Source organism: Pseudomonas sp. IT-P74 (assembly GCF_949768175.1).
Taxonomy (GTDB): domain Bacteria; phylum Pseudomonadota; class Gammaproteobacteria; order Pseudomonadales; family Pseudomonadaceae; genus Aquipseudomonas.
The window spans coordinates 226,486-281,046 of record NZ_CATKQD010000088.1; the positions used below are offsets into that span (position 1 = coordinate 226,486).

General features: G+C 60.2%; 55 protein-coding genes and 1 pseudogene (2 of these 56 cut by a window edge). 23 read left to right on the forward strand and 33 right to left on the reverse strand.

Annotated elements, in window-relative coordinates; genetic code table 11:
- Together phoR and phoB are read right to left on the reverse strand one after the other, a co-directional pair.
- A protein-coding gene (gene phoR, locus ACM6J5_RS27025) for a phosphate regulon sensor histidine kinase PhoR (protein WP_256589043.1) crosses the window boundary here: on the reverse strand, window positions 1–583 show its 5' portion. It extends 704 nt beyond the left edge of the window; 583 of the gene's 1,287 nt are visible here — the first part of the coding sequence; it begins with the start codon at window positions 581–583; the stop codon falls past the left edge of the window.
- 80 nt (window positions 584–663) lie between these two features.
- On the reverse strand, window positions 664–1,353 hold the full coding sequence (gene phoB, locus ACM6J5_RS27030) for a phosphate regulon transcriptional regulator PhoB (RefSeq protein WP_095943416.1): 690 nt from the start codon (window positions 1,351–1,353) through the stop codon (window positions 664–666).
- A 153-nt stretch (window positions 1,354–1,506) separates the two neighbouring features.
- Here phoB and ACM6J5_RS27035 point away from each other — a divergent pair, with 153 nt between their 5' ends.
- Window positions 1,507–1,890, forward strand: a complete 384-nt coding sequence (locus tag ACM6J5_RS27035) for a hypothetical protein (RefSeq protein ID WP_095943415.1) — start codon at window positions 1,507–1,509, stop codon at window positions 1,888–1,890.
- Between the two features lie 60 nt (window positions 1,891–1,950).
- Here the strand turns inward: ACM6J5_RS27035 and ubiA are convergent, their stop codons facing one another.
- Together ubiA and ACM6J5_RS27045 are read right to left on the reverse strand one after the other, a co-directional pair.
- Window positions 1,951–2,841, reverse strand: a complete 891-nt coding sequence (gene ubiA / locus ACM6J5_RS27040; protein WP_095943414.1) for a 4-hydroxybenzoate octaprenyltransferase — start codon at window positions 2,839–2,841, stop codon at window positions 1,951–1,953.
- Window positions 2,841–3,404, reverse strand: coding sequence for a chorismate--pyruvate lyase family protein (locus ACM6J5_RS27045; RefSeq protein WP_095943413.1), 564 nt, complete (start codon window positions 3,402–3,404; stop codon window positions 2,841–2,843). Before ACM6J5_RS27045 ends, ubiA begins: the two co-directional genes overlap by 1 nt.
- Window positions 3,405–3,603: 199 nt before the next feature.
- Here ACM6J5_RS27045 and ACM6J5_RS27050 point away from each other — a divergent pair, with 199 nt between their 5' ends.
- The 3 genes from ACM6J5_RS27050 (at window position 3,604) to ACM6J5_RS27060 (ending at window position 5,411) form a co-directional block, all read left to right on the forward strand.
- Window positions 3,604–3,774 carry a rubredoxin gene (locus ACM6J5_RS27050; protein ID WP_007995385.1) on the forward strand — a complete coding sequence of 57 codons (171 nt, stop codon included), beginning with the start codon at window positions 3,604–3,606 and terminating at the stop codon, window positions 3,772–3,774.
- Window positions 3,775–3,792: 18 nt separating this feature from the next.
- Entirely contained in the window at window positions 3,793–4,941 is a 1,149-nt protein-coding gene (locus tag ACM6J5_RS27055; RefSeq protein ID WP_095943412.1) for an NAD(P)/FAD-dependent oxidoreductase, read from the forward strand.
- 194 nt (window positions 4,942–5,135) lie between these two features.
- Window positions 5,136–5,411 carry an HU family DNA-binding protein gene (locus ACM6J5_RS27060; protein WP_003195589.1) on the forward strand — a complete coding sequence of 92 codons (276 nt, stop codon included), beginning with the start codon at window positions 5,136–5,138 and terminating at the stop codon, window positions 5,409–5,411.
- Window positions 5,412–5,537: 126 nt separating this feature from the next.
- Here the strand turns inward: ACM6J5_RS27060 and ACM6J5_RS27065 are convergent, their stop codons facing one another.
- The 3 genes from ACM6J5_RS27065 to ACM6J5_RS27075 form a co-directional block, all read right to left on the reverse strand.
- The gene (locus tag ACM6J5_RS27065; RefSeq protein WP_414929671.1) at window positions 5,538–6,155 is read right to left on the reverse strand and encodes a GAD-like domain-containing protein; all 618 of its coding nucleotides are present in this window, start codon (window positions 6,153–6,155) and stop codon (window positions 5,538–5,540) included.
- Window positions 6,156–6,229: 74 nt separating this feature from the next.
- Entirely contained in the window at window positions 6,230–6,847 is a 618-nt protein-coding gene (locus ACM6J5_RS27070; RefSeq protein WP_414929672.1) for a GAD-like domain-containing protein, read from the reverse strand.
- An 11-nt stretch (window positions 6,848–6,858) separates the two neighbouring features.
- A complete protein-coding gene (locus ACM6J5_RS27075) occupies window positions 6,859–8,208 on the reverse strand; it encodes a DUF6861 domain-containing protein (RefSeq protein WP_414929673.1) in 1,350 nt (449 codons plus the stop codon).
- 372 nt (window positions 8,209–8,580) lie between these two features.
- Between ACM6J5_RS27075 and ACM6J5_RS27080 the strand changes: the two genes are divergently transcribed.
- A complete protein-coding gene (locus tag ACM6J5_RS27080) occupies window positions 8,581–8,964 on the forward strand; it encodes a helicase (protein ID WP_414929674.1) in 384 nt (127 codons plus the stop codon).
- Between the two features lie 98 nt (window positions 8,965–9,062).
- Here the strand turns inward: ACM6J5_RS27080 and ACM6J5_RS27085 are convergent, their stop codons facing one another.
- The 6 genes from ACM6J5_RS27085 to exbB all read right to left on the reverse strand — a co-directional run bounded on the left by ACM6J5_RS27085 (window position 9,063) and on the right by exbB (window position 15,877).
- Complete coding sequence (locus ACM6J5_RS27085) at window positions 9,063–10,466, reverse strand: aminoacyl-tRNA deacylase and HDOD domain-containing protein (protein WP_414929675.1); 1,404 nt, start codon at window positions 10,464–10,466, stop codon at window positions 9,063–9,065.
- Between the two features lie 78 nt (window positions 10,467–10,544).
- The gene (gene recG, locus ACM6J5_RS27090; RefSeq protein WP_095943408.1) at window positions 10,545–12,620 is read right to left on the reverse strand and encodes an ATP-dependent DNA helicase RecG; all 2,076 of its coding nucleotides are present in this window, start codon (window positions 12,618–12,620) and stop codon (window positions 10,545–10,547) included.
- 9 nt (window positions 12,621–12,629) lie between these two features.
- Entirely contained in the window at window positions 12,630–13,559 is a 930-nt protein-coding gene (locus ACM6J5_RS27095) for a hydrogen peroxide-inducible genes activator (protein WP_008047093.1), read from the reverse strand.
- A 180-nt stretch (window positions 13,560–13,739) separates the two neighbouring features.
- Window positions 13,740–14,489: an energy transducer TonB gene (locus ACM6J5_RS27100; protein WP_095943407.1), complete on the reverse strand. Its 750-nt coding sequence runs from the start codon at window positions 14,487–14,489 to the stop codon at window positions 13,740–13,742.
- Complete coding sequence (gene exbD / locus ACM6J5_RS27105) at window positions 14,486–14,914, reverse strand: TonB system transport protein ExbD (RefSeq protein ID WP_007975187.1); 429 nt, start codon at window positions 14,912–14,914, stop codon at window positions 14,486–14,488. Before exbD ends, ACM6J5_RS27100 begins: the two co-directional genes overlap by 4 nt.
- Before the next feature lie 6 nt (window positions 14,915–14,920).
- A complete protein-coding gene (exbB, locus tag ACM6J5_RS27110; RefSeq protein WP_095943406.1) occupies window positions 14,921–15,877 on the reverse strand; it encodes a tonB-system energizer ExbB in 957 nt (318 codons plus the stop codon).
- Between the two features lie 188 nt (window positions 15,878–16,065).
- On the opposite strand from exbB, the gene ACM6J5_RS27115 reads away from it, so the two are divergent.
- A complete protein-coding gene (locus ACM6J5_RS27115; RefSeq protein ID WP_095943405.1) occupies window positions 16,066–16,923 on the forward strand; it encodes an SDR family oxidoreductase in 858 nt (285 codons plus the stop codon).
- Between the two features lie 127 nt (window positions 16,924–17,050).
- Here ACM6J5_RS27115 and ACM6J5_RS27120 read toward each other — a convergent pair whose 3' ends face one another.
- The 6 genes from ACM6J5_RS27120 to ACM6J5_RS27145 all read right to left on the reverse strand — a co-directional run bounded on the left by ACM6J5_RS27120 (window position 17,051) and on the right by ACM6J5_RS27145 (window position 22,356).
- Window positions 17,051–17,791 carry a hypothetical protein gene (locus tag ACM6J5_RS27120; protein ID WP_095943404.1) on the reverse strand — a complete coding sequence of 247 codons (741 nt, stop codon included), beginning with the start codon at window positions 17,789–17,791 and terminating at the stop codon, window positions 17,051–17,053.
- A gap of 68 nt (window positions 17,792–17,859) precedes the next feature.
- A complete protein-coding gene (locus tag ACM6J5_RS27125) occupies window positions 17,860–18,240 on the reverse strand; it encodes a RidA family protein (protein ID WP_003229509.1) in 381 nt (126 codons plus the stop codon).
- 24 nt (window positions 18,241–18,264) lie between these two features.
- A complete protein-coding gene (spoT, locus tag ACM6J5_RS27130) occupies window positions 18,265–20,370 on the reverse strand; it encodes a bifunctional GTP diphosphokinase/guanosine-3',5'-bis pyrophosphate 3'-pyrophosphohydrolase (RefSeq protein ID WP_095943403.1) in 2,106 nt (701 codons plus the stop codon).
- A 57-nt stretch (window positions 20,371–20,427) separates the two neighbouring features.
- The gene (gene rpoZ, locus ACM6J5_RS27135; RefSeq protein WP_007921129.1) at window positions 20,428–20,691 is read right to left on the reverse strand and encodes a DNA-directed RNA polymerase subunit omega; all 264 of its coding nucleotides are present in this window, start codon (window positions 20,689–20,691) and stop codon (window positions 20,428–20,430) included.
- 167 nt (window positions 20,692–20,858) lie between these two features.
- Window positions 20,859–21,479 (reverse strand): guanylate kinase, encoded by a 621-nt coding sequence (gene gmk / locus ACM6J5_RS27140; protein WP_414929676.1) that lies wholly within the window; start codon window positions 21,477–21,479, stop codon window positions 20,859–20,861.
- Between the two features lie 13 nt (window positions 21,480–21,492).
- Window positions 21,493–22,356: a YicC/YloC family endoribonuclease gene (locus ACM6J5_RS27145; RefSeq protein ID WP_150671936.1), complete on the reverse strand. Its 864-nt coding sequence runs from the start codon at window positions 22,354–22,356 to the stop codon at window positions 21,493–21,495.
- A 268-nt stretch (window positions 22,357–22,624) separates the two neighbouring features.
- Here ACM6J5_RS27145 and rph point away from each other — a divergent pair, with 268 nt between their 5' ends.
- Both rph and ACM6J5_RS27155 read left to right on the forward strand, forming a co-directional pair.
- Entirely contained in the window at window positions 22,625–23,347 is a 723-nt protein-coding gene (gene rph / locus ACM6J5_RS27150; RefSeq protein WP_095943400.1) for a ribonuclease PH, read from the forward strand.
- A 28-nt stretch (window positions 23,348–23,375) separates the two neighbouring features.
- Entirely contained in the window at window positions 23,376–23,744 is a 369-nt protein-coding gene (locus tag ACM6J5_RS27155) for a DUF4870 domain-containing protein (protein WP_095943399.1), read from the forward strand.
- A gap of 176 nt (window positions 23,745–23,920) precedes the next feature.
- Here the strand turns inward: ACM6J5_RS27155 and ACM6J5_RS27160 are convergent, their stop codons facing one another.
- A complete protein-coding gene (locus tag ACM6J5_RS27160) occupies window positions 23,921–24,700 on the reverse strand; it encodes an exodeoxyribonuclease III (protein WP_003176915.1) in 780 nt (259 codons plus the stop codon).
- Window positions 24,701–24,781: 81 nt separating this feature from the next.
- Between ACM6J5_RS27160 and pyrE the strand changes: the two genes are divergently transcribed.
- Window positions 24,782–25,426 (forward strand): orotate phosphoribosyltransferase, encoded by a 645-nt coding sequence (pyrE, locus tag ACM6J5_RS27165; RefSeq protein ID WP_008047079.1) that lies wholly within the window; start codon window positions 24,782–24,784, stop codon window positions 25,424–25,426.
- Between the two features lie 171 nt (window positions 25,427–25,597).
- On the opposite strand, the gene argB is transcribed toward pyrE, so the two are convergent.
- The 4 genes and pseudogenes from argB to coaBC all read right to left on the reverse strand — a co-directional run bounded on the left by argB (window position 25,598) and on the right by coaBC (window position 29,833).
- A complete protein-coding gene (gene argB, locus ACM6J5_RS27170) occupies window positions 25,598–26,503 on the reverse strand; it encodes an acetylglutamate kinase (protein ID WP_008047078.1) in 906 nt (301 codons plus the stop codon).
- A 17-nt stretch (window positions 26,504–26,520) separates the two neighbouring features.
- A pseudogene (locus tag ACM6J5_RS27175) lies at window positions 26,521–27,897 on the reverse strand (phosphomannomutase/phosphoglucomutase); the annotation flags it as partial.
- Window positions 27,898–28,163: 266 nt separating this feature from the next.
- Window positions 28,164–28,619 (reverse strand): dUTP diphosphatase, encoded by a 456-nt coding sequence (gene dut, locus ACM6J5_RS27180; RefSeq protein ID WP_007975171.1) that lies wholly within the window; start codon window positions 28,617–28,619, stop codon window positions 28,164–28,166.
- A gap of 5 nt (window positions 28,620–28,624) precedes the next feature.
- On the reverse strand, window positions 28,625–29,833 hold the full coding sequence (gene coaBC / locus ACM6J5_RS27185) for a bifunctional phosphopantothenoylcysteine decarboxylase/phosphopantothenate--cysteine ligase CoaBC (protein WP_095943397.1): 1,209 nt from the start codon (window positions 29,831–29,833) through the stop codon (window positions 28,625–28,627).
- 135 nt (window positions 29,834–29,968) lie between these two features.
- Between coaBC and radC the strand changes: the two genes are divergently transcribed.
- On the forward strand, window positions 29,969–30,643 hold the full coding sequence (gene radC / locus ACM6J5_RS27190; protein ID WP_150671939.1) for a RadC family protein: 675 nt from the start codon (window positions 29,969–29,971) through the stop codon (window positions 30,641–30,643).
- Window positions 30,644–30,775: 132 nt separating this feature from the next.
- Here radC and ACM6J5_RS27195 read toward each other — a convergent pair whose 3' ends face one another.
- Entirely contained in the window at window positions 30,776–32,362 is a 1,587-nt protein-coding gene (locus tag ACM6J5_RS27195) for an ABC transporter substrate-binding protein (RefSeq protein WP_414929677.1), read from the reverse strand.
- A gap of 445 nt (window positions 32,363–32,807) precedes the next feature.
- On the opposite strand from ACM6J5_RS27195, the gene rpmB reads away from it, so the two are divergent.
- Both rpmB and rpmG read left to right on the forward strand, forming a co-directional pair.
- Window positions 32,808–33,041 carry a 50S ribosomal protein L28 gene (rpmB, locus tag ACM6J5_RS27200; RefSeq protein WP_007975166.1) on the forward strand — a complete coding sequence of 78 codons (234 nt, stop codon included), beginning with the start codon at window positions 32,808–32,810 and terminating at the stop codon, window positions 33,039–33,041.
- 11 nt (window positions 33,042–33,052) lie between these two features.
- Entirely contained in the window at window positions 33,053–33,208 is a 156-nt protein-coding gene (gene rpmG / locus ACM6J5_RS27205) for a 50S ribosomal protein L33 (RefSeq protein ID WP_003177274.1), read from the forward strand.
- Window positions 33,209–33,319: 111 nt separating this feature from the next.
- On the opposite strand, the gene ACM6J5_RS27210 is transcribed toward rpmG, so the two are convergent.
- Window positions 33,320–33,682, reverse strand: a complete 363-nt coding sequence (locus ACM6J5_RS27210; RefSeq protein ID WP_095943394.1) for a cupin domain-containing protein — start codon at window positions 33,680–33,682, stop codon at window positions 33,320–33,322.
- 237 nt (window positions 33,683–33,919) lie between these two features.
- Here ACM6J5_RS27210 and ACM6J5_RS27215 point away from each other — a divergent pair, with 237 nt between their 5' ends.
- On the forward strand, window positions 33,920–35,413 hold the full coding sequence (locus ACM6J5_RS27215; protein ID WP_095943393.1) for an aldehyde dehydrogenase: 1,494 nt from the start codon (window positions 33,920–33,922) through the stop codon (window positions 35,411–35,413).
- A gap of 186 nt (window positions 35,414–35,599) precedes the next feature.
- Window positions 35,600–36,742: an MFS transporter gene (locus ACM6J5_RS27220; RefSeq protein ID WP_150671942.1), complete on the forward strand. Its 1,143-nt coding sequence runs from the start codon at window positions 35,600–35,602 to the stop codon at window positions 36,740–36,742.
- Between the two features lie 31 nt (window positions 36,743–36,773).
- Here the strand turns inward: ACM6J5_RS27220 and ACM6J5_RS27225 are convergent, their stop codons facing one another.
- Window positions 36,774–38,348, reverse strand: coding sequence for a phospholipase D family protein (locus ACM6J5_RS27225; RefSeq protein ID WP_414929678.1), 1,575 nt, complete (start codon window positions 38,346–38,348; stop codon window positions 36,774–36,776).
- Window positions 38,349–38,408: 60 nt separating this feature from the next.
- Window positions 38,409–39,842, reverse strand: coding sequence for a PLP-dependent aminotransferase family protein (locus ACM6J5_RS27230; protein WP_095943390.1), 1,434 nt, complete (start codon window positions 39,840–39,842; stop codon window positions 38,409–38,411).
- A 179-nt stretch (window positions 39,843–40,021) separates the two neighbouring features.
- Here ACM6J5_RS27230 and ACM6J5_RS27235 point away from each other — a divergent pair, with 179 nt between their 5' ends.
- On the forward strand, window positions 40,022–40,267 hold the full coding sequence (locus ACM6J5_RS27235; protein ID WP_150671944.1) for a DUF1127 domain-containing protein: 246 nt from the start codon (window positions 40,022–40,024) through the stop codon (window positions 40,265–40,267).
- Window positions 40,268–40,394: 127 nt separating this feature from the next.
- Here ACM6J5_RS27235 and ACM6J5_RS27240 read toward each other — a convergent pair whose 3' ends face one another.
- The gene (locus tag ACM6J5_RS27240; RefSeq protein WP_414929679.1) at window positions 40,395–41,702 is read right to left on the reverse strand and encodes an NAD(P)/FAD-dependent oxidoreductase; all 1,308 of its coding nucleotides are present in this window, start codon (window positions 41,700–41,702) and stop codon (window positions 40,395–40,397) included.
- A gap of 147 nt (window positions 41,703–41,849) precedes the next feature.
- On the opposite strand from ACM6J5_RS27240, the gene ACM6J5_RS27245 reads away from it, so the two are divergent.
- Window positions 41,850–42,203, forward strand: coding sequence for a YkgJ family cysteine cluster protein (locus ACM6J5_RS27245; RefSeq protein ID WP_095943387.1), 354 nt, complete (start codon window positions 41,850–41,852; stop codon window positions 42,201–42,203).
- 127 nt (window positions 42,204–42,330) lie between these two features.
- On the opposite strand, the gene ACM6J5_RS27250 is transcribed toward ACM6J5_RS27245, so the two are convergent.
- Window positions 42,331–42,819 (reverse strand): Lrp/AsnC ligand binding domain-containing protein, encoded by a 489-nt coding sequence (locus ACM6J5_RS27250; RefSeq protein WP_007975155.1) that lies wholly within the window; start codon window positions 42,817–42,819, stop codon window positions 42,331–42,333.
- A 157-nt stretch (window positions 42,820–42,976) separates the two neighbouring features.
- Here ACM6J5_RS27250 and dadA point away from each other — a divergent pair, with 157 nt between their 5' ends.
- The 6 genes from dadA (at window position 42,977) to ACM6J5_RS27280 (ending at window position 49,239) form a co-directional block, all read left to right on the forward strand.
- The gene (gene dadA, locus ACM6J5_RS27255; RefSeq protein ID WP_095943447.1) at window positions 42,977–44,281 is read left to right on the forward strand and encodes a D-amino acid dehydrogenase; all 1,305 of its coding nucleotides are present in this window, start codon (window positions 42,977–42,979) and stop codon (window positions 44,279–44,281) included.
- Complete coding sequence (locus ACM6J5_RS27260) at window positions 44,253–44,606, forward strand: RidA family protein (protein ID WP_095943386.1); 354 nt, start codon at window positions 44,253–44,255, stop codon at window positions 44,604–44,606. The genes dadA and ACM6J5_RS27260 overlap by 29 nt, the downstream gene beginning before the upstream one ends.
- A 97-nt stretch (window positions 44,607–44,703) precedes the next feature.
- Window positions 44,704–45,777 (forward strand): alanine racemase, encoded by a 1,074-nt coding sequence (alr, locus tag ACM6J5_RS27265; protein ID WP_414929680.1) that lies wholly within the window; start codon window positions 44,704–44,706, stop codon window positions 45,775–45,777.
- 127 nt (window positions 45,778–45,904) lie between these two features.
- Window positions 45,905–46,453 (forward strand): cupin domain-containing protein, encoded by a 549-nt coding sequence (locus tag ACM6J5_RS27270; protein WP_008023455.1) that lies wholly within the window; start codon window positions 45,905–45,907, stop codon window positions 46,451–46,453.
- A gap of 182 nt (window positions 46,454–46,635) precedes the next feature.
- Entirely contained in the window at window positions 46,636–47,058 is a 423-nt protein-coding gene (locus ACM6J5_RS27275) for a c-type cytochrome (RefSeq protein ID WP_095943384.1), read from the forward strand.
- Window positions 47,059–47,316: 258 nt separating this feature from the next.
- A complete protein-coding gene (locus ACM6J5_RS27280) occupies window positions 47,317–49,239 on the forward strand; it encodes an acetyl-CoA hydrolase/transferase C-terminal domain-containing protein (RefSeq protein WP_414929681.1) in 1,923 nt (640 codons plus the stop codon).
- Window positions 49,240–49,370: 131 nt separating this feature from the next.
- Here ACM6J5_RS27280 and ACM6J5_RS27285 read toward each other — a convergent pair whose 3' ends face one another.
- Both ACM6J5_RS27285 and rep read right to left on the reverse strand, forming a co-directional pair.
- Window positions 49,371–49,943 carry a xanthine phosphoribosyltransferase gene (locus tag ACM6J5_RS27285; protein ID WP_046038985.1) on the reverse strand — a complete coding sequence of 191 codons (573 nt, stop codon included), beginning with the start codon at window positions 49,941–49,943 and terminating at the stop codon, window positions 49,371–49,373.
- Between the two features lie 57 nt (window positions 49,944–50,000).
- Window positions 50,001–52,010, reverse strand: coding sequence for a DNA helicase Rep (gene rep, locus ACM6J5_RS27290; protein WP_095943382.1), 2,010 nt, complete (start codon window positions 52,008–52,010; stop codon window positions 50,001–50,003).
- A gap of 264 nt (window positions 52,011–52,274) precedes the next feature.
- Here rep and ACM6J5_RS27295 point away from each other — a divergent pair, with 264 nt between their 5' ends.
- Window positions 52,275–53,948 (forward strand): putative bifunctional diguanylate cyclase/phosphodiesterase, encoded by a 1,674-nt coding sequence (locus ACM6J5_RS27295; RefSeq protein WP_414929682.1) that lies wholly within the window; start codon window positions 52,275–52,277, stop codon window positions 53,946–53,948.
- Window positions 53,949–54,063: 115 nt separating this feature from the next.
- Here ACM6J5_RS27295 and ACM6J5_RS27300 read toward each other — a convergent pair whose 3' ends face one another.
- Window positions 54,064–54,561, reverse strand: partial view of a NorM family multidrug efflux MATE transporter gene (locus ACM6J5_RS27300; RefSeq protein WP_414929683.1) — the 3' end only. The gene runs 900 nt beyond the window's last position; 498 of the gene's 1,398 nt are visible here — the last part of the coding sequence; its start codon lies beyond the right edge, outside the window; it ends in the stop codon at window positions 54,064–54,066.

Consider the following 54,561-nt stretch of genomic DNA (forward strand, 5'->3'; position numbering starts at 1 on the left):
TGCGCATTTGCTCAAGCTGATGGATGCGCGTCACATCGCGCACCAGCATCAAGTGTTCGTTGTTGCCATAACGGGTGATGTATAGCTGGATGCGCACGCGGTCGTTGGTCGGCGAAGGAATTTCCAGCGGCTCGGCGTAGCTGTCCTGCTCGAAGTATTCCTTGAAGCGCGGATGGCGCACCAGGTTGGTCACCGGTTGACCGCTGTCCTGCGGGGTCTTGAGGCCCAGCAGGGTTTCGGCGGCGCGGTTCCACCATTCCAGGTTGCCATCGGTGTCGAGCATGATCACTGCGTCTTTCAGCGCCGCGGTGGATTCCTGAACCCGGTCGATCACCGCTTGCAGGCGCCCACGTACTCGTTGGTCACGGCGTTGCAAGTGGTAGATGCTGTCGAACACCTCGCCCCACAGGCCATAGCCGTCGGGTGGTGCTTCATCGGGTTTGTGCAGGCGCAACCACTCGTGCAGACGCAGCAATTGCTTGAGGGTCCAGGCCAGGTAAAGACCCAGGCCCGCGGCGAGGCTCCAGCCGTAATAGCCGGTGATCAGGCCGATCACCAGGCAGGCGGTGACCAGTAGCAGCATGTGGCGAATCAGGGTGCCATGCCAGTTTTGGTTCACTTGACGCGCGTCCTTGTCAGCTTGTCGGGCGGTGAAGGTCCGGGTCAGGCTTTGGTAGAAAAGCGGTAACCGGTGCCGCGCACGGTTTGTACCAGATTTTCGTAAGCATCGCCGAGGGCTTTGCGCAGGCGCCGAATGTGCACGTCAACAGTACGCTCTTCGACGTAGACGTTGCCGCCCCAGACCTGATCCAGCAACTGGCCACGCGTGTAGGCGCGCTCCTGGTGGGTCATGAAGAATTGCAGCAGGCGGTATTCGGTCGGGCCCATCTCGGCGGGACGGCCGTCGATGGTCACGCGGTGGCTGATCGGGTCCAGCAGCAGGCCGCCGACTTCGATTGGCGCTTCGCCATCGCTCGGACCGGCACGGCGCAGAACGGCCTTCAGGCGTGCGACCAGCTCGCGGGGGGAAAACGGCTTGGTGATGTAGTCGTCGGCGCCGACTTCCAGACCCTGGATCTTGTTGTCCTCTTCACCCTTGGCGGTGAGCATGATGATCGGGATGTCCCCGGTCAGTTCATCACGCTTGAGGCGACGGGCCAGCTCGATGCCGGAAGTGCCGGGCAACATCCAGTCGAGCAGGATCAGGTCTGGTTTGCGGTCGACGATAATGGCGTGGGCCTGCTGGGAGTTTTCAGCCTCCAGGCAGTCATAGCCGGCCATTTCCAACGCAACGGCGATCATTTCGCGAATAGGCGCTTCGTCGTCGACGATCAGAATGCTCCTGCCAACCATGCCGTTATTCCTCTTGTCATTTAACTGTCTTGCGCCGCATTAGATAACGGAATTATTGCAGTCGTGTGACAGTATTTTAGTCGACCGGCGATTGGCTGGATCCTGGGCTAAGCTTTAAGTCCGAATCCTGACAACCACAAAGGAAGGCTTCAAATGAATCTACACTCGCAATCCCTCAAGGCCTTGCTGTTGGCTGCTGCCCTGGCATTGCCTTCGATGGCCTTCGCCGCTGAACCGGCGATGATGAAGGACGGCATGATGACCGACCACAAAGGGATGACTCTGTACACCTTCGACAAGGACACGGGCGGCAAGTCGATGTGCAACGGCGACTGCGCCAAATACTGGCCGCCAATGATGGCGCCGGCGGGTGCCAAGGCCGAAGGTAAATGGACAGTCATCAAGCGTGACGATGGCAAGATGCAATGGGCCTATGACGGCAAGCCGCTGTACTACTACGAGGACGACAAAAAACCTGGAGACATGACGGGTGACAAGAAGAAAGACGTCTGGCACGTTGTTCGCGAGCATATGTAATACCGCAAAAAGATCGCAGCCTTAGGGTACAGCTACCCAGGGCTGCGATCTTTTTATCGGTCAACGCAGCGCGTAATCCAGCACAATCCCGATGAAAATCGCCAATCCCGCCCAGTGATTGTGCAAAAACGCCTTGAAGCAACGCATCCGGTCTTTGCCGCGGGTGTACCAGAATTCCCAGGCAAAGCAGCCCGCCGCCACCAGTAATCCGAGGTGGAACCAGCCACCAAGGTCGAACTTCGACCCCGCCAGCAGCAGGCAGCCCAGTGCCAGCCCTTGCAGGGTCAGGATGATCACCCGGTCTGCGTCGCCGAACAGGATTGCCGTGGATTTCACGCCGATCTTCAGGTCGTCATCGCGGTCGGTCATCGCGTAATACGTGTCGTAACCCACGGTCCACATCAGGTTGGCGATCCACAGCAACCACGCGACAGCCGGCAATTCACCGGTTTCCGCAGTGAACGCCATCGGCATCCCCCACGAAAATGCGGCGCCCAGCACCACTTGCGGGTAATAGGTGTAGCGCTTCATGAACGGGTAACTGAATGCCAGCGCCAGACCGCCAAACGACAGCCATATGGTCGCGGCATTGGTGCACAGCACCAGCAGGAAACTCACGCCCATCAGCAATGCGAAGAACACCAGCGCCTCTTTGGAGCTGATCTTGCCGCTCACCAGCGGTCGCTGCTCGGTACGCTTCACATGACCATCGACCTTGCGGTCCGCCCAGTCGTTGATCACGCAGCCGCCGGCGCGGGTCAGCACCACGCCGAGGACGAAAATCACAATGTTGGCCAGGGACGGCGAACCCTTGCCGGCAATCCACAGCGCCCACAGCGTTGGCCAGAGCAGCAGGTAAATGCCGATCGGCTTGTCCATGCGGGTCAGCTGAATGAAATCCCAGGCCCGAGGGTTCAAGCGGTTCAAGGACTTGAGCAGGCTCTGGTACATCAACGGTTCTCCGATTGGGCGCAGGCGGCGTCCCACAGGGAAGGCAGGAAAATTTCGGCCACCAGCACGCTCAGCGCACCGCGATCAAAGCGCGAACGGCGGCCCCACAGCCCAGGCGATTGCACTTCGGCGGGCAGCCACGCTTGAGGATAATGGCAAACCTCGATGGCCCGGCGCTGGAAGGCCTGATCGCAAAACAGCAATTCGCCCAGCGAGCGGCTGCCCAGTTCGTCCATGTGCAAGCCGTCGCCTTGCAAGGCACTGCGTGACGCCACGCTGCGCGCAAATACCCACGCCTGGCCATGACCGCGCAAATACACCTCGCGCACCCAGCCCTCACTGCCATCGGCCAGGTCCAGTGCGGCGCATTCGTCGGCACGCAGGGGCTGCCAGCCTTCGAACATCGGCGAGACGCTGAAGGCGTCATTCGACAGATGAATCAGACGTCTGGTCAGCGAGCCTTCATCGAATAGCCAGTCGAGGGTGGTGGCATCGGGGAGGGGCGTCAGTTCGCTGCGCGAGAGCCAGAGAGGAGCTGGAGAGGGGGATTCTGTGTGATGCACAATGAGTCATTATTGGCAGCAAATGAGGCGGCGAGCTTAACATGTCAGCCGCCGATATCGATTGAAATGGCCTGCCGTTGCGCCGAACAGGCTTGCATCCGACGGCCCCGATCAGTACAAAACGCGCTGAGTTGGACGGCAGTGCTGCAACCATCGACCGTCCGGCCGGCAAAACGCCTGAACCCTGAGGAAGTACCTGATGAAAAAGTGGCAATGTATTGTCTGCGGCCTGATCTACAACGAAGCCGACGGTTGGCCGGATGACGGCATTGCGCCGGGCACCCGTTGGGAAGACGTCCCGGCAGACTGGCTGTGCCCGGACTGCGGTGTGGGCAAAATGGATTTTGAAATGATCGAAATCGCTGCCTGAATAATTGAGGAGTAAGGAATGAACGCACCTGTCGTCATCATTGGCACCGGCCTGGCGGGCTATAACGTGGCCCGCGAGTTTCGCAAACTCGATAGCGAAACCCCGCTGCTGTTGATTACCGCCGATGACGGGCGCTCCTACTCCAAGCCGATGCTCTCCACTGGCTTTGGCAAAAACAAGGATGCCGACGGCCTGAGCATGGCCGAACCCGGCGCCATGGCCGAACAGCTCAAGGCCGAAATACGCACCCACACGCGCATCAGCGGCATCGACCCGGGCCACAAGCGCCTGTGGATCGGTGAAGAAGCGGTGATCTACCGCGACCTGATCCTGGCCTGGGGCGCCGAAACCGTGCGGGTGCCCATTGAAGGCGATGCGGCGGACTGCGTATTCCCGATCAACGACCTGGAAGACTACGCACGCTTCCGTGCGGCGGCGACCGGCAAGCGCCGCGTGCTGCTGCTCGGCGCCGGCCTGATCGGCTGCGAGTTTGCCAACGACCTGACCCTGGGCGGCTACGAAGTGCAGCTGGTTGCGCCGTGCGAACAAGTCATGCCGACCCTGCTGCACCCGGCGGCCGCCGCTGCGGTGCAGGCAGGCCTCGAAAGCCTCGGCGCGCGCTTCCATCTCGGCCCGGTACTCAACCGCCTGCAACGCGTGGCTGACGGCCTGGAAGCGCACCTGTCCGATGGCCAGGTGATCCCGTGCGACGTGGTGGTCTCAGCCATTGGCCTGCGCCCGCGCGTCGACCTGGCGGCAGCGGCCGGTTTGCAGGTCAGCCGCGGCATCATGGTCGATCGGCACCTGAAGACCTCCCACGCCAACATCTACGCCCTGGGCGACTGCGCCGAGGTTGACGGGCTGAACCTGCTGTACGTGATGCCCCTGATGAGCTGTGCGAGGGCGCTGGCGCAAACCCTGGCCGGCAACCCGACCGCCGTCACCTATGGCCCGATGCCGATTACCGTCAAAACCCCGGTCTGCCCGCTGGTGGTGTCCCCGCCGCCACGGGGCGCTGAGGGCATCTGGACAGTCGAAGGGCAGGGCGCCGACATCAAGGTTTTATGTCGCGATGCCGCCGGCAAGCTGCTCGGTTACGCCCTCACCGGTGCCGCCGTGATGGAAAAACTGGCCCTGAACAAAGAGCTTCCGGCCCTGTTGGCATAAATACCGGTCGTTCTGTCGGAATCACCCCCCTTTTGCCCTAACAATGGCCGCGCCGATACTGGCGCGGGGCCTCACTGCGTGCCATCCTCACTCCCGTCTGCCGCAGAGTAGAGCATCTGCGGCGCTTTTGGCGCTGCTCCATAGAGGGCAGCACGGACATAACAACAACAAACCGTCAAAGGGGCTTCACTCACATGCGTAAACCAGACCTCGCCGCAGCCATTGCTGAAAAGGCAGACCTCACCAAAGAGCAAGCCAACCGCGTTCTCAACGCCGTTCTTGAAGAAATCACCGGTGCCCTGCACCGCAAAGACAGCGTGACGCTGGTGGGCTTCGGCACCTTCCTGCAACGCCATCGCGGTGCCCGCACCGGCAAAAACCCGCAAACCGGTGAACCCGTCAAAATCAAGGCCAGCAACACCGTTGCGTTCAAGCCAGGCAAATCGTTGAAAGACAGCGTTAATCCGTAATCCGTCTTCACCTCCCGCGTCGCGGGGGAGTGGAATAAAAAATGGGCACGCCAACCAGGGTTGGGTGCCCATTTTTTGTGGGGGGGTTAACAGAGCTCGTTGAAATCCGTCCCCCTGAAATCTGGCTTAAAGGTCTGAAAAACTATAGGGCTGAAGCTCGGTGATCTGAGACAGCAGGATCAGATGCTCCACGGCCTTCACTTTCTCCAGATGATCGAGGGTGTCCGGGCCGCCGAACATCAGCGCTGGAACAAAGCCGTACATTTCGTCGTGGCGTAGGGTGCCGAGCTTTTTCTTTGCGGGTTTGAACAGGTAGCCGTAGTCGTTAGAGTCGACATTCCGGGAAAGCAGAAAACCTTGTAGTTCTCTGTCCATCTCTTCACTCGTAATTTCGAAATTACTAAAAACACATCGAGAAAGCACGCTAGTTATTTTAAGAGAGGCTCCCGTTTTTTCGCCCCATAGATACAAGTCGCCAAAGGCACTTCGGGCAATCAGGTGGTAGACGTCCCGCTCTTCAAATTTTGTCCCTCCAATCCAGGATGCCACTACCCCCTCGTACTCTTGTGGATTAACGATCCAAAAAATCCCATCACCGTAACTGCACCAGCCGTGTTCGGCCCAGTATTCCAATAACTGATTGGGCAGCTTGCCTCTATAACGATCGATACTTGATGCTGGGACTTCCTGCCGATCAACGGCCCCGCCAAACTTCTCTAAAAAACGGGCAAATATTTTGTCCACGCGAAACCTTCTTCTCTGTAAGCATCAGATCACTGATCGGTGATTTCATTGAAATCTGCTTCCTGCCATCTGCCTTAAAGGTCTGAAAAACTATAGGGCTGAAGCTCGGTGATCTGAGACAGCAGGATCAGATGCTCCACCGCCTTCACCTTCTCTAGATGATCGAGAGTATCCGGGCCGCCGAACATCAGCGCTGGAACAAAGCCGTACATCTCGTCGTGACGCAGGGTTCCGAGCTTTTTCTTTGCGGGTTTGAACAGGTCGCCGTAGTCGTTGGAGTCCACTTCGATCGACAACAGGAAGGCCTGAAGCCCCTTACCCATTTGCTCTCCTGTGTATATAGACGTGTGTGTGGCGTAACGAGAAAGGTGGCTTGTTATATCGAGGGAGGCTCCCGTTTTTTCACCCCAGAGGTACAAATCGCCAAAGGCGCTGCGAGCAATCAGGTGGTAGGTATCAATGGCTTCAAACTTCGTCCCCTCAAGCCAGGACGCTACGACCCCTTCGTATTCCTGAGGATTCACTATCCAAAAAATCCCATCACCGTAACCGCACCAGCCGTGCTCGGCCCAGTACTCCAGCAATTGATTGGGTAGCTTGCCCCTGTAGCGTTCGATACTTGAAACCGGGACTTCTTGACGATCAATGGGTCCGCCAAGCGTCTCCAAAAAAACGGAAAATGTCTCATCCATTCTTTTTCCCCTTAACATTTATGAAGATTGACATTGAGATATGTTTGTCCACGTAAAGGCGTTGGTACTGCTTCCGCAGCATTTTTTAAACTTGCAACTTTTGGTCTCCACTGAGGGCCAATACTGGAGTTGACTTGTCGATCACCGAAGTCCGCAATGATATCTTTGCCGCCGGCACTCAAATCAGGATTATGCAGGCCCGCAAGGTTTGACATTGTTTCCTTGGCTTTTTTTATACTCTCTGCTTTCGCCGCTTTGGCACCCATCGTTTGCAAAAATTCTTCGTTGAACCGTCTTTGCAGGTTGGTTTGTAAAGTGTTGCGAGCCTGCTTGGCAGCCGCCCGACTACGCTTCACCGGATTAGCAATATTCTCCAGATACTCATCAACCGTCAGCCGATTCAGTCCGTCCTCTTGCCCCTTCAACTGCCGCTCGAACTCTCCGATTTTAGACGCTGGCATCTTGTCCGCTTTGAAGCATTCGACTTTATGAAGCGGCATGGCGTTCGGTTTGTCACGGGGCGAGTCTTTGTCTTTTCCGGGTGGGCGATGTGCTGGCGGCGCAGGCTCCTGCGGGCTGAGTGCACCTCTGCGCGGCCCTGCGGTTTGCAGGTCCGGTCGTTTTTTCAGTGCCTCTTCATGCTTGAGCATCCATTCGCCCAGCCGTGCCCCTTTGGGGCTTGCTCGCATTTCCTGGGCAAGGACGTTTGCATTGCCTCGACCGCGAGTGATGTAAGCAACGATGGCGCCCAGCAGCAGGACGACAACTTCCACATGACCCAGTGCGATGTGATGGACAGCCCTGTCTTCGGCAAAAGGCTCGTCCTGGCTGAACGGGTTCAACCCCCTCTCGCCGCGTAGGCCGTTCCACGCGATGGCGATGCCTTGCAGGTAATATTCGCCAATGCGCGGCAAACCCTCGGCGAAAAACTCAGTGATGGACGACAGGCCGAGCATCCCCAGTATCCAGGTGCTGACTTGCATCCCCATCGCGGCGCCAGCGGCACCCATGGGAATGGCACCGGCGCCTCCTAAGAATACGCCTGCGCCCGCTCCGATTACCCCTCCGGTCATCGCACTGCCCGCGACGATCATTGCCATTTGAGCGATGACTTCGATCAGTTCTTTGAGGATGCTGGAGATGTCGAGGTCAGAGAAGCGTTGCCTCAATAAGCGATCTGCTTCCCATTCGGCGCGGTTGAACGCAGACCTGACACTGTTGATTCGACGGATATTGAGAGAGACGGAGGGGGCACGCTCGTTGAACTGCGTGCGATAGGTGGCTCCTCCCTGGTAGCCCATTTCATGGGTTATACGGTTTTCGATTTCTTGCCACGTGGGCACCATGTGCCATACAAACATTCGAATGTGTCTCCCTGACAGTTCGCCCGTTGGTGGGCCGATAATCCCGGCGGCCCTTGCTGAAATATGCTGACAATGTGTTGGAGGTATTGATATGGGAAGGCTCTGTTGCCCAAGCCAGAGACATCCTCGATTTCATATTGTTACATCGGTGATTAGCAAAAACGCGCGTTAATCTTGTAACTGAATCTGTGTCTTGATGCATGACCTCGGGAAGAGTGGGAGCTGGCGCCGGGACGTTAACAATCGTGACTTGGTGGTCATCATGCGAGAAATCATATTGATCGTCTTCTAACGTAACTCGATGGTGGCGTTCTGTTTGTAAGTCGCTACACTGCCCCGGCCGTTCATTTTTCTCTTGAGGCTGTGCGCATGAAATTTCGTTTTCTGCTGTGGATGCTGGGTTTGTTGATGGGTAAGGCCAGCCGGACCAATCCGGCGTTTCAACAGCAGTTGGGTGACAAGGACCTGGTGTTTCAGTTGCAGACCCTGGACGGGAAAGTGGCGCGGTATTTCCGCGTGAAGGACCAGCGCATCACCAGCCAATCGGGTGTGCATGCCGAGCCTGCGTTTGCGATTGCCTTTAAAGACGCCGCGTACGGCTTTGCCACGATGCAGGCGAAGAACAAGCAGCTAGCGTTCATGACGGGGATTCAGGACAAGTCGATTCAGATCAAGGGCAACCCGGCGCTGGTGATCTGGTTCCAGGGGCTGACCAAGTATTTGAAGCCGAAGAAGGCCAAGCCCAAGGCTTGAGGTCTTTCAGGTTGACCGAGTGATATTCATCGCGAGCAGGCTCGCTCCCACAGGGATCACCTGAATCCTGTGGGAGCGAGCCTGCTCGCGATTGCTTTTCAGCCTTGAGTGAATTGCGACGCCAGTTCACGCAGCAGCACTTCCGCTTCAAGTACCTTACTGACCACGTCATTAGCCTTTTCGCGGCTCAGGCCAAGGCGTTCGAGCAGGGCATCGGGGATGTCTTCGTCGGGGCCGGAGCCGATGCCTCGGCTGCGCAGCAGACGCACCGACAGGCACACCAGATTCGGGTATTCGGCGTAGGCGCCGTCGTAGGCCGGGTCGTGCTGGAAGCGCAGGGCGGTGGCCAGTTCTTCAGGCATGTCCCAGTAACGCATCAGCCACGAGCCGATCTGTTCCCGGCTGATGCCCAGCAGGTGTTGTTCCACGAAGCTGTGGCACAGGTGCGGGTTGACCTCCAGGTGGCGGCAGATCAGTGAGAAGTGCGGCGGGAACACGTGGGCCAGCAGCAGGTAACCGAAGTTGTGAAGCAGGCCGGCCAGGTAGGTCAGGCCGGCTTCCGGACGCTGGGCGCGTGGCATGGCGCGGGTCAGGCCTTCGATGACGGCGGCGGTGTAGATCGATTGCTGCCAGTACGGGGTGGAGTGTTGTGGGTGGTCCTTGGGCAGGCTCAGGGTTTTGCCCAGGGCCAGGCCCAGCGCAAGGTTGATCACCAGGTCAAAGCCCAGCACCCGCACGATGGCGTCTTCCACGGAGCGGATCTTGCCCGGCGAGGCGTAGTAGGGCGATGCCGCCCAGCTCACGACTTGTGCGGCCAGCGCCGGGTCGGTTTCGACCACGCCGGTGATGTCGTCGATGGTGGCGTTGGGGTCGACGCGCAGCTTGATGATTTTTTGCGCGGTTTCGGCCAGCGGCGGAATCTCGATGGTCGCTTCCAGACGCTGCTGGATGCGTCGCGCGGTGAACGCCTGGACGGCCTGGGTAATTTCCTCGCGGTCGTCATCGGGGCGGTCGAGGTTGGGACGGATGCTGGTCAGATTTTCGCCGAAGTTGGCGGCGCTGGCCTTGGTCAGCATGGTCGTCTTGAAGTCTTCGCTGGAAATTTCCAGCAGCACGCCCGGCTCACCGGAGTTGATCAGCAACTTCGGCTCGCGCAGCAGGCTTTCGTCGTACAGGCACGGCGAACTGGTCAGCGCCGGCAGGCCCGGCAGCAAGCTGAGGTTGTGCTTGCCGAGCATTTTTTTCAGGCGTTCGATGGGTACGGCGGCGAGGCGGCGACCAGTGAGTTCAGTGAGGCGATTGAGGTCCAGCAATTGGCTCTGCGGGAAGAGCACCATCAATACGCCAACGCTGTCATCCAGCAGAACGGCCTGCACTTTGCGCGCGGCATTGAGGCCGTGACGGTCCAGCACTTCTTCATAGGCAATGCCTAACTTGCCCAGCATCAGCCGAATAACCGACGGAGCGTGCGGGGTGTCGGGTGCGAAGGCAACTTCGGTCATGGTCTGTATCCGTGCTTAAACAATTGCAGGAGTATAACCAGCTTGCTTGGGACCACGCCTCAGAAACCGTGACGGTTGTCACACCTGGCCGTATTGTTGGCCATGACGCAGCCATCGGTCGAGCAGTGGGCTGACGTGGGTCGGCCAGCGTTCGAGCAATGCCTGGGCGGCATCCCGCACGGCGGGCAGCAGATCGGCATCGCGCATCAGGTCGGCGACCTTGAATTGCAGCAAGCCAGTCTGCCGGGTGCCGAGCATTTCGCCGGGGCCGCGCAGTTCCAGATCCCTTTCGGCGATGACGAAACCATCGTTGGTTTCGCGCATGATGCCCAGGCGCTGGCGGCCGATCTGCGACAGCGGCGGATGGTAGAGCAGCACGCAATGGCTGACGGCGCTGCCCCGGCCGACACGGCCGCGCAACTGGTGCAGTTGCGCCAGGCCCAGGCGCTCGGGGTTTTCGATGATCATCAGGCTGGCATTGGGCACGTCCACGCCGACTTCGATCACCGTGGTCGCGACCAGTAGTTGCAGGTTGCCGGCCTTGAATTCGGCCATCACCGCAGCTTTTTCCGCAGGCTTCATGCGGCCGTGGATCAACCCGACTTTCAACTCGCCGAGGGCGGCAGTGAGGTCCTCAAAAGTGGTTTCCGCTGCCTGGCAGGTCAGCTCTTCCGACTCTTCGATCAGCGTGCACACCCAATAGGCCTGGCGCCCTTCGGCGCAAGCGCTGCGCACCCGTTCGATGACTTCGACCCGCCGGGTGTCGGTGATCAGCACGGTGTTGACCGGGGTTCGGCCGGGGGGCAGTTCGTCGAGGATCGAGGTGTCGAGGTCGGCGTAGGCGCTCATGGCCAGCGTGCGCGGAATCGGCGTGGCGGTCATGATCAACTGGTGCGGGCACATGCGCCCGCCGACGCCTTTCTGCCGCAAGGCCAGACGCTGCTGTACGCCGAAACGGTGCTGTTCGTCGATGATCACCAGCGCCAGGTTCTTGAATTGCACTTCGTCCTGGAATAGCGCGTGGGTGCCGACCACCATCGGCGTGCCGCTGGCGATTTGCTCCAGTGCGGCTACGCGGTTCTTGCCCTTGAGCTTGCCGGCCAGCCAGGCGACTTCAATGCCCAGCGGTTCAAGCCAGCGCTTGAAGGTGATGAAGTGCTGTTCGGCAAGAATCTCGGTGGGCGCCATCAGTGCGACCTGATAACCGGCCTCCAGTGCTTGCAATGCGGCAAGGGCGGCGACCACGGTTTTACCGGCGCCGACGTCGCCCTGGATCAGCCGCAGCATCGGTTCGTGCTGGCTGAGGTCATAGGCGATTTCATTGCCGACCCGCTGCTGGGCACCGGTCGGACTGAATCCGAGGTTGGCCAGGTATTTGGCCGGCAATTGTGTGGCTTTGGGCATCGCGGGCGCACGCAGGGCGCGCATGCTTTCGCGCAGGCGTTGTTGCGACAGTTGATGGGTCAGCAGTTCTTCGAAAGCCAGACGGTGCTGCGCCCAGTGGTGACCGAGGGCCAGTTCATCGACGTCGGCATCGGCGGGCGGGTTGTGCAGGTAGCGGATAGCATCGGCCAGCGGCGCCAATTGGTAATCCCGGGCCAGTTCGTTCGGTAGCCAGTCGGGCAGGCTGCTGGGGCCGAGCAGGGTGAGGGTCTGCATGCACAACTGGCGCAAGCGCTGCTGGGTCAGGCCTTCGGTGAGCGGGTAGACCGGGGTCAGGGTTTCATCTACCGGCGGCGGTTCGTCGCCGGTGATGGCGCGGTATTCCGGGTGATAGATCTCCAGCCCCGAAGCACCAGGCCGCGCCTCGCCGTAGCAGCGAATCCGCGTGCCGCGTTTGAGGCCTTCTTTCTGCGCGTTGCTGAAATGGTAGAACCGCAGGCTCAAGCCCCCGGTGCCATCCTGCAACCGCACCACCAGGCTGCGCCGCCGGCCCATGACCACATCGGCACCGCTGACGGTGCCTTCGATGACCGCATCTTGCCCGGGCCGCAGTGCGCCGATCGGCACCACGCGAGTGCGGTCCTGATAACGCAGGGGCAGGTGAAACAGCACGTCCTGGAGGTTCTCCAGGCCGACCTTGGCCAGCTTCTCGGCCATGGCTTCACCGACACCCTTGAGTGCCGTCACCGACACTTGCGACAACTCGCTCATGACCGTTACTTAGCCCGCAGCGACTTGCGCCGCTGGCTTGGCCACCGAGCACAGGCGAATGGAGTCAGCGAGGATTTCAATCGCTTTCGGGCGCGGGAAGCTGGCGCGCCAGGCAATGGCCACGGTGCGGAACGGTACGGGTGCCGACAACGGACGCACTTCAATCACGCCGGGGGCGTAGTGATGGCTGTCGACCGCCGACAACGGCAGGATCGAAATCCCGAGGCCCGAGGCGACCATGTGGCGAATGGTTTCCAGGGAGCTGGATTCCACCGTGGTGTGCTTGGCGCCGTCGTTGCCTTTGGTCAGGGTCGGGCAGGCTTCCAGTACCTGATCGCGGAAGCAGTGACCTTCGCCGAGCAGCAGCAGGCTCTTGTCGTTGAGCAGGCTGGCGTCGATGGATTCTTTTTGCGTCCACGGGTGCTGCGCCGGCATCAATACGTAGAACGGCTCGTCGTAGAGTTGCAGGGTCAGCACGTCGGCTTCATTGAACGGCAGGGCGATGATGATCGCGTCGAGCTCGCCGTTGCGCAGTTTGTCGCGCAGCACGTGGGTGAAGTTTTCTTCGATGTACAACGGCATCTGCGGGGCGACCCGGTGCAGTTGTGGAATCAGGTGTGGAAACAGGTACGGGCCGACGGTGTAAATCGCGCCGACTTTCAGCGGGGCGGTCAGTTGGTTCTTGCCAGCCTGGGCCAATTCGCGGATGCCCTGGGCTTGTTCCAGCACTTTCTGCGCCTGGGCGACGATGCCTTCGCCGACCGGGGTCAGGCGCACGGCGCTTTTGCTGCGCTCGAAAATCAGCACACCGAGTTCGTCTTCAAGCTTTTTCACGCCCACCGACAGGGTCGGCTGGCTGACGTGGCAACGCTCGGCCGCGTGGCCGAAGTGCTGCTCTTGGGCGAGGGTGACGATGTAGCGTAATTCTGTGAGGGTCATAGCAAGCGTCCATGTAGTTGCGGGCCAAGCATACCGGCTGCAATCGATAGACGCACGTTATCAGACGTAGGAGCGAGCTTGCTCGCGAAAAACCTGAGATCGCCCCGGGGTGTCAGGCTTCAAGCGTTATCGTTCGCCTCATTCGCGAGCAAGCTCGCTCCTACAGTGGTTCAGCGGTTTTCAACGGCGGCGTTTTTCCAGTGAATACACAAACGGTGCAACGATTTCGATGGAGCCATTGGTCAGCATATCGGCCGGTGGTTTGGGCAGCGGTTGGGCGCGGCGGATCATTTCCAGGGTGGCCCGGTCCAGATCGGCAGTGCCCGAGGCGCCTACCAGCTCAAACGACAACACATTGCCTTCGGCATCCACGACGAAACGCAGACGGTTCATGCCTTCCTTGCCCCGCGCCTGGGCACTTGCGGGGTACTTCTTGTACTTCTGCAGGTGTGCCAACAGCGTGCCTTGCCAGCTGGCCTTGGCCGCCATTTGAGCCGGCGATGGGCCCGGCGCAGGCTGGGCGGATTTCTCCGTCGGTGTCTGGGTCTGCTGGGTTTCGGCCGGCTTTTCTTCGGCCGGTTTTTCCTTCGGCGGCTCGGGTTTCTTCTCTACCGGCTTGGGCGGCTGCGGCTTGGGCTTTGGCTTGACGGGCTTGGGCACGGCAATTTCAGCTTTCGGCGCTTCAGCGAGCTTGGGTATCGGCAGTTCTTCAACCGGAGCCGGTGGCTGCGGCGGAGTGACGACCTTCGGCGGAGCAGGCGGTGGCGGGGCTGGAATCGGAGCCAGTTCGACCAGCATTGCCTGGGGAGGCAATTCGATGGGCGGACGGGTGGACCAGTTCAGCGCCAGCGCGATGGCCAGCGCGTGAACGCCCAGCACCACGGCCAGGCTACCGCTGTAACGCGTCAGCTTATGGCGCGTCGTGATCATTTCTTGGCTGCCGTCTCGAGTCCGACCAGACCTACCTTCAGGTAACCGGCAGAACGCAGGTTGTCCATCACGCTCATCAGGTCGCCGTAATCCACGCCTTTGTCGGCCTGGAAGAAGATTGTCGTGTCTTTCTTGCCCTGGGTCCTGGCGTCGAGGGTGGCGCCGAGTGCTTCGGCCTTCACCTCGTCTTCACCGAGAAACAGGCGCTGGTCAGCCTTGACGCTGAGGAACACCGGTTTCTCTGGTCGCGGCGCCGGCTTGGCGGTGGAGGCGGGAAGGTCGACCTTGATGTCCACGGTGGCCAGCGGGGCTGCCACCATGAAGATGATCAACAGCACCAACATCACGTCGATGAACGGCGTAACGTTGATTTCGTGGTTTTCGGACAGATCGTCGTCTGCCCCTTCTTTCAAATGCAGGCCCATGGCCGATTACCCCACTTTCACCATGTGCGGTTGCGAGCTGCGCTCAGGCTGGTGGTCGAGGTCGCGGCTGACCAGCAGCAGGACCTGTGCCGACGCATCGGACACCTGAGCCTTGTAACCGGCGATGGAGCGGGCAAAGACGTTGTAGATCACGACTGCAGGGATCGCTGCAACCAGGCCCAGCGCGGTAGCCAGCAGGGCTTCGGCGATGCCGGGAGCGACGACGGCGAGGTTGGTGGTCTGGGTCTTGGCGATGCCGATGAAGCTGTTCATGATGCCCCACACGGTACCAAACAGGCCGACGAACGGCGCGGTGGAGCCGATGGTGGCCAGCACGCCGGTACCGCTGCTCATGTTGCGACCGCAGGCGGCGACCAGGCGCTCAAGACGGAAGCTGACGCGTTCCTTGATGCCTTCTTTCTCACGGCTGTTGACCGACAGGCGCATCTCTTCGAGAGCATCATGCACCAGCAGGTTGGCGAGAGTACCTTCCTTTGCCGCGGTGGCGCTGGCTTCCTTGAGGGAGGCGGACTTTTTCAGCTGGGCAATTTCACCGCGCAGACGACGCTTGGCGCCCATCAGCTCAAGACCCTTGGCGATCCAGATGGTCCAGGTGATGATCGAGGCGATGGCCAGGCCGATCATCACGATTTTCACAATGATGTCGGCATTCTTGTACATGCCCCACGGCGACAGGTCGTGGGCCATGCCCAGGGTGTTGTCGGCTTCGAGGACTTCAGGGACGTCTTCACCCAATGTTTCTACCGGTGCTGCCTGGGCCGGAGTAACGGCCGGTGCGACGTGATCTGCTGGAGCCGGCGCGGTGGCGGCTGGTGTGGCTGGCACCTGGGCATCGGCGAAAGCGGCGACTGGCGCGAGCATCAGGCTGAGGAACAGGGCGGCCACCGCGCTCCAGGCGCGAGGTCGTTTGGTTGGCGGAGCGGAGAATTGATTGCGTGTCATGCTGGCCGGACCTGAGAGAATAAACGGGTGATGTTCTTCCAGGCCTCGAAAGGCCGAGAACAAAAGTGGTCCGTATTATTGCAATTAATTCTTGTTAACAAAAGTAATAGCGTCTCTTTTTTTCCTGCATTGCTAGCCGCCTGTCTATTGCCGGCGCTAGTCTGTGGCTTTCCGATGGGAGTTATCTGATGTCTGCGCCTACTGTTTTGATCGCCGGCTGCGGTGATGTCGGCAGCCGCCTGGCGACGCAATTGCTGGCGGTGGGTTGGGAAGTCCATGGCCTGCGACGCGACGTTTCACGCCTGCCCAAGGGCGTCATCGGCGTAGCCGGTGATCTGTTCAACAAAGACTGCCCGGCTACCTGGCCAATCGGCGCCGTGGACTACCTGGTGTATTGCGCCGCGGCCAGCGATCACGACGAAGCCGGTTACCGCGCTGCGTATGTCCAGGGGCTGGAGCATGTGCTGGAGTGGCTGAACGACTACGGGCAGGTGCCTAATCGCCTGTTGTTCGTTTCCAGCAGCAGTGTTTACGGTCAGCAGAATGGCGAATGGGTCGACGAGTCTTCACCCGCCGTGGCGGCGGGCTATTCCGGACGTGTGATGCTCGAAGCCGAGCAACTCGCCCTCAAAAGCGGCATTCCGGCGAGCATCGTGCGTCTGACCGGCATTTATGGTCCGGGCCGTGAGTGGTTGCTGACTCAGGTTCGTCGGGGGTATCGCGTGGCAACCGATCCGCCGTTGTATGCCAATCGGATTCATGCCGATGACGCAGCCGGGTTGATGGCGTGCCTGCTTGAGGCGGATCGGCGTGGCGTGGCGCTGGATGATGTCTACATCGGTGTCGATGACGCACCGGCAGCGCTGGCCGATGTGGTGGGCTGGTTGCGTGAGTATCTGGGTGTGACTGAATGGGCCGATGACGACAGCGTGCGTCGCACTGGCAGCAAGCGGTGCAGTAATGCGCGGGCCAAGGCATTGGGCTGGACGCCGAAATACCCGAGTTTTCGCGAGGGGTATGCGGCGATCATTGAAGGGCGCTGCTGACTCACAGTCACCCAAAAGCAACTGTAGGAGCGAGCCTGCTCGCGATGAGGTCGTAACATTCAACATCATAGTTGACTGTCATTGCGCCATCGCGAGCAGGCTCGCTCCTACAGGGGTAATGCGTTGCTTACTGCTTCTCGAGCAACCACTTGCGCTCACCCGGGGTGAACGAGGGCATCTCGTCCGCCTGTGCCGTGTTCACGGTCTGGAAAATCTCCAGCTCCTTGCCCTTGCGCGCAAAGATCCAGGCGTTGCCCTGGCCATTGAGCTGCAGCCACATGTTGTCATTGCCGCCACTCATGGAGGCGCAATCACCGGCCAGGCACAACGCATAGCGATCGCTGCCTGGCAGGCCGGTCACCTGGCCGTCGGGCTGGAATTGAACTGTGTTGCCTTCGCCCGGGCCGTTTACGATTGTCCAGCCGCCGCCCATGTAGGCGGAATACAGCGCACGTTCGAAGCTGGCGCCCATCGGTGCGCCATCCGGTACCTGGATCTGTACGCGGTCGAAGACTTGCTCAGGCTCATTGTCGCTGGCGGACTGGCTCAGTTGCTTGCCGTCACGCTTCAGCTCGCTGGCCGAGCTGCCATAAAAGTCGACTCTCCAGGCACCGGACTGTTCACCCAGCAGCTTGCCGTCGACATTTTCAAAACCGTTGGTGTAGCGGGCCTGACCGGCTTTGGTGTTGATGTCCCATTCCAGGTTCGGGCCATAGGCCTGGAGCGCTTCACGCAAGGGGACGCCTTTGGCGGCAGCATCGATCGCTACCTGGTTGATCCAGGTGCCGCTGATGTCGCGGTCGGCAGGGTTGCTGGCACATCCGCCCAGAAACAGGGCGAGCAGCGAGAGAGCAAGCGCGTTGCGCATGGGTGGAATCCTTTCAGGCATTCTTTACAGCAGAGCAGTCGGCGCAGCTCGAGGCTGCGCCGTACGCATTACTCGATGACCAGGATGGCATCCATTTCAACCTGCGAACCCTTTGGCAGGGCTGCTACGCCGATGGCGGCGCGGGCAGGGTAAGGCTGGTCGAAGTACTTGCCCATGATCTCGTTGACCTTGGCGAAGTGGCTCAGGTCGGTGAGGAAGATGTTCAGCTTGACGATGTCCTTGAACGAACCGCCGGCGGCTTCAGCCACGGCCTTGAGGTTCTCGAACACCTGGACGGTCTGGGCTTCGAAGCCTTCGACCAGTTCCATGGTTTTTGGGTCCAGGGGAATCTGACCCGACATGTAAACGGTGTTGCCAGCCTTGATCGCCTGGGAGTAAGTACCGATGGCGGCCGGGGCCTTGTCGCTGGTGATAACAGTCTTGGTCATGTAGGACTCCTTGTAATTAGGGGCTTAGGCGCGCATGCGGGTGATGCGAATCACCCCGGTCAAGGCGCGCAGTTTCTTGATCACGCGGGCCAGGTGCACGCGGTCGTGCACGCTGACCACCAACTGGACCACGCTGATGCGACCGTCGCGTTCGTCCATGCTGATTTTCTCGATGTTGCCGTCGGCGGCGTTGACGCTGCTGGCCAGCAGGGCGATCAGGCCGCGCTGGTGTTCCAGCTCGACGCGCAGCTCGACGTTGAATTCGCCGGTGACATCCTTGGCCCACGAGAGCTGGATGCATTTTTCCGGGTTGTGCCTGATTTCGCTGATATTGCGGCAGTTGTCCAGGTGCACGACCATGCCTTTGCCGGCGGACAGGTGGCCGACAATCGGGTCGCCCGGGATCGGCGTGCAACACTTGGCGTAGCTGAGCACCAGACCTTCGGTGCCGCGAATCGCCAGCGGGCCTTCCGCGCTTGGCAGCTGTTCGCCTTCGCCCAGCAGTCGACGGGCCACTACATAGGCCATGCGATTGCCCAGGCCGATGTCTTCGAGCAAATCCTCGATCAGTTCGAGACGGTACTCGACGAGCATGGCTTTGACGCGTTCGGCCGGAATTTTCTCCAGCGAGCTGTCAAAGCCGTTGAGGACCTTGTTCAGCAAGCGCTCGCCGAGGCTGATGGATTCGGAGCGGCGTTGCAGTTTCAGCGCATGGCGAATGTGCGTGCGCGCCTTGCCGGTGACCACGAAGTTGAGCCAGGCCGGGTTCGGCCGCGCGCCGGGGGCGCTGACGATCTCGACCGTGGAGCCGCTTTGCAGCGGTTCGGACAGCGGCGCGAGACGACGATTGATCCGGCAGGCGATGCAGCTGTTGCCCACGTCGGTGTGTACCGCATAAGCGAAGTCGACCGCCGTGGAACCCTTGGGCAGCTCCATGATCCGGCCTTTGGGCGTGAACACGTAGACCTCGTCCGGGAACAGGTCGATCTTCACGCTTTCGATGAATTCCAGCGAGTTGCCAGCACGTTGCTGCATTTCCAGCACGCCCTTGACCCACTGGCGGGCGCGGGCATGGGTGCCTTTGGGCTGCTCATCGCCGCTGGATTTGTACAGCCAATGGGCGGCGATGCCGTTGTTGGCCATCTCTTCCATTTCACGGGTGCGGATCTGGATCTCGATCGGAACACCGTGCATGCCGAACAGCGTGGTGTGCAGCGACTGATAGCCGTTGGCCTTGGGGATCGCGATGTAATCCTTGAAGCGCCCCGGCAGTGGTTTATACAAGTTATGTACAGCACCCAGCACGCGGTAGCAGGTATCGACCTTGTCGACGATGATCCGGAACGCGTAGACGTCCATGATCTCGTTGAAGGCCCGACGCTTGCCGCGCATTTTCTTGTAGATGCCGTAGAGGTGTTTCTGGCGGCCGCTGACCTCGCCCTGGATGCCATCGATGGCCAGGCAGTGGCTTAAGGATTCTTCGATCTTGTTGACGATTTCCTTGCGATTGCCCCGGGCGCGCTTGACGGCCTGGTAGATCCGCGCGGAACGCATCGGGTGCATGGCCTTGAAGCCGAGGTCTTCGAATTCTATGCGGATGGCGTGCATGCCCAGCCGGTTGGCGATGGGTGCATAGATTTCCAGGGTTTCCTTGGCGATGCGCCGGCGTTTTTCACCGGACAGCACTTCCAGCGTGCGCATGTTGTGCAGGCGGTCGGCCAGCTTGACCAGGATCACGCGAATATCGCGCGCCATGGCCATGGCCATTTTCTGGAAGTTTTCGGCCTGGGCTTCAGCTTTGGTCTCGAAATTCATCTGGGTCAGTTTGCTGACCCCGTCGACCAGTTCGGCCACGGTTTCGCCGAACTGCGCTTGCAGCGCTTCCTTGGCGATACCGGTGTCTTCGATCACGTCATGCAGCATGGCGGCCATCAGGCTCTGATGGTCCATGTGCATGTCGGCAAGAATATTGGCCACGGCAAGAGGATGCGTGACGTACGCCTCACCGCTACGGCGGCGTTGGCCGTCGTGGGCTTGTTCGGCGTAGAAATACGCTCGGCGGACCAGGTTGACCTGGTCTTTGCCGAGGTAGGTCGATAAGCGATCGGCGAGGGCGTCTATGCTCGGCATGATGTCTCCTGCCGTAAGCTTTTATCCCGCGCCGTGCTACGTCGACCAGGCATAGGCTTAGACGGCCTCGTTGGACTCGTCCTCGAATGCAGCAAAAAGCGGTTCATCTTCAACGATTTCGGCTTCGGCGATAGCTGCGTAGTCGATCAGGCCTTCAGCGATTTCGCGCAGGGCGACGACGGTAGGCTTGTCGTTTTCCCATGCTACTTTCGGCTCTTTGCCGCCGGTGGCCAGTTGACGGGCACGCTTGGTAGAGAGCATGACCAGCTCAAAGCGGTTATCCACGTGTTCTAGGCAGTCTTCAACGGTTACGCGGGCCATGGTCTTCCTCGTAGCAAATGCAATATGCGCGCTGCCCGGATGGGCGAGCGGACTCGACAGTTTAAAAAATCACCAGCGTTTAGGGAAGCGCTGATTTTTTGACCAAGCCCTTCAACGCGCTACAAGTGCCAATGTAAAGCCCTTGCAGCGGTTTTGGGAAGAGCTGATTAACCGAGCAATTCAGCCAGCAATTTGCCGTGACGCTGCTGCTGACGCTTTTGAATCAGCTGATTGGAGCGGAAAATCGCCTTCAGATCGTGCAGCGCGTGGGCGAAATCGTCGTTGATGATCAGGTAGTCGTAGTCGACGTAGTGGCTCATTTCGCTGACGGCTTCGCGCATCCGGCCGTCGATTACTTCGTCACTGTCCTGGCCGCGATTGGTCAGGCGCTGGTGCAGGGCCTGCAATGACGGCGGCAGAATGAAGATCGAACGGGCCTGAGGCATCAGCTTGCGCACTTGCTCGGCACCTTGCCAGTCGATTTCCAGAATCAGGTCGTGGCCTTCGTCCAGGGTCTGCTGCAGGTGGCTTTGCGAAGTGCCGTAGAGATTGCCGAAGACTTCGGCGCGCTCGAGGAAATCCCCGTGTTCGATCATCTTCACGAACTGTTCGCGCGCGACGAAGTTGTAGTTCACGCCATCCACTTCGCCCGGGCGCATGGCGCGGGTGGTATGGGAGACCGAGACGCGGATCTCCGGATTGGCGTCGGTCAGGGCCTTGACCAGGCTGCTTTTGCCCGCGCCCGAAGGGGCGGAAATGATGTACAGGGTGCCGGTGCTGTGTGTCATGTCGGGGGTAGCCTTACTCAATATTCTGCACTTGTTCGCGCATCTGCTCGATCAACACCTTGAGGTTGACCGCAGCCTGGGTACTGCGCGGGTCGAAGGCTTTGGAGCCCAGTGTATTGGCTTCGCGGTTGAGTTCCTGCATCAGGAAGTCCAGGCGCCGACCGGCGGCGCCGCCGGATTTGAGCACCCGGCGAACTTCGATGATGTGAGTGCTCAGGCGATCCAGTTCTTCGGCGACGTCGCTTTTTTGCGCGAGCATGACCATTTCCTGCTCCAGGCGCTGCGGGTCCATCTCGGCCTTCATGTCGGCGAAGCGGTCGAGGACTTTCTGGCGCTGGGTGGCGAGCATTTGCGGGACCAGTTCGCGCAGGGTCACCACGTCTTCTTCAATGGAGCTCAGGCGTTCGTTGATCAGCCGCGCCAGTTCGGCGCCTTCGCGCTCGCGGCCGGCTTTCAGTTCCTTGAGGCCTTGGTTGAACAGTGCCAGCGCCTCGGCGTTCAAGGCTTGCGGATCGGTGGCGTCACCTACCAGTACGCCGGGCCAGGCCAGGACTTCCAGCGGGTTCAGCGCTGCCGGGCTCTTGATCAGGCTGGCGATGGTCTCGGCGGCGGCGACCAGTTGCGCTGCGCGCTCCTGATCGATTTGCAGTGCTTTGCCTGTATTTTCTTCGGTGAAACGCAGGGTGCATTCAAGCTTGCCCCGGGATACGCCCTGGCGCAGGGCCTCACGAACGGCGCCCTCAAGGTCGCGAAAGGACTCAGGCAGACGCAGGTGCGGTTCCAGGTAGCGGCTGTTGACCGACCGCAGTTCCCAGCTCAGGGTGCCCTGGACGCCGGCTTTCTCGACGCGGGCGAAGGCGGTCATGCTGTGCACCATGGAGGTACCTCGCAAGGCAGATCGGCACAGAACCGAGGTTCCGGGAATCCGATATCAATGAATTAAAGCCGACTGGCAGCAAAGGCGCAGGATTGTAGCGCAGTGGCGCGGATGCGCCCAAACACACGGTGTGACAAAACGCGGCAGGCCTGCATCGACGCGCGGTACAGAGCCCTCGGTCGTCGGCGGATTTTTTTAGAAGTGCCCAGTGGCGGCCGTCGGCTCTATAATGCTCCGCAGTTTTCCGTCCCCAGTACAGGTACTCCCTATGATACGTCCAAGTGGTCGCGCTGCCGATCAGCTCCGCTCGATCCGCATCACCCGCAACTACACCAAACACGCCGAGGGTTCTGTGCTGGTCGAGTTCGGCGATACCAAGGTCATCTGCACCGTCAGCGTTGAACCGGGCGTACCGCGTTTCCTGAAAGGTCAGGGCCAGGGCTGGCTGACCGCTGAGTACGGCATGCTGCCGCGCGCTACCGGCGAGCGTAACCAGCGTGAAGCCAGCCGTGGCAAGCAAGGCGGTCGCACCCTGGAAATCCAGCGTCTGATCGGTCGCTCCCTGCGCGCTGCGCTGGACATGTCCAAGCTGGGCGATGTCACCCTGTACGTCGACTGCGATGTGATCCAGGCTGACGGTGGCACCCGCACGGCTTCGATCACCGGCTCCATGGTTGCGCTAATCGACGCCTTGAAAGTCATCAAGAAGCGTGGCGGCCTGAAGGGCGGCGACCCGGTCAAGCAGATGATCGCTGCGGTTTCCGTGGGCATGTACAAGGGTGAGCCTGTGCTCGACCTCGACTACCTGGAAGACTCGGCCGCCGAGACCGACCTGAACGTGGTGATGACCAGCGCTGGCGGTTTCATCGAAGTCCAGGGCACTGCCGAAGGCGCGCCGTTCCAGCCAGAAGAGCTGAACGCCATGCTGGAACTGGCGAAGAAAGGCATGAGCGAGATCTTCGAACTGCAAAAGGCCGCACTGGCCGACTGACCGGACTGCACTACACAAGGAGGGCGTTATGAGTGATGAGCAATTGCCGCTACCTGCGCCGAGTCGTGAGGTTCGCCAGTGGGCGATGTTTTGTCACTTGTCCGCCTTGTTGGGGATCTGGATTCCGTTTGGCACGATCATCGGCCCGCTGATTCTCTGGCAGATGAAGCGCGAGATGGACCCGTTCATCGATGCTCAGGGTAAGGAAGCACTGAACTTTCAGTTAACCGTGGCGATCGCCTCGGCTATCTGTTTCCTGCTGATGGTGGTGATAATCGGGTTCTTCCTGTTTGGCTTGGTCGCGATCGGTGCGCTGGTGCTGACGATCATCGCCGGGGTGAAGGCCAATGAAGGGCAGCCTTACCGGTACCCGTTCACCTGGCGGTTGATCAAATAACGATCAACGAAGATCCCCTGTAGGAGCGAGCCTGCTCGCGATAGCGTTCTGACAGCCACTGCATCGGTACCTGATATATCGCCATCGCGAGCAAGCTCGCTCCTACAGAAAAGCAAATCACCGCCCACAAAAAAGCCGACATTGCTGTCGGCTTTTTTGTGTCTGCGAAACGACGCTTAAATGGTCAGCGTCCAGTCGTAGTCCACGATCAGCGGCGCGTGTTGCGAGAACCGCGGCTGGCGTGGCAGGCGTGCGCTGCGTACGAAGCGGCGCAGGCCAGGGGTCAGCAACTGATAGTCGAAGCGCCAACCGAGGTTGAGCATCTCCGCCTGTTCGTTGTCCGGCCACCAGCTGTACTGGTCGCCTTCACGGCTGACTTCACGCAGGGCGTCGACATAACCCATGTTGCCGACAATCTCGTCCATCCAGGCGCGCTCAGGTGCCAGGAAGCCCGGAGATTGCTGGCTGTCGCGCCAGTTCTTGATATCCAGCTTCTGTTGCGCCACGTACAGCGAGCCACAATAAATGTACTCGCGACGCTTGCGTCGCTGTTTATCCAGATAACGGGCGAAATCGTCCATTAGCTTGAACTTCTGGTTCAAGTCTTCATCGCCGTTCTGCCCCGAAGGGAGCAGCAAGGTCGCGATGCTGACCTTGTCGAAATCGGCTTGCAGGTAGCGCCCGTAGCGGTCGGCCGTCTCGAAACCGAGACCGCTGATGACAGCCTTCGGTTGCAGCCGCGAATACAAAGCCACGCCACCTTGGGCGGGAACTTCGGCATCGCAGGCATAAAGGAAGTATCCATCCAGTTGGAAGGCTGGATCGTCCAGTTCAAAGGCGGAGGCGCGGGTGTCCTGCAGGCAGATGACGTCGGCATTCTGTGCCTGCAGCCAACTGAGCAAACCACGCTCGACTGCAGCCTGAATACCATTGACGTTCACACTGATGATCCGCATAAATGGCCCCAAAAATCGCGTGCGTGTATGATACACGGCGTCAAGCTAATTAGCTAAATCCGTGGTATTTGGGGTTTTTTCATGCAAGCGTATCAGCGCGATTTCATCCGTTTTGCCATCGATCGCGGCGTTTTGCGCTTCGGTGAGTTCACCCTGAAGTCCGGACGCACCAGTCCATACTTCTTCAACGCGGGCCTGTTCAACTCGGGTTCGGCCCTGGCGCAGCTGGGTCGCTTCTACGCCGCTGCCATTGCCGAGAGCGGCATTGCCTTCGACGTGCTGTTTGGCCCGGCCTACAAGGGCATTCCTTTGGCGGCGACCACCGCCGTGGCCCTGGCCGAGCATCACAATCGTGACCTGCCATGGTGCTTCAACCGCAAGGAAGCCAAGGCCCACGGCGAAGGCGGCAGCCTGGTTGGCGCACCGCTGACCGGCGACGTTCTGATCATCGACGACGTGATCACCGCTGGCACCGCGATCCGTGAGGTGATGCAGATCATCGCCTCCCAGGACGGCGCCAAGGCCGCCGGCGTGCTGATCGCCCTGAACCGTCAGGAGCGTGGCAATGGCGAGTTGTCGGCGATCCAGGAAGTCGAGCGTGACTTCGGCATCCCGGTCATCAGCATCGTTTCGCTGAACCAGGTGCTGGAATTCCTGGCGGATGACCCGCAGCTCAAACAGCATCTGCCAGCCGTGGAAGCGTACCGCGCCCAGTTCGGCGTGTAACTGCATTCCCCTGTGGGAGCGAGCCTGCTCGCGATGACGGAGTGTCAGTCGACGGCTATGTCGGCTGATAAATAGCTATCGCGAACAAGCTCGCTCCCACAGGGAAAGCGACACAAGTAAAAAGACCCCGCTCAGCCAGGCCGAGCGGGGTCTTTTTGTATGCGCTAGCGATTAAGGACGCTTGCGATTGCTGATCAAGGTGCCCACGCCGGTATCGGTGAAGATTTCCAGCAGGATCGCGTTTGGAACGCGACCGTCGATGATCAGCGAGCTGCCCACGCCGCCCTGGACCGCTTCCAGTGCGCAACGGATCTTCGGCAGCATGCCGCCGTAGATGGTGCCGTCGGCGATCAGGTCGTCGACTTGCTGGGTTGTCAGGCCGGTCAGGACCGTGCCCGATTTGTCCATCAGGCCGGCGATATTGGTCAACAGCATCAGCTTCTCGGCTTTCAACGCTTCGGCGACTTTACCGGCCACCAGGTCAGCGTTGATGTTGTACGACTCGCCGTTGGCGCCGACGCCGATGGGCGCGATCACCGGGATGAAATCACCCTTGACCAGCAGGTTCAGCAGGTCGGTATTGATCCCGACCACTTCGCCCACGTGGCCGATGTCGATGATTTCCGGGGTGGTCATTTCCGGCGTCTGGCGGGTAACGGTGAGCTTCTTCGCGCGAATCAGCTCGGCGTCTTTACCGGTCAGGCCGATGGCGCTGCCGCCATGACGGTTGATCAGGTTGACGATGTCCTTGTTGACCTGGCCGCCGAGGACCATTTCCACCACGTCCATGGTCGCCGCGTCGGTGACGCGCATACCGTCGACGAAATGGCTCTCGATCGACAGGCGCTTTAGCAGGTCACCGATTTGCGGGCCGCCACCGTGAACCACCACCGGGTTGATGCCCACGGCCTTCATCAGCACGATGTCGCGGGCGAAGCCGGTTTTCAGCTCCTCGCTTTCCATCGCGTTGCCGCCGTATTTGATCACCAGTGTCTTGCCGACATAACGGCGGATGTAAGGCAGCGCTTCGGACAGGACCTTGGCGGTGTTGGCGGCGGCTTCGCGTTCGAGGGTCATTCAGGGCTCCGGGTGAATCAGAACGGTAGTTGGAGATCAGGTGCAACACGCTTCAGCTGGGCGTGGAAAACGTCCTTGATGCGTTGCAATTCAGCCTCGTCATCGGCCTCGAAACGCAGCACCAGCACCGGTGTGGTGTTGGATGCGCGTACCAGGCCCCAGCCTTTGGCATAGTCGACTCGCACGCCGTCAATGGTGGTCAGGTCGGCGCCTTCGCCCCACTGCGCATCGTGCAATGCATCAATGATGCTGAATTTGCTCTCTTCGGTCACATGGATATTGATTTCCGGCGTAGAAATATCGTTCGGGAAGGTCGCGAACAACTCTTCGGCCGAGGATTTTTCCTTGCTGAGGATTTCCAGCAACCGCGCGGCGCTGTAAATGCCGTCGTCGAAACCGAACCAGCGCTCCTTGAAGAAGATGTGCCCGCTCATTTCGCCAGCCAACAGGGCGCCGGATTGTTTCATTTTCTTTTTGATCAACGAGTGACCGGTCTTCCACATTAACGACCGGCCACCGTATTCCTTGATCAGCGGAATCAGGCGGCGGGTGCATTTGACGTCGAAGATGATTTCGGCGCCCGGGTTGCGTGCCACGACGTCGCGGGCGAACAGCATCAGCAGGCGGTCCGGGTAGACGATGCTGCCGGTGTTGGTCACCACGCCGACGCGGTCGCCATCGCCGTCGAAGGCCAGGCCGATGTCAGCGTTGGTTTCCTTGACCTTGGCGATCAGGTCCACGAGGTTTTCAGGCTTGCCCGGATCCGGGTGGTGGTTCGGGAAATTGCCGTCGACCTCGCAGAACAGCGGGATGACTTCGCAGTTCAGCGCTTCGATCAGTTGCGGAGCGATCACGCCAGCCGCACCGTTGCCGCAGTCGACGACCACTTTCAGGCGACGGGCCAGCTTGATGTCCTGGACGATTTCGGTGGTGTAGCGGTCGAGGATCTCGACCTGAGTGATGCTGCCCTGGCCGCTGCTCAGGTTGTTGGTCTTGAGGCGGTCGTGCAGGGCCTGGATCTGTTCGTTGGCCAGGGTGTCGCCGGCAATGACGATCTTGAAGCCGTTGTAGTTCGACGGGTTGTGGCTGCCGGTGAGCATCACGCCGGATTTTCCGGCCAGTACGTTGGCGGCGTAGTAGAGCGCCGGAGTCGGGACCAGGCCGACATCACTGACGTGGCAGCCGCTGTCGGCGATGCCTTTGATCAGTTGCGCGACCAGCTCCGGGCCGGACAGACGGCCATCGCGACCGACGGACACGTTTGGCTCGCCCTGGGCCAGGCTTTGGGAGCCGACGGCGCGGCCGATCCAGTAAGCGGTTTCAGCGTTCAGGAATTCCGGGACGGTGCCGCGGATGTCGTAGGCGCGGAAGATGCTGTCAGGGAACTTGGGTGCGACTTTGGCCGGGGTGTTCATCTGTGGAAATGCTCCATCTCGAAAGTGGCTGGACAGGCCGCCGACTCATTCGGCAGCAGGTTCAAACTGAAGGGTATGACGGCGTTTTCCGCAGAGAGTTCGTGCTGTGAAAGGGCCATGATGCCCATGACGGCAAGGGTTTGGCCGGGCAATGCCTTGATTTTCGGAGCTAAACCTTGCAGATGACAATTTGAATTTTGTGGTGAGGGAGTCAGATCCCCCGCCACAAGAAGAGCGTGACCGGATCAACGGGTACCGGTATGACCAAAACCGCCAGTGCCGCGCTCGGTTTCGACAAACTCTTCAACCATCTCAAAGTGAGCCTGCACCACCGGCACCAGCACCAGTTGCGCCAGGCGCTCGCCAACTGGCATGGTGAACTCGGTCTGGCCACGGTTCCAGCAGGAAACCATCAGTGGGCCTTGGTAGTCGGAGTCGATCAGTCCCACGAGGTTGCCCAGCACGATGCCGTGCTTATGGCCCATCCCCGAGCGCGGCAGAATCAGCGCCGCCAGGTTCGGGTCGCCGATATAGACCGACAGGCCGGTGGGGATCAGTACGGTTTCACCCGGCTTGATCACGGTGTCCTGTTCCAGCATGGCGCGCAGGTCGAGGCCGGCGGAGCCCGGTGTGGCGTATTGCGGCAGCGGGAATTCGGTACCGATGCGGGGGTCGAGGATCTTGGCTTGCAAAGCGTGCATGTAAATTAAACCTGGTTCAGACGTTCGGCGATAAAGGTGATCAGCTGACGAGCAATCTTGCTCTTGCTGGTCTGGGCGAAAAGTGTGGCGTGAAGCTCGCGGTCGATGACGCTGCAGGCGTTTTCTTCGCTGTTGAAGCCAATGCTCGGGTTGGCGACGTCGTTGGCGACGATCAGATCGAGGTTCTTGTCTTTCAACTTGCGTGCAGCGTAATCGAGCAGGTGTTCGGTCTCGGCGGCGAAACCGACACTGAACGGACGGTCAGGGCGGGTGGCGATGGTGGCAAGGATGTCCGGGTTGCGCACCATCTGTAGCAACAAGCCGTCGCCGTTCGTAGGATCTTTCTTGAGTTTCTGCGGGGCGACGACTTCCGGACGGTAGTCCGCAACCGCTGCCGAGGCGATGAACAGGTCGCAAGGGATCGCCGCTTCGCAGGCAGCGAGCATGTCGCGGGCGCTGACCACGTCGATGCGGGTAACGCGATCCGGGGTCTGCAGGTGCACGGGGCCGGTGATCAGGGTTACGCGGGCACCGGCTTCCACGGCGGCTTCGGCCAGGGCAAAACCCATTTTCCCGGAGCTGTGGTTGGTGATGTAGCGCACCGGATCGATGTTTTCCTGGGTCGGACCGGCGGTGATCAGCACATGTTTACCGGTCAGTGCCTGACGCTGGAAGCAGTCGGCGGCGCACTGGGCCAGATCAGTGGCTTCAAGCATGCGTCCCAGGCCCACGTCACCACAGGCCTGACTGCCGGACGCCGGGCCGAAGGCCTTGATGTCGCGGCTTTCGAGGGTTTGCAGGTTGGCTTGGGTGGCCGGGTCGCGCCACATGGCCTGGTTCATGGCGGGGGCAACAGCAACGACGGCGTCTGTGGCCAATACCAGCGTGGTCAGCAAGTCGTCGGCAATGCCTTGGGCCAGGCGGGCGATCAGGTCCGCCGTGGCGGGGGCGATCAGCACCAGGTCAGCCCATTTGGCCAGCTCGATGTGGCCCATGGCCGCTTCGGCCGCCGGGTCCAGCAGGTCCAGGTGGACCGGGTGCCCGGACAGGGCCTGCATGGTCAGCGGGGTGATGAACTCTGCGCCGCCACGGGTCATGACCACGCGCACTTCGGCGCCCTGATCGATCAGGCGGCGAACCAGGTCGGCGCTCTTGTAGGCAGCGATTCCGCCCCCGACGCCCAGAACAATGCGTTTCCGATACAGCCGCTGCATAGGCCTGCCTTTCATTTCGTTGATGACTGCATGGCGATACCCCCTCCCCAGGAGTGAAATCGCCCGCAAAAAAGATGGGCTACGATATCACAGCGACCGCTACGGAACAGCGGCGCCCACAGACAGGGAGGTGTTATGAGTATTCGCGATTGGCCGGCGGCGGAGCGGCCGCGGGAGAGGTTGCTTGAACAGGGCGCGGGAAGCCTTTCGGATGCCGAATTACTGGCGATCTTTCTACGCACGGGCGTGGTGGGCAGGAGTGCAGTAGATCTGGCGCGACACCTGTTGAATCAGTTTGGCAGCCTGCGTTTGCTGCTTGAGGCCGATCAGGAAACATTCAGCAAGCAGCTGGGACTTGGGCCGGCCAAATTTGCACAGTTGCAGGCTGCGCAAGAAATGAGCAGGCGTCACCTGGCCGAGCGTGCGCGCCAAAAGTCGGCACTGGAGAATCCGCACGCGGTTCGCGAGTACCTGAAATCGATGCTGCGCCACGAGCCACACGAGGTGTTTGGTTGTCTGTTTCTCGATTCCAGGCATCAGGTACTGGCGTTCGAGACGCTGTTCCGCGGCTCCATCGACAACACCAGCGTTCATCCGCGAGAGGTGGTCAAGCGCGCCTTGGCCAACAACGCAGCGGCATTGATCCTCTGCCACAACCACCCGTCGGGCAATACCGACCCCAGTCAGTCCGACCGGGTGCTGACCAAGCGCCTGCAAAACGCGTTGGAGTTGATTGATGTGCGGGTGCTTGACCATTTCATCATCGGCGACGGCGATCCGTTGTCGATGGCCGAGTATGGGTGGATGTAGTGCATGGCCCCTGTAGGAGCGAGCTTGCTCGCGATAAACCCGAGAACGCTGCAGGGCGTCTGGCTACCCGCGCTATCGTTCACGACCATCGCGAGCAAGCTCGCTCCTACAGGGTTTTGTGTGGTGGTTGGGTTATTTGATACTGATCTTGGAATAATCCTGCCGGCCGAACGGGCTGACGGAGTACCCCTCGACATCCTTGCGTGTCAGCGCGAAGGCCGTCGGGTGGGCCAGTGGCAGCCATAGCGCCTGCTGCTGGATCTGCGCCTGGGCCTGTTGGTAGAGCTTGCTGCGCACACCTTGCTCGCCGGTGGTCTTGCCGGCGCTGATCAGTTTGTCCAGATCCTGATTGCAATAGCGGGCGAAGTTGGTGCCGGACTTGACCGCGGCGCAGGAAAACTGCGGCGTGAGAAAATTGTCCGGGTCACCGTTGTCACCGGCCCAGCCCATGAATAGCAAGTCGTGCTCACCGGCCTTGGCGCGGCGGATCAGTTCGCCCCATTCGATCACGCGGATTTCGGCCTGAATGCCGATTTCCGCGAGGTCAGACTGCAGTAGTTGAGCGCCAAGACTTGGGTTGGGGTTAAGCAGGCTGCCGGAAGGGCGGGTCCAGATGGTGGTCTGGAAGCCGTCCTTGAACCCGGCCTTGGCCATCAAGGCTTTGGCCTTGGCGATGTCGTGAGGGTAACCCGGCAGACCTTTCGCGTAGCTCCAGGTGTTGGGCGGATACGGGCCGTTGGCCGCCTCGGCAGTGTCTTCGAACACGGCTTTGACATAGTTGGCCTTGTCGAAGGCAAGATTGATGGCCTGGCGGACTTCAGGCTTGTCCAGTGGCGGATGCTGACTGTTGATGCCGACGAATGCGGTCATGAACGCGTCAGTCTTTTCGACTTTCAGCGTCGGTTCTTTCAGCGCTTCCTGTACGTCCAGAGGCTTGGGCGACAGGGCGATCTGGCATTCGTTACGGCGCAATTTCTGCAGGCGCACATTGGCGTCCGGGGTGATGGCGAAGATCAGCGGGTCTACAGAAGGTTTACCGCGAAAGTATTCGGGGTTGGCTTTGTAGCGAACCGAGGCGTCCTTCTGGAAGCGGGTGAACACGAACGGCCCGGTGCCGATCGGCTGGCTGTTGAGCTTCTCGGGCGTGCCGGCCTTCATCAGTTTGTCGGCGTATTCGGCTGAATAGATCGAGGCGAAACCCATGGTCAGGGTCGCCAGGAAGGTCGAATCCGGATGGTCGAGGGTGAAGCGCACGGTCTGCGGATCGAGGGCGTCGATCTTCTTGATCAGTGCAGGCAATTGCATCGATTGCGCATGGGGAAAGCCGCTCTGGGCGACTTTGTGCCACGCATTGGCCGGGTCGAGCATGCGGTCGAAGCTGAAAATCACGTCTTCGGCGTTCAGGTCGCGCGTGGGGGTGAAGTACTCGGTGCGATGGAATTTCACCTGCGGGTGCAGCTTGAAGACATAGGTCAGGCCGTCGGGGCTGACTTCCCAGCTGTCGGCGAGGCTGGCGACCACTTTGCCGCTGGCCGTGTCAAAGTCCACCAGGCTATTCATCAACACATCGGCCGAGGCGTTGGTGGTGGTCAGTGAGTTGTACTGCACCACGTCGAAGCCTTCAGGGCTGGCCTCGGTGCAGACGCTCAGGGCGGCGGCAAAGGTCTGGGGGCTCAGCAGAAGCGGGGCGAGCAACAGCGGTAGGGCAGCGAGGCGCATGGTCGGCTTCCTTTACAGATCGAAGGCCCATCTGCAAGTGCAGTCTGGAAAAGTCTTACCCTAGTGGGCTCTTTTGCAAATGACTATCCCCTTTTTCATTTTGAGGGGACTATAGCGCCTCAATTTGCTGTGAGGCGGGCGAGCAAAATCCTGATTTGGCCGGTTGGCCGATTCTCTGCGACGAGCGGTCGCCATCGACGATAGCCTTTGTCCAAGGCGCTCGGAGCCCGGAAAACGGGGTTTTTGTGAATTCAACGCACACTGAATGTTGTTGCTCTCCAGTCTTTCTGGTATAAAGCAGCGCTCTTTTCTAGGGGCCCGGTTCCTTCACTGTAGGTGTAGCCGGTAAGACCTCTAAAGAAACGCGGCGCCTGGCGCCAAATGACTGAGAGATTAAGCGGCCAACCCATGCCGGGTTGGGCATGTGGTTTTAGAGGGCTGAGGCATGTCTAGAGTATGTCAAGTTACCGGTAAGGGTCCGGTGACTGGGAATAACATTTCCCACGCAAACAACAAAACCCGTCGTCGTTTCCTGCCGAACCTGCAGCATCACCGCTTCTGGGTTGAAGAAGAGAAACGTTTTGTGCGTCTGCGCGTATCTGCCAAAGGCATGCGTATCATCGACAAGCGTGGCATCACTGTCGTGCTGGCCGAACTTCGCCGCGATGGCAAGGTTTAAGGGAGCTAATCATGCGTGAATTGATTCGTTTGATTTCGAGCGCCGGTACTGGTCACTTCTACACTACCGACAAGAACAAGCGTACTACCCCGGACAAAATCGAGATCAAGAAATATGATCCGGTTGTTCGCAAGCACGTGATCTACAAAGAAGGCAAAATCAAGTAATTGATTTTTCCCTCTTACGAAAAAGGCCCGTATCGCGAGATACGGGCCTTTTTTGTTGTGCTTGAAAAAGCGGATAGCACTTCAATCTGATCAAGTCACAGCACTTTAGTGCTAAGCCTTCTGTTCAAACGCCACGTAGATCTTGCGACACGGTTCCAGCACTTCCCAGGTGCCTTTGAACCCGGCCGGGATCACGAAGCGGTCGCCTGCGCGCAGGGTCTTGGCATTGCCGTCGCTGTCACGCAGCACCGAAACCCCCTGCACGATTTCGCAGTATTCGTGCTCGGTGAAGTTCACTGTCCACTGGCCGATGGCGCCTTCCCACACCCCGGCGTTCAACTGACCACAAGGGCTGTTGTAGTGGTTGTAAACCGCTTGCTCCGGGTCGCCCTTGAGCACTTTGGTCGGGTCTGGACGGTAGCGTTCTGCGGCGGTGGTAGCCTGGCTGAAGTCGACGACGTTCTGGATGTTCATTGTTGTTATCCCTCCGTGATTACGGCGCGAGTGGTTGGTCAGACCCAAAGTCTATGTTTATTAAAATGAACATCGCAAGGTCGTTTACCCGCGTTATGTCAAATATATTGAAACTTCATGTGCGGCTGGTTTAGGGTGGTGGATGCCTTGGGCCGAACAGCAGGCTGGCCGGGCAGAATTCCTGACAGCGCCCGCGAAGAACGCGGGTGTCGTATTCAATAAGAGGAGGACACTCGCATGACCACCCTGACCCGTGCCGACTGGGAACAACGTGCCCGCGACCTGAAAATCGAAGGACGCGCCTATATCAATGGCGAATACACCGACGCCGTTTCCGGCGAGACGTTCGAGTGCATCAGCCCGGTCGATGGCCGTCTGCTGGGCAAGATTGCCAGCTGTGATGCCGCCGATGCCCAGCGCGCCGTGGAAAACGCTCGCGCCACTTTCAATTCCGGTGTCTGGTCGCGCCTGGCGCCGACCAAGCGCAAATCCACCATGATCCGTTTCGCCGGCCTGCTGAAACAGCACGCCGAAGAGCTGGCCCTGCTTGAAACCCTGGACATGGGCAAGCCGATCAGCGATTCCCTGTACATCGACGTTCCCGGCGCGGCGCAAGCCCTGAGCTGGAGCGGCGAAGCCATCGACAAGATCTACGACGAAGTGGCAGCCACTCCGCACGACCAGTTGGGTCTCGTGACCCGTGAGCCGGTGGGTGTTGTTGGCGCCATCGTGCCGTGGAACTTCCCGCTGATGATGGCGTGCTGGAAACTCGGTCCTGCGCTGTCCACCGGTAACTCGGTGATCCTCAAACCGTCGGAAAAATCGCCGCTGACGGCGATTCGCATCGCTGAGTTGGCTGTCGAAGCCGGCATTCCGAAAGGCGTGCTGAACGTGCTGCCAGGTTATGGCCACACCGTCGGCAAGGCCCTGGCCCTGCATAACGATGTCGACACTCTGGTGTTCACCGGTTCGACCAAGATCGCCAAGCAACTGCTGATCTACTCGGGCGAATCGAACATGAAGCGCGTCTGGCTCGAAGCCGGCGGCAAGAGCCCGAACATCGTGTTCGCCGATGCACCGAACCTGCAAGACGCTGCCGAAGCCGCAGCCGGCGCCATCGCCTTCAACCAGGGCGAGGTTTGCACCGCCGGTTCGCGTCTGTTGGTGGAGCGTTCGATCAAGGACAAATTCCTGCCGTTGGTGATCGAAGCGCTGAAAACCTGGAAGCCGGGCAACCCGCTGGATCCGGCGACCAATGTTGGCGCGCTGGTCGATACCCAGCAGATGAACACTGTGCTGTCTTACATCGAATCGGGTCATGCCGACGGCGCCAAGCTGGTGGCCGGTGGCAAGCGTACGCTCCAGGAAACTGGCGGCACTTACGTTGAGCCGACGATTTTCGACGGTGTGAGCAATGCGATGAAAATCGCCCAGGAAGAAATCTTCGGCCCGGTACTGTCGGTCATCGCATTCGACAGCGCCGAAGAAGCCATCGCGATCGCCAACGACACACCGTACGGCCTGGCCGCTGCGGTCTGGACGACCGACATCTCCAAGGCTCACCTCACCGCCCGCGCATTGCGTGCCGGTAGCGTGTGGGTCAACCAGTACGATGGCGGCGACATGACCGCCCCGTTCGGTGGCTTCAAGCAGTCCGGCAACGGTCGCGACAAATCGCTGCATGCTTTCGACAAGTACACCGAGCTGAAGGCGACCTGGATCAAGTTGTGAGCCGTTAAGAGAGGCCTGTTGTAGAGCAGGCCTCCCGAACGATACAGATCCCTTGTGGGAGCGAGCCTGCTCGCGATTGCGGTGTAACAGTCGACTTCAATGTTGAATGTTGTACCGCAATCGCGCGCAAGCTCGCTCCCACAGTGTTTTGTGTTGTACATAAAAATATCCACAGGAGCGTGGAACATGCGTTGGGCGACTTATTTCGCCGTTTTGGCATCTGTCCTGAGTGTCGGCCTGGCCCTGGGTGTCAGCATGCCGCTGGTGTCGTTTCGCCTAGAAAGCTGGGGCTACGGCTCGTTTGCCATTGGCGTGATGGCGGCGATGCCGGCCATCGGCGTTCTGTTGGGGGCGAAAATCTCCAGCCATCTGGCGGCGCGATTCGGCACGGCCAACCTGATGCGCCTGTGCCTGTGGGCCGGGGCGGTTTCGATCGGTTTGCTGGCGCTGTTGCCGAGCTATCCGGTCTGGTTGGTGCTGCGGCTGATGATCGGGGTGATCCTGACCCTCGTATTCATCATCGGTGAAAGCTGGATCAATCAACTGGTGGTCGAGCAATGGCGTGGGCGGCTGGTGGCGCTGTATGGCAGCAGCTATGCATTGAGTCAGCTGGCCGGGCCGGTATTGCTGGGCTTCCTTGGTACCGAGCATGACTATGGCTTTTGGGTGGGGGTCGGTTTGCTGATGGCTGCTCCGTTCCTGTTGCTGGGCCGCACTGGTGCGCCGAGCAGTGAAGCCAGCAGTGTGACCCTGCGTGATTTGCTTGAGTTCTGTCGTGGCCTGCCGGCGATTGCCTGGGCGGTGTCGCTGTTCGCCGCGTTCGAGGCGATGATCCTGACGCTGTTGCCGGTCTATTGCCTGCGCCAGGGCTTCACCACGGAGATCGCCCTGGCGATGGTCAGTACAGTGGTGGTCGGCGATGCGGTGCTGCAATTGCCGATCGGTGCGTTGGCCGATCGCTTGTCGCGACGGGCGTTGTTCACCGGTTGTGCGGTGGTCCTGCTGGTGTCGAGCCTGGCAATCCCGCTGCTGATCGACACACTGCTGATCTGGCCCTTGTGGGTGCTGTTCGGCGCCAGTGCCGGCGGCTTGTTCACCTTGTCACTGATCCTGATCGGCGAGCGTTATCGTGACGATGCGCTGGTGCGGGCTAACGCGCACATTGCACAGCTGTGGGGGATTGGTTGTCTGATCGGGCCGCTGCTGGCGGGAGCCGGCAGCCAGTGGATCAACGGCCATGCGTTGCCGTTGCTGATGGCGGTAGGGGCTTTGGGCGTGCTGATTGTGGTGTCTCGGCAAGGGGCTTTTGGTACCGCTCAGCCGGCCTGATGGGCATCGGGACAATGGTGACGGCCGGGCGTTACAGCATCTTCTCCAGCCCAACCGTATTGCTCATCCACGCATTGAAACGCCGCCACCAACTCCCTGGCTCCTTGGTCAGGGTGTGCATCTTTCCGTTGTCTTCGGTGGTCCAGACGATCTGATCGTTTTCCAGCTCCACCTGATAACTCAGGGCCGGCGCCATGCCCTGTAGCGCCAGTTCACGGACCCGTGCGGCCAATTCCGGGCTGTCCACCAGCACGCCGACTTCGGTGTTCCACAGCACCGAGCGCGGATCGAAATTGAAAGAGCCGATAAAGGATTTCTGCTGGTCGAAGATCATCGCCTTGCTGTGCAGGCTGGAGTCGGAGCCGTGATAGGCGCTACTGGAAAACAGATGCGGCCCACTACCGCTGCCGCCTCCGTCGCCGGGTTGGCGACGCAATTCGTACAGCTTCACACCGTGCTCCAGCAGCGCCCTGCGATAGGGCGCGTAGCCACCGTGCACGGCGGGAACGTCCGTGGCTTCCAGTGAGTTGGTCAGCAAACTCACGGATACGCCGGCATCGGCGCGCCCGGTCAGGTACACCAGCCCCGGCTGGCCGGGCACAAAGTAGGCCGAGATCATGATCAGCTCTTTGCTGACGTTATTGAGTTCAGGTGCGAGTTGCGTGGTCAGCAGCAATTGCGGATCGGGCTCGCCCTTGGCTAGTACCTTGCTTGGCGCATCCCACAATGCCTGGCTCCAGGCCCAGATCAGTTCGCGGCGCCAGATGTCCAGGCGTGGGTGGGTGGTGAAGGTCATCAGGTGTTTGTAGAGCGTGTGATTCTGTTTACGCGTTTCGGCCAGGGACTCTTCCAGTCGGGTGCGGGTGTTTTCCAGATCGTGGGGTGTGGGTTTGCTCGACAGGAATTCGTCGATCGGCTTGCTCAGAGCGCTGTTCCAGTACTGGTCGAAACTGTGCCCGAGTTGCTCGGCGACCGGGCCGACACCGAGCATGTCGATGTCAGTGAAATTCATGTTGGGCTCGGCATCGTAATACTCGTCCCCCAGATTGCGCCCGCCGACGATGGCCATGCTGTTGTCCGCCAGCCACAGCTTGTTGTGCATGCGTCGATGCTGTTGCGACAGGTTGAACAGCCGGCCCACGGTGCGCGTCACACCCGTACTGCGGCCCAGGTTCAACGGGTTGAACACGCGGATCTGGATGTTCGGATGCGCGGCGAGGGTCGCGATCACCCGGTCCAGGCCGTCGCTGGCGGTGTCGTCGAGCAGTACCCGCACCCGCACGCCCCGGTCGGCGGCCTTGAGCAACTCCGCGATCAACATGCGCGTGCTGATGCCGTCGTGCACGATGTAGTACTGCAGGTCGAGGCTGCTTTGGGCGTTACGGATCAGTTCGGCACGGGCGGTGAAGGCCTCGGTGCTGTCCGATAGCAGGCGAAAGCCCGATTGACCGTTGTAGGGTGCGGCTTGCGCCTGGACCGAGCGGCCGAATGCGGAGTCTGCAGCCGGCAGTGCCTGGCTCGGTACACGCTGAACGTCGAAGCTGGAGCAGCCGCCCAGGAACGCGGCGAGTAGCAGAAGAGCAAGCAGGGGCTGTCTGACTCTCACGTAGGATCGTTCCGTTTGGCGGCGCAGATAGGCATATGGACGCCGATTCCCGAAGAAAAGTCAGTCGCTGAGCTGATCGGTTTCCGCCAGCAGTTTGATCGCGGTCGCACCCACCTTGCGCACAGCGTCTTCGATCTGCGGTGTCGGCTTGGCAGCGTAGTTCATGCGCAGGCAATTGCGATACTTGCCGGAGGCGGAAAAGATGCTGCCCACGGCAATCTGTACGCCCTGGTCGTGCAATGCCCGATTCAGTTTCAGGGTGTCGAAGCCTTCCGGCAGTTCAACCCACAGCATGAAGCTGCCCTGTGGGCGACTGGCGCGGGTACCGGCCGGAAAGTAGCGGGTCACCCAATCAATCATCGCGTCGCGATTGCGTTGGTATTGCGTGCGCATCCGCCGCAAATGCGGTTCGAAGTGGCCGCCCTTGAGGAACTCGGCGATGGCAATCTGCGGCTGTGGCGCGGTGGATCCGGTGCTGATGTATTTCATGTGCAGCACCCGTTCCAGATAGCGGCCGGGCGCGACCCAGCCGATGCGCAGGCCCGGCGCCAGGGTCTTGGAAAACGAACTGCACAACAGGACGCGACCGTCTTCGTCGAAGGACTTGATCGTGCGCGGACGCGGGTAGGTGTAGGCCAGTTCGCCATACACATCGTCCTCGATGATCGCCACGTCATAGCGCTGGGCAAGCGTCAGCAATGCGCGTTTGCGCGACTCCGGCATGATGTAGCCCAATGGATTGTTGCAGTTGGGGGTCAACTGTATGACCTTGATCGGCCACTGCTCCAGGGCCAGTTCCAGCGCCTCCAGGCTGATGCCGGTCAGCGGATCGGTGGGGATCTCCAGGGCCTTCATGCCCAGGCCCTTGAGGGTCTGCATAGCACCGTGAAAGCTTGGCGAGTCCACCGCGACAATGTCGCCGGGCTCGCAGATTGCGCGAATGCTGGTGGACAGCGCTTCGTGGCAACCGGTGGTGACCACCAGTTCGCTGGCGCTCAACTGGCAGCCTGAATCGAGCATCAGGCGAGCGATCTGTTCGCGCAGTTCGAGGTTGCCGTGGATGTTGTCGTAATACAGGCCAGGCATGTCCTGCCGACGGCTGATTCGCGCCAGGTCACGCAGCAGCGGTTTCATGGTCGCACTGGTGATGTCCGGCATGCCGCGGCCCAGTTGCACCACGTCTTTGCGCGGCACGGCGCGTATTAACTCCAGCACTTGATCCCATTGGGAAATGTCCACCGGCCGTTGGGCAGGGCGGCCGACTGCCGGCAAATCCGGCAGTTCGCGACTGGCCGGGACGAAGTACCCGGACTTGGGCCGTGGCATGGCCAGCCCGCTGTCTTCCAGCACCCGATAGGCCTGCTGCACCGTGCTCAGGCTGACGCCGTGCTCGACGCTCAGCGCCCGTACCGAGGGCAGCCGGTCACCGGGGCGATAGAAGCCCTGTTCGATACGTGTGCCGAGCAACTCGGCAAGGTTGACGTAAAGGGTCATGGTGCAGCCTCGATTGGGGTGATTCGGGTAACCAGTACAGATCGGGTGAAAAAACGGGATTCAGTGGCGGAATCGGCAAAACTGTATGGAATTAATACAGTTGTTTTGAATCTGTAATGCTTTTTCGCGCCCACGCATCATGGAACCTCTGGCTACCCAAGTAAACAGGAGCATCCAAGATGAACGGTTTGAGCGATGTGCGGCTGACGTTACACAGTCAGGAACTGGCGACCGGGCAGAACAACGGCACGCGGGAGGCGGGCATGGGCAATGCATCGTCCGGCCTGAGTCGCTGGGACCGGTTCTGGCGTCGCCTGCACACGCGCAAGGCCTTGCTGGCCCTGACGGCCGATCAGCTCAAGGATATCGGGCTGACGCGGGAGCAGGCGCGGGAGGAGGGGCTGAAGCCTTTCTGGCGGATCTGAAATCCATGGTGATTTTCAGGCCCATTCGCGAGCAGGCTCGCTCCCACAGAGGATTTGCGTCTGACCACAAGTCCCCTGTGGGAGCGAGCCTGCTCGCGATGGCGTCAGAACTGACAGCGACAATCTTTCAGGCCAACTCTTTAAGCCGATGCCACAACATCCCCAACGCCAGCAACGGCGAACGCAAATGCTTGCCTCCCGGGAAAGTGATATGCGGCACCTTGGCGAACAGATCAAAACCACCACTGTGCTGCCCGCTGATGGCTTCGGCCAGCAGCTTGCCGGCCAGGTGCGTGGCATTCACGCCATGACCGGAATAGGCCTGGGCGTAGTACACGTTCGGCTGGTCCTTGAGTCGCCCGATCTGCGGCAGGCGGTTGGCGCCGATGCCGATCATGCCGCCCCATTGGTAATCGATCTTCACTGCGCTCAGCTGCGGAAAGACTTCGAGCATTTTCGGGCGCATGTACGCGGCGATGTCTTTCGGGTCGCGGCCCGAGTAATGGCAGGCACCGCCAAACAGCAGGCGCCGGTCCGCCGAGAGCCGGTAGTAGTCCAGCGCCACCCGCTGGTCACAGACCGCCATGTTCTGCGGTAGCAGGGCGTGGGCCTGTTCTTCGCTCAGTGGTTCGGTGGCGATGATGTAGCTGCCGGCGGGCAGGACTTTGCCGCTGAGCTCCGGGTTGAGGTCATTGAGGTAGGCATTGCAACCCAGCACCAGGGTCTTGGCGCGCACCGAGCCCTGGGCGGTATGGACCTTGACCTCGGGGCCATAGTCGATGCGGGTCACGGCCGAGTGCTCGAACAACCGGACCCCCAGTTGCTGTGCCGCTGCGGCTTCGCCCAAGGCCAGGTTCAGTGGATGCAGGTGCCCCGAACCCATGTCGATCAGGCCACCCACATAGCGCGTGGATCCGACCACGGTGTGCATCTCGTTGGCTTGCAGCAAACGGGTTTCGTAGCGGTAGCCGAGGCTGCGCAGTTCTTCGGCATCCTCGGCGAAGCCTTCAAGGTCACGGGGCTTGTTGGCGAGGTCGCAGTAACCCCAAGTCAAGTCGCAGGGGATCTGGAAGCGCTCGACCCGTTGCCGGACGATTTCCACGGCTTCCAGGCCCATGAGTTTCATCTGCCGCACGCCTTCGACGCCGATGACGTTGGTGAATTGATCGAGGCCGTGGCCGACGCCGCGAATCAACTGCCCGCCATTGCGTCCGCTGGCGCCCCAACCAATTTTATGGGCTTCAAGCAACACCACGCTGAGGCCGCGTTCGGCCAGCTCAAGCGCCGTGTTCAATCCCGAAAATCCGCCGCCCACCACACAGACATCAGCCAGCACTTCGCCTTTGAGCGCCGCAAGTTCGGGCTGCGGCAGGCTGCTGGCGGCGTAGTAAGAAGCGGTATGGTTCAGGGCAGGCTGTTGAGCACGGGCATTCATGTGCGTGTTCCTGATTCTTGCGTCTGGAAAACCTGACGGAGCATAAGCCGGACCTTCCCGGACGGGCAACATTGGTCGGCTGGTGCTGTCTGGATCGGGGCTTTTGCGTCACAATCGCGCTCTATTTCGCTATCGGTCACCGCTTCAATGAGCTGCAACAGCCAGACAATCCGCACATTGCGCCAACAGATTCCCTCGTTCGAGTGCGTGCCTGGCTGCCATGACTGCTGCGGGCCGGTGACCACCTCGCCCGAAGAAATGTCGCGTCTGCCGCGCAAGTCCCACGCCGAGCAGGATGCCGCCATGGAAGAGCTCAACTGTGTGCATCTGGGGCCGAATGGTTGCACGGTGTATGACGAGCGGCCGCTGATCTGCCGGTTGTTCGGCACCACCAAGACCTTGCCGTGCCCCAATGGGCGCGGGCCGGTGGAGCTGATTCATCCGCGGGTGGAGAAACAGGTGTTCGAGTACATGGCTTCGAACCGACAGGTGTTGGTTTAGACCGTCGAACCGGGTTTCCGCATCGCTAGCAGGCTAGCTCCCACAGGGAATGTGGGTGAGCCACAGATTTGTGTTCACCACCGAACCTGTGGGAGCCAGCCTGCTGGCGATAACAGCACCACAAATGTCAATCCGGAATCGGCAAAGTCAGGCTCTCCTTCACCTCTTCCATCACGATATAGCTCTTGGATTCCCGTACATGAGGAAGCTTGAGCAGAATGTCGCCCAGCAACTTGCGGTACGAGGCCATCTCGGAAATCCGCGCTTTCACCAGGTAATCGAAATCCCCTGACACCAGATGACACTCCAGCACGTGGGGCAATTTCAGCACCGCACGTCGGAACTCTTCGAAAGTATCGCCGGATTTGTAGTCCAGGCTGATCTCGACGAACACCAGCAGACTACCCTTCAGATGCTGCGGATTGAGCCTGGCGTTGTAGCCCATGATGATCCCTTCGCGCTCCAGACGCCGGACCCGCTCAGTACAGGGCGTGGTCGAGAGCCCGACCTTTTCCCCAAGCTCCGTAAAGGAAATCCGCCCGTCCGCTTGCAGGATCCGCAGGATGTTGCGGTCGATCTTGTCCAGCTCACGTTTGGTCTGAGTATTGGTACGCATAGGGGATGCGCCTCCGTGAAAAGGGTTTTTGCCGAGAATTGTCGCCAAATATAGGCGCTTATATAGTGAAAAGCACTGGCGAATCTTTTTTACACTGCGCGCATCTAAAGCTCTGAATAACAAACGTCAGCGGTTAGCCGCGATGAGGGATATGAAAATGCGCGTCATGGTCTTGGGTAGCGGCGTCATCGGTACCACCAGTGCTTATTATCTGGCCCGTGCCGGGTTTGAAGTGGTGGTTGTGGACCGGCAGCCGGCCGCTGCCATGGAGACCAGTTTCGCCAACGCCGGGCAGGTCTCGCCGGGTTATGCCTCGCCATGGGCCGCGCCGGGTGTGCCGCTCAAAGCCATCAAGTGGCTGTTGCAGCGCCACGCGCCCTTGGCGATCAAGGCCACTGCCGACATCGACCAGTACCTGTGGATGGCACAGATGCTGCGTAACTGCACCGCAAGCCGTTATGCGGTGAACAAGGAGCGCATGGTCCGTCTGTCCGAGTACAGTCGTGACTGCCTCGATGAACTGCGCGCCGAAACCGGCATCGCCTACGAAGGCCGCAGCCTTGGTACGACCCAACTGTTCCGCACCCAGGCTCAACTCGACGGCGCCGCGAAAGACATCGCCGTGCTGAAAGAGTCCGGCGTGCCGTTCGAGTTGCTCGACCGCGACGGCATTGCCCGCGTTGAGCCGGCCCTGGCCAGCGTCACTGACATCCTCGCCGGTGCCTTGCGCCTGCCGAACGACCAGACTGGCGACTGCCAGATGTTCACTACCAAGCTCGCAGAAATGGCTGCGAACCTCGGTGTGCAATTCCGTTTCGGCCAGGACATTCAGCGCCTCGACTTCGCCGGTGACCGCATCAACGGCGTATGGATCGACGGCAAGCTGGAAACCGCTGACCGCTACGTGCTGGCCCTCGGCAGCTACTCGCCGCAACTGCTCAAGCCGCTGGGGATCAAGGCACCGGTGTACCCGCTCAAGGGCTACTCCCTGACCGTGCCGATCACCAACCCGGCGATGGCTCCGACTTCGACCATTCTCGACGAGACCTACAAGGTCGCGATCACCCGTTTCGACAACCGCATCCGCGTTGGCGGCATGGCTGAAATCGCCGGTTTTGACCTGTCGCTAAACCCGCGTCGCCGGGAAACCCTGGAGATGATCGTCAACGACCTTTATCCTCAGGGCGGCGATCTGGCCCAGGCCGATTTCTGGACCGGTCTGCGTCCGACTACGCCGGATGGCACGCCGATCGTTGGCGCCACCCCGTTCAAGAACCTGTTCCTGAACACCGGTCACGGCACGCTCGGCTGGACCATGGCGTGCGGCTCGGGTCGCTTGCTGGCTGACTTGATGGCAAAGAAAAAGCCGCAGATCAGCGCCGAAGGCCTCGATATTTCCCGTTATGGCAGCAAAACCCAGGAGCCTGCAAAGCATGTCAGTCCAGCGCCAGCTCACCAATGAGCGCATGAGTCAGATCGTCACCCATAACGGCACGGTTTACCTTGCCGGACAGGTCGGCGATGACATGAACGCCGGGATTGAACAGCAGACCCGTGAAACCCTCGCCAACATCGAGCGGTTGCTCGATCTGGCCGGCACCGACAAGCACAATCTGTTGTCGGTGACGATTTACCTGAAAGACATCGACGCGCATTTCGAAGGCATGAACGCGGTGTGGGACCAGTGGCTGCCAAAAGGCGTCGCTCCGGCCCGCGCCACAGTCGAATCGAAACTGTGCGAACCGCAAATCCTGGTCGAGCTGTCGGTTGTAGCCGCTCTGCCATAAGCTTTCAGACAGATCCCTCTCCCGGTGCTGTTGGCGGTTCACGCCGTCAGCCAGCGCCGGTTTTTCTTCCCGATAACCCGACCAGAAGTCTGCCGCCATGCGTCCTGCCCGTGCCCTGATCGACCTTCAAGCCCTGCGCAACAACTACCAAATCGCCCGTGAACTCACGGGGGCCAAAGCCCTCGCGGTGATCAAGGCCGATGCCTATGGCCATGGCGCGGTGCGTTGCGCCCAGGCGCTGGAAGCCGAGGCGGACGGGTTTGCCGTGGCCTGCATCGAAGAGGCGTTGGAGCTGCGGGCGGCGGGCATTCGTGCGCCGATCCTGCTGCTGGAAGGTTTTTTCGAAGCCGATGAGCTGGCGCTGATCGTCGAGCATGATTTCTGGTGCGTGGTGCATTCGCTATGGCAGCTCGAAGCCATCGAGAAAGCGGCGTTGAGCAAACCGATCACCGTGTGGCTGAAGCTCGATTCGGGCATGCACCGCGTGGGGCTGCACCCGGCGGATTATCAGGCGGCCTATCAACGGCTGCTGGCCAGCGGCAAGGTCGCAAAAATCGTGTTGATGAGCCACTTTGCGCGTGCCGACGAACTGCACGAGCAGGCCAGTGCCGATCAGGTGGCGGTATTTGAAGCGGCGCGCAAGGGCTTGTCCGCCGAGGTCAGTCTGCGCAACTCGCCGGCGGTGCTCGGTTGGCCGCAGATTCCGAGCGATTGGGTGCGCCCGGGCATCATGCTCTATGGCGCCACGCCCTTCGAAGAAGCCAACGAAGTGGCATCGCGGCTGCAACCGGTCATGACCCTGGAATCGAAAGTGATCAGTGTGCGCGAGTTGCCGGCTGGCGAGCCCGTCGGTTACGGCGCCAAATTCATCACCCCTAAACCGATGCGCATTGGCGTCGTGGCCATGGGTTACGCCGACGGCTACCCGCGTCTGGCACCGACCGGCACGCCAGTGCTGGTTGCCGGGCAGCGCAGCCAGTTGATCGGCCGGGTGTCGATGGACATGCTCTGTATCGATCTGACCGATGTGCCGCAGGCCGGTCTTGGTTCGACCGTCGAATTGTGGGGCAAAAACATCCTCGCCAGTGATGTGGCCATGGCTGCCGGCACGATTCCTTACCAGATTTTCTGCAACCTGCGCCGAGTGCCACTGCTCTATTCCGGGGCTTAGTGCGCAGGGCTCCAGACCGGAAGTCGCCTCGCTGAGCAGGATTCAGGTCAAGGTGTTGTAAATACTGAACGCTGTCGCCATGATAACGCTCACTATTCCAACAATCTGAATCCTGGAGGCGCAAGCTTTGGACGTCGGTGAACGACTGCAATCCATCCGTAGGCTCAAAGGCCTTTCCCAGCGTGAGCTCGCCAAACGGGCGGGGGTCACCAACAGCACGATTTCGATGATCGAGAAGAACAGCGTGAGCCCTTCGATCAGTTCGCTGCGCAAGGTGTTGGGCGGGATTCCCATGTCCATGGTCGAGTTCTTTTCCGAAGAAATCCTGCAGGAGAAACCGACTCAGATCGTCTACAAGGCCAACGAGCTGATCGATATTTCCGATGGCGCGGTGACCATGAAACTGGTCGGTCGGGCGCACCCGAGCCGGGCTATCGCATTCCTCAATGAAATCTATCCGCCAGGTGCCGACACCGGTGACGAGATGCTCACCCATGAGGGCGAGGAAACCGGCATCCTGGTCGAAGGAAAACTGGAACTGGTGGTCGGTCTCGAAACTTTTGTCCTCGAAGCCGGCGATAGCTACTACTTTGAAAGTACCAAGCCACACCGTTTCCGTAATCCGTTCGACGTGCCGGCGCGACTAATCAGCGCAGCCACGCCGGCAAATTTCTAAGAAAAGAGGCGTCCTGCCAGCATCGCAGAGGCGCCCGGGCTGTTTTTCCGTCGCGGCCTAAGACCCCTCCGACTTTGGGGTTGTTTCAGTGCGACGGGCTTACCGCTATACTTGCGCCCGCCTGCGAACCGTGGCCGTAGGCGTGACTAGCCACCATTGAGGGTGAACGCGTGAACCTAATTATGAAAATGCTGGCTGCACCAGCAACCGTATTGGCCCTATGGGCTGTCAGTGTCAGCGCTCAGGCTGCGACCAACGACGAAATTGCCAAACGCCTTGAGCCAGTCGGCCAGGTTTGTGTTCAGGGTAAAGAGTGCAAGGGCATGGAAGTCGCCGCTTCGGCCGGCGGCGGTGGCGGTGCGAAAACTCCGGATGAAGTGATTGCAAAACATTGCAACGCTTGCCACGGTTCAGGCCTGTTGGGCGCGCCGAAAATCGGTGATGCCGCCGCTTGGGGCGAGCGCGCCAAGAAAGAAGGTGGTGTTGACGGTCTGCTCGCCAAGGCGATCTCCGGCATCAACTCGATGCCGCCAAAAGGTACCTGCGCCGATTGTGCAGACGCCGAGCTCAAAGGCGCCATCCAGAAGATGTCCGGCTTGAAATAAGCCTGAGTCTTGCTGGTGAAAAGCCGCTTTCGAGCGGCTTTTTTGTGCCCATCGTTTCAATGAACACCGCTGCCCATCTGTAGGAGCGAGCCCGCTCGCGATGGTCGTCAACGATAACGCGGCGAACCTGATGCCCCGCGGCGTCTGTGAATCCATCGCGAGCAAGCTCGCTCCTACAGTTTTTATAGGCTGGTCAATGCAGCAAAGACACGGCAAGCTCGGTCCAGGCCCAAGTCATGGAACGTGAGGGAGTACCCGATGGTTCAGTTGTGCTCTATCGAACAGGCAGTCGATGACGTCTTGGCACGGTTGCCGGCGCATATCCACATGGGCCTGCCTCTGGGGTTGGGCAAACCCAATCACTTCGTCAACGCGCTGTATCGGCGAATCGCACAGTCACCCGAACGACGGCTGACGATCTACACCGCGTTGTGCCTGGGGCGCCCGCCCTTGGGCGATGGATTGCAAAAACGCTTTCTCGAACCCTTCATCGAACGGGTTTTCGGCGATTATCCCGAGCTGGATTTTCTTGCCGATCTGCGTCGCGATGGTCTGCCGGGCAACATCCACATCCAGCAGTTCTTCATGCAGCCCGGCAGCCTGCTCAACAGTGCCACGGCGCAACAGGATTACGTCAGCAGCAATTACAGCCATGCGGCGCGGGACATCAATGCCGCCGGTTTGAATCTGGTGGCGCAACTGGTGGCCAGCCATGCCGAGCATCCCGACCGCTTGAGCCTGAGCTGCAACCCGGACATCACCCTCGACCTGTTACCGATGATCGCCAAGCGCCGCGCTACGGGAGAAACCATCCTGATGGTCGGGCAGGTGCACAACGATCTGCCCTACATGCCCGGCGATGCGGAACTCGGCATCGACACTTTTGACCTGTTGATCGATGAGAAGGACAACACCACGCTGTTCTCCACGCCGAACATGCCGGTGGGGTGTCAGGACCATTTCATCGGCCTGCACGCCAGCACCCTGGTGCGTGACGGCGGCACCTTGCAGATCGGCATCGGTTCCATGGGGGATGCGCTGACGGCGGCGCTGCTGGTACGGCAAGCCGACAATGACGAATACAGGGCTTTGCTGGCAGACGTAGAGCTCAGCCATTGGGCACAACTGATCGAGCGCGAAGGCGGCATCGGCCTCTTCGCCAAAGGCCTGTATGGCTGCAGCGAAATGTTCGTCAACGGTTTGCTGGTGCTGGCGGATGCCGGGATCGTGCGGCGCAAGGTCTACCCGGACGTGGCGACCCAACAGCAGGCGAATGCCGGCACCCTCGACGAAGTGGCACAAACCGATGGTATCTCGGTGCACGGCGGTTTCTTCCTCGGTCCGCGCAGCTACTACGAACGCTTGCGCGAATTACCGCAAAACAAGCGGCTCGAATTCAACATGACCCGCATCAGCTACATCAACGAGCTCTACGGCCAGGAAGAACTCAAGCGCTTGCAGCGCCTGGATGCGCGGTTCATCAACACCGCGTTCACCGTGACCTTGCTCGGTGCCGCGGTGGCGGATCAGCTCGAAGACGGACGTGTGCTCAGCGGTGTAGGCGGGCAATACAACTTCGTGGTGCAGGGGCATGCGTTGCAAGGCGCGCGCTCGGTGTTGCTGCTGCGCAGCTGGCGCGAGTCCGGCGGCGATGTCGGCTCGAACATCGTCTGGGAGTATGGTCACTGCACGATTCCCCGGCACTTGCGGGACATCGTGGTCACCGAATACGGCATCGCCGATCTTCGTGGCAAAACCGATGCGGCAGTGATCGAGGCTTTGCTCAACATCAGCGACTCGCGTTTTCAGCCGGGATTGATCGAGCAGGCGCAGAAAGTCGGCAAATTGCCCAAGGACTTTTGTCTCGATCCGCGCTTTACCGATAACAGTCCGCAGCGTTTGCAGGCGATTCAGGCGCGGCATCCACGGCTGTTTCCGGAGTATCCGCTGGGCTGTGATTTCACCGAGGTCGAGCGCGATCTGTTGCGGGCGCTGAACTGGCTCAAGAGCAAATTCAAGCTGAGCGAGGTGCTGGAGTTGGGCAAGGCAGCGCTGGATGCGCCGCAAGCCTCAACATTCCCCGAACACCTGGCGCGGATGCAGCTCACAAACCCGGAAGGCCTGAAAGAAGACCTGTTCCAACGCCTGCTACTCACCGGCCTGAAAGCCACCGCCCAATAACTGTCCACCCAAAAACCAACTGTGGGAGCTAGCCTGCTAGCGATTTCAGTCTGTCAGTCATGAAGATTGTGACTGACACGACGCCATCGCTAGCAGGCTAGCTCCCACAGGGGTATTGCGGTGTGGCTGGGTTACTCGATGAAGGTCACGACACCATCGGCCAGCGACTTAACGCGCGCCAGGGACTCTACGCGATAACCCTGCGAGTCCAGTTCCGCACGGCCGCCCTGGAACGACTTCTCGATCACGATGCCCAGGCCCGCCACGGTGGCGCCGGCCTGCTTGATGATCGAAATCAGTGCCTGGGACGCCTTACCGTTGGCCAGGAAGTCGTCGATGATCAGCACGCGGTCGCTGCTGGTCAGGTGGCGCGGGGAGATGGCCACGGTGCTTTCGGTCTGCTTGGTGAACGAGTACACGGTCGCCGACAGCAGGTTTTCGGTCAGGGTCAGGGACTGGTGTTTGCGGGCGAAAATCACCGGCACACCCAGATTCAGACCGGTCATGATCGCAGGCGCGATGCCCGAAGCTTCGATGGTGACGATCTTGGTGATACCCGAATCCTTGAACAGCGTGGCGAATTCGTCGCCGATCAGCTTCATCAGGGCCGGGTCGATCTGGTGGTTCAGAAAGGCGTCGACTTTCAGGACCTGGTCGGAAAGCACGATGCCTTCTTCGCGAATTTTTTTGTGCAGGGCTTCCATGAAGCTGTCCTCTGTTGGCGCTTTATGCGCCCTAAGGTTGTAAAAAAGTGGTCAATTCTAGCGCTTTAACATCGCGCGTATATCTGCCAGTGCGTTGTTGCCTCGCACGGCTTTGACTTCGGTCGGTGTGTCGTCGTTGCCTTCCCAGGCCAGATCGTCCGGCGGCAATTCATCGAGGAAGCGGCTCGGCGCGCAATCGATGATCTCGCCGTACTGCTTGCGCTTGGCGGCGAAGGTGAAGGCCAGGGTCTGGCGTGCACGGGTAATGCCCACGTAGGCCAGGCGACGTTCTTCTTCGATGGTGTCGGCTTCGATGCTGGAACGGTGCGGGAGGATTTCCTCTTCCATGCCCATGATGAACACGTAGGGGAATTCCAGGCCCTTGGACGCATGCAAGGTCATCATCTGCACACCTTCGGCGCCGTCTTCCTCTTCCTGCTGGCGCTCAAGCATGTCGCGCAGGACGAGTTTGCCGATGGCGTCTTCGACGGTCATCTCGCCTTCTTCGTCTTTTTCCAGGGTGTTCTTGAGCGCCTCGATCAGGAACCAGACGTTACCCATGCGGTAGTCGGCGGCCTTGTCGCTGGAGCTGTTGGTACGCAGCCAGTTCTCGTAGTCGATGTCCATGACCATGCTGCGCAGGGCCGAGATCGGGTCTTCGCCGGCGCACTGCTCGCGCACCCGATCCATGAAACGCTTGAAGCGCGAGAGGCGATCGGTGAAGCGGCTGTCCAGATGCTCGCCCAGGCCGATCTCGTCGGTGGCGGCGTACATCGAGATCTTGCGCTCGGTGGCGTAGTTGCCCAGCTTCTCCAGGGTGGTCGAGCCGATCTCGCGGCGCGGCACGTTGATCACCCGCAGGAATGCATTGTCGTCGTCCGGGTTCACGATCAGGCGGAAGTAGGCCATCAGGTCTTTCACCTCCTGACGCCCGAAGAAGCTGTTGCCGCCGGACAGGCGATACGGCACCTGGTGATGCTGCAACTTCAGCTCGATCAGCTTGGCCTGGTAGTTGCCGCGATAGAGGATCGCGAAATCACTGTACGGTCGGTCGGTGCGCAAGTGCAGGCTGAGGATTTCCATGGCCACGCGCTCGGCCTCGGCGTCCTCGTTGCGGCAACGGATCACGCGGATCTCGTCGCCGTGGCCCATTTCACTCCACAGCTGTTTTTCGAACTCGTGGGGGTTGTTCGAGATCAGTACGTTGGCGCAGCGCAGGATGCGGCTGGTGGAGCGGTAGTTCTGCTCCAGCATCACCACTTTCAAGGACGGGTAGTCTTCCTTGAGCAACATCAGGTTTTCCGGTCGAGCGCCGCGCCAGGCGTAGATCGACTGGTCGTCGTCGCCCACCACGGTGAACTGGTTGCGCTTGCCGATGAGCATTTTCACCAGAAGGTACTGGCTGGCGTTGGTGTCCTGGTACTCGTCGACCAGCAGGTAACGCACCTTGTTCTGCCACTTTTCCAGGATGTCGGCGTGCTCTTCGAACAGCTTCACCGGCAGCAGGATCAGGTCGTCGAAGTCCACCGCGTTGAACGCCTTGAGCGTGCGCTGGTAGTGGGTGTAGACGATGGCAGCGGTCTGCTCCTTGGGGTTGCGCGCGTTTTCCAGGGCCTGGGCTGGCAGGATCAGGTCGTTTTTCCAGGCGCCGATCATGTTCTTGATCTCGTCGACACCGTCGTCGCCCGAGTATTCCTTCTGCATGATGTCGGTCATCAGGGCCTTGACGTCGGTCTCGTCGAAGATCGAGAAGCCCGGTTTGTAGCCCAGCCGCACGTGTTCCTTGCGGATGATGTTCAGGCCCAGGTTGTGGAACGTGCAGACCGTCAGCCCGCGCCCTTCACCGGCACGCAGCAGGGTGCCGACCCGTTCCTTCATTTCGCGGGCGGCCTTGTTGGTAAAGGTCATGGCGACGATGTACTGGGCGCGAATGCCGCAGTTCTGGATCAGGTGCGCGATTTTGCGCGTGATCACGCTGGTCTTGCCGGAGCCTGCACCGGCGAGCACCAATAGAGGGCCGCCGACGTAGTTCACGGCTTCTTGCTGCCGGGGATTGAGTCGGGACATAGGTAAATTCAGGAGTCAGTCACGAAATGGGCCGGCATTTTAACAGGCTCAGCGAATTGTGCTGCTCTGTCCGACTTGTGACGTAGCACGCTATCTGTAATTGCCGGTTTTGTTACTTTCACGCAGGATGCGCAACGAATTTGCGGCTAATGTTCGTAATTGCGGATACAAAGGGCTGGTTTTGCTCACTGATGTCATTGTCATTGGTCATCGGAACGGCATAATGCCCGTCGCCTACATCTTTGCAGAGTCTAGGGAGCTAGCTTGTCTACGCCTGTCGAACCCTTGCGTTTGCTGCTACTGGCCGAAGAGCCAGCGTGGGCAGCGTTGTTGCGCGAGTGTCTGGCTCCTATGGGGAGCTCGGCCGTGCTCATCAGCGCGCCGAGTTGGGAGTCGGTCAGCAGTCTGTTCGATGACAACCGCAGCGCGGTGTTATTGACCATCCCGCAACTTCAACCGGCGCCGGGCCGTTGCAGCCTGCCGACGGTGCTGCTGCTCGACCATGAGCCGCAGACCCCACCCGATGGCGTGAGTGACTGGCTGGTGCGCGACCTGCTCGATCCCGGCATGTTGCGCCGTTGCCTGCGCCATGTGCGCGAACGCGGCGTCCTGGAAAACACCCTGCAACGCCTGGCCGAGCAAGATCCGCTGACCGGCATCGCCAACCGTCAGGGCTTCCAGACCCTGCTGACGGCGCGCTTGGCGGAAAACGATGGTCGCGGCCTGGCCCTCGGTCATCTCGACCTCGACAACTTCCGTTATGCCAACGATGCCCTTGGCCATCAGGCCGGTGACCGCCTGATCCTGCAAGTGGTGGCGCGGCTCAAGAATCAGCTTGAGGCCGGCGATCAACTGGCGCGCCTGGGCAGTGATGAATTCGCGCTGCTGATCGACACCCGTCGAGCTCCCCAGCGTGCCGAGTGGATGGCCGAGCGTATCAGCGAAGCACTGGCCGAGCCTTATTGGGTCGATGGCGAAAGCCTGCTGATCGGTTCCAGCCTGGGCATCGCCCACGCCCGGGCCCAGACCGGTGCGGACCCGCTGATGTGGCATGCGCACATCGCCATGCAGCAGGCCAAAAGCACCCAGGGCTGTACCTTTCACATTTTCAACGAGCGTATCAACCGCAATGCCCGCAGCATCGCCGACCTCGAAACCGAGCTGCGTCGGGCACTGCGCCGCGATGAACTGGAGCTGCACTACCAGCCACGGCTGAACCTCGAAGACGGGCAAATTGTCGGCCTCGAAGCCCTCGTGCGCTGGCGTCATGCCGAGCGCGGCTTGTTGCCGCCGAGCGAGTTCGTGCCGCTGGCCGAGCAGAGCGGCCTGATCGTGCCGCTGGGCTACTGGGTGATTTCCCGGGCCTTGCGCGACATGCAGGCGCTGCTTGAGCTGGGTTTGCCGCCGTTGCACATGGCGATCAACCTGTCGTTCCGGCAGTTCCAGGACAGCCAGTTGCTGTCGACCCTCAGTCGCCTGATTGCCGAGCGCGGTGTCGAGGCGCAGTGGCTGGAGTTCGAACTGACCGAAACCGCCGTGATGCGTCGCAGCGATCTGGTCAAGCAGACCATGGACGCCCTCGGACGGCTGGGCGTGCGGTTCTCACTCGACGACTTCGGCACCGGATTCTCGTCGTTCGTGCACCTCAACAGCCTGCCGATCACCTTGCTGAAGATCGACAAGAGCTTTGTCGGCGGCATGGAACAGCGCGAGGAAAACCGCAAGCTGGTCCACGCGATGATCAATCTGGCGCACAACCTCAACCTCGAGGTGGTCGCAGAAGGTGTGGAAACGCCGGAGCAACTGGATCTGCTGCGCGGGTTTGAGTGCGATCAGGTGCAGGGATATTTGATCAGCAAGCCATTGCCGCTGGATGAGTTGGTGGAGTATCTGACGGTTGGCTCCAGTCAGCAGCCGATGCTGGAAATCATGAGTTAAAAACTCCGCGCGCCCCCCTGTAGGAGTGAGCCTGCTCGCGATGAGGCCAGGTCAGTCAACATTCATGTCGGCTGATAGTTCGCTATCGCGAGCAGGCTCACTCCTACAAGGGATCTCAGTCAGGCTGAGCGATCTCGAAGCGCTGCTCTGACGTCGTATCGCGCTTGATCATCCGCTTCATCTTCCACTCAAACCCCAGCGTCAGGCTCACCGCCGCACACGCCAGCCCCAGCGCCAGCCCCCACCAGACACCCGTTGGCCCCCAGTCCAGGTGGAACGCCATCCACCACGCCGCCGGTGCGCCAATCAGCCAATAGCAACCCAGGCCGACGAGGAAAGTGGTCTTGGCATCCTTGAGCCCGCGAATGCAGCCCATGGCGATGGTTTGCACGCCGTCGAACAGTTCGAACCAGGCCGCCACCGCCAACAGGCTCACGGCCAGGTTGATGACATCGCGAAACGCAGGGTCGTTGTGGTCGAGAAACAAACCGACCAACTGGTTTGGCAATAGCCAGAAGACCATGGCGAAACACAGCATCGCCACGGCCCCGAACGCGATACCGACCCGTCCGGCCAGGCGCGCATCCAGCAATTGCCCGGCACCGTAGTGCTG

What these genes read in the sequence shown, in the direction of transcription:
- pyrE (WP_008047079.1), top strand. Translation starts at nt 24,782, where the DNA reads ATGCAAGCGTATCAGCGCGATTTCATCCGTTTTGCCATCGATCGCGGC.
- phoB (WP_095943416.1), bottom strand. Translation starts at nt 1,353, where the DNA reads ATGGTTGGCAGGAGCATTCTGATCGTCGACGACGAAGCGCCTATTCGC.
- rep (WP_095943382.1), bottom strand. Translation starts at nt 52,010, where the DNA reads ATGTCCCGACTCAATCCCCGGCAGCAAGAAGCCGTGAACTACGTCGGC.
- ACM6J5_RS27115 (WP_095943405.1), top strand. Translation starts at nt 16,066, where the DNA reads ATGTCTGCGCCTACTGTTTTGATCGCCGGCTGCGGTGATGTCGGCAGC.
- ACM6J5_RS27230 (WP_095943390.1), bottom strand. Translation starts at nt 39,842, where the DNA reads ATGACCCTTTACGTCAACCTTGCCGAGTTGCTCGGCACACGTATCGAA.
- exbB (WP_095943406.1), bottom strand. Translation starts at nt 15,877, where the DNA reads ATGACACGCAATCAATTCTCCGCTCCGCCAACCAAACGACCTCGCGCC.
- ACM6J5_RS27050 (WP_007995385.1), top strand. Translation starts at nt 3,604, where the DNA reads ATGAAAAAGTGGCAATGTATTGTCTGCGGCCTGATCTACAACGAAGCC.
- ACM6J5_RS27070 (WP_414929672.1), bottom strand. Translation starts at nt 6,847, where the DNA reads ATGGATGAGACATTTTCCGTTTTTTTGGAGACGCTTGGCGGACCCATT.
- ACM6J5_RS27235 (WP_150671944.1), top strand. Translation starts at nt 40,022, where the DNA reads ATGAACGGTTTGAGCGATGTGCGGCTGACGTTACACAGTCAGGAACTG.
- ACM6J5_RS27260 (WP_095943386.1), top strand. Translation starts at nt 44,253, where the DNA reads ATGTCAGTCCAGCGCCAGCTCACCAATGAGCGCATGAGTCAGATCGTC.
- ACM6J5_RS27100 (WP_095943407.1), bottom strand. Translation starts at nt 14,489, where the DNA reads ATGATCACGACGCGCCATAAGCTGACGCGTTACAGCGGTAGCCTGGCC.
- ACM6J5_RS27080 (WP_414929674.1), top strand. Translation starts at nt 8,581, where the DNA reads ATGAAATTTCGTTTTCTGCTGTGGATGCTGGGTTTGTTGATGGGTAAG.
- rpmG (WP_003177274.1), top strand. Translation starts at nt 33,053, where the DNA reads ATGCGTGAATTGATTCGTTTGATTTCGAGCGCCGGTACTGGTCACTTC.
- rpmB (WP_007975166.1), top strand. Translation starts at nt 32,808, where the DNA reads ATGTCTAGAGTATGTCAAGTTACCGGTAAGGGTCCGGTGACTGGGAAT.
- ACM6J5_RS27280 (WP_414929681.1), top strand. Translation starts at nt 47,317, where the DNA reads ATGGTTCAGTTGTGCTCTATCGAACAGGCAGTCGATGACGTCTTGGCA.
- ubiA (WP_095943414.1), bottom strand. Translation starts at nt 2,841, where the DNA reads ATGTACCAGAGCCTGCTCAAGTCCTTGAACCGCTTGAACCCTCGGGCC.
- exbD (WP_007975187.1), bottom strand. Translation starts at nt 14,914, where the DNA reads ATGGGCCTGCATTTGAAAGAAGGGGCAGACGACGATCTGTCCGAAAAC.
- coaBC (WP_095943397.1), bottom strand. Translation starts at nt 29,833, where the DNA reads ATGCAGCGGCTGTATCGGAAACGCATTGTTCTGGGCGTCGGGGGCGGA.
- ACM6J5_RS27195 (WP_414929677.1), bottom strand. Translation starts at nt 32,362, where the DNA reads ATGCGCCTCGCTGCCCTACCGCTGTTGCTCGCCCCGCTTCTGCTGAGC.
- ACM6J5_RS27215 (WP_095943393.1), top strand. Translation starts at nt 33,920, where the DNA reads ATGACCACCCTGACCCGTGCCGACTGGGAACAACGTGCCCGCGACCTG.
- alr (WP_414929680.1), top strand. Translation starts at nt 44,704, where the DNA reads ATGCGTCCTGCCCGTGCCCTGATCGACCTTCAAGCCCTGCGCAACAAC.
- ACM6J5_RS27120 (WP_095943404.1), bottom strand. Translation starts at nt 17,791, where the DNA reads ATGCGCAACGCGCTTGCTCTCTCGCTGCTCGCCCTGTTTCTGGGCGGA.
- ACM6J5_RS27250 (WP_007975155.1), bottom strand. Translation starts at nt 42,819, where the DNA reads ATGCGTACCAATACTCAGACCAAACGTGAGCTGGACAAGATCGACCGC.
- recG (WP_095943408.1), bottom strand. Translation starts at nt 12,620, where the DNA reads ATGAGCGAGTTGTCGCAAGTGTCGGTGACGGCACTCAAGGGTGTCGGT.
- ACM6J5_RS27155 (WP_095943399.1), top strand. Translation starts at nt 23,376, where the DNA reads ATGAGTGATGAGCAATTGCCGCTACCTGCGCCGAGTCGTGAGGTTCGC.
- ACM6J5_RS27085 (WP_414929675.1), bottom strand. Translation starts at nt 10,466, where the DNA reads ATGACCGAAGTTGCCTTCGCACCCGACACCCCGCACGCTCCGTCGGTT.
- ACM6J5_RS27075 (WP_414929673.1), bottom strand. Translation starts at nt 8,208, where the DNA reads ATGTTTGTATGGCACATGGTGCCCACGTGGCAAGAAATCGAAAACCGT.
- ACM6J5_RS27285 (WP_046038985.1), bottom strand. Translation starts at nt 49,943, where the DNA reads ATGGAAGCCCTGCACAAAAAAATTCGCGAAGAAGGCATCGTGCTTTCC.
- dadA (WP_095943447.1), top strand. Translation starts at nt 42,977, where the DNA reads ATGCGCGTCATGGTCTTGGGTAGCGGCGTCATCGGTACCACCAGTGCT.
- radC (WP_150671939.1), top strand. Translation starts at nt 29,969, where the DNA reads ATGAGTATTCGCGATTGGCCGGCGGCGGAGCGGCCGCGGGAGAGGTTG.
- gmk (WP_414929676.1), bottom strand. Translation starts at nt 21,479, where the DNA reads ATGACACACAGCACCGGCACCCTGTACATCATTTCCGCCCCTTCGGGC.
- dut (WP_007975171.1), bottom strand. Translation starts at nt 28,619, where the DNA reads ATGCACGCTTTGCAAGCCAAGATCCTCGACCCCCGCATCGGTACCGAA.
- ACM6J5_RS27125 (WP_003229509.1), bottom strand. Translation starts at nt 18,240, where the DNA reads ATGACCAAGACTGTTATCACCAGCGACAAGGCCCCGGCCGCCATCGGT.
- ACM6J5_RS27095 (WP_008047093.1), bottom strand. Translation starts at nt 13,559, where the DNA reads ATGACCCTCACAGAATTACGCTACATCGTCACCCTCGCCCAAGAGCAG.
- ACM6J5_RS27055 (WP_095943412.1), top strand. Translation starts at nt 3,793, where the DNA reads ATGAACGCACCTGTCGTCATCATTGGCACCGGCCTGGCGGGCTATAAC.
- ACM6J5_RS27220 (WP_150671942.1), top strand. Translation starts at nt 35,600, where the DNA reads ATGCGTTGGGCGACTTATTTCGCCGTTTTGGCATCTGTCCTGAGTGTC.
- rpoZ (WP_007921129.1), bottom strand. Translation starts at nt 20,691, where the DNA reads ATGGCCCGCGTAACCGTTGAAGACTGCCTAGAACACGTGGATAACCGC.
- ACM6J5_RS27145 (WP_150671936.1), bottom strand. Translation starts at nt 22,356, where the DNA reads ATGGTGCACAGCATGACCGCCTTCGCCCGCGTCGAGAAAGCCGGCGTC.
- ACM6J5_RS27060 (WP_003195589.1), top strand. Translation starts at nt 5,136, where the DNA reads ATGCGTAAACCAGACCTCGCCGCAGCCATTGCTGAAAAGGCAGACCTC.
- ACM6J5_RS27275 (WP_095943384.1), top strand. Translation starts at nt 46,636, where the DNA reads ATGAAAATGCTGGCTGCACCAGCAACCGTATTGGCCCTATGGGCTGTC.
- ACM6J5_RS27160 (WP_003176915.1), bottom strand. Translation starts at nt 24,700, where the DNA reads ATGCGGATCATCAGTGTGAACGTCAATGGTATTCAGGCTGCAGTCGAG.
- argB (WP_008047078.1), bottom strand. Translation starts at nt 26,503, where the DNA reads ATGACCCTCGAACGCGAAGCCGCCGCCAACACCGCCAAGGTCCTGTCC.
- rph (WP_095943400.1), top strand. Translation starts at nt 22,625, where the DNA reads ATGATACGTCCAAGTGGTCGCGCTGCCGATCAGCTCCGCTCGATCCGC.
- ACM6J5_RS27240 (WP_414929679.1), bottom strand. Translation starts at nt 41,702, where the DNA reads ATGAATGCCCGTGCTCAACAGCCTGCCCTGAACCATACCGCTTCTTAC.
- ACM6J5_RS27035 (WP_095943415.1), top strand. Translation starts at nt 1,507, where the DNA reads ATGAATCTACACTCGCAATCCCTCAAGGCCTTGCTGTTGGCTGCTGCC.
- ACM6J5_RS27210 (WP_095943394.1), bottom strand. Translation starts at nt 33,682, where the DNA reads ATGAACATCCAGAACGTCGTCGACTTCAGCCAGGCTACCACCGCCGCA.
- spoT (WP_095943403.1), bottom strand. Translation starts at nt 20,370, where the DNA reads ATGCCGAGCATAGACGCCCTCGCCGATCGCTTATCGACCTACCTCGGC.
- ACM6J5_RS27245 (WP_095943387.1), top strand. Translation starts at nt 41,850, where the DNA reads ATGAGCTGCAACAGCCAGACAATCCGCACATTGCGCCAACAGATTCCC.